This window comes from Desemzia sp. AGC72, from assembly GCF_057334175.1.
The window spans coordinates 115,343-173,013 of record NZ_JBHFIG010000021.1 but is presented as its reverse complement, the minus strand read 5'-3'; the positions used below and the strand labels follow the sequence as shown (position 1 = coordinate 173,013).

The following is a 57,671-nucleotide window of genomic DNA, read 5'->3' as shown; positions in this document are numbered from 1 at the left end:
GGAGAAGGAACTGAAAATAGTGCATCCATTTTTGGTACCAAATCACGCGCCAATTTTGCTGCTTCTTTTAGTTTGCCTGTTTCAAATGCATCGTACATCTCTTTCATCTCTTCACCAAATACTTGGCTCGCTACAGAGATCACACCATTTGCACCGATTGCTTTAGCCGGTAAAGACAAGGAATCTTCTCCAGTATAAACCAAGAAATCGGAATCCGTATGTGTAATGATTTCACTGATAGCTTCTACTCCAACACATTCTTTGACCCCAATAATATTTTCAATTGCGGACAAACGAATCGTTGTAGCTGGTTCTATTGATACACTGGTTCGTCCTGGAACATTATAAACAATGATTGGCAACTCTGTACTCTTTGCTACCGCTTCAAAATGAGCGTATAACCCAGTTTGATTTGGTTTATTATAATAAGGAGTTACCACTAATGCAGCATCGATTCCTTCTATTTGTGCTACTTCTTGCGTAAAGGAAATCGTTTCGGCAGTATTATTTGTTCCTGTACCTGCTATGATTGGGACACGCCCTGCTGCAAACTCTACTGTATTTTGGTACAACGCTAGTTTTTCGTCACGAGAAAGTGTAGGCGACTCGCCTGTTGTTCCGCCAACTACAATACCTTCTGTTCCAGTTGAAATCAAATGATCGATCAAATTTTTCAACTTTTCGAAATCAACGTTGTTTTCATCATCAAATGGTGTCACCATGGCTGTAATGATACGTGCTTGTTGGATATCCAAATTATGTCCTCCTCTAGCTTTAGTCTGTTCGATGCATTATTTTTGAATCAAATTCATCTCGTGCATTTTTTCTGCGATTTGAACAGTGTTCCAAGCTGCACCTTTCAGCAAATTATCTGACACGATCCACATATGGTAGCCTGCTTCATCATCCAAGTCTTTACGAATCCGTCCTACAAAAACATCTTTTTTGTTTTCAGCAGTTAATGCAGTAGGATAAATTTGCTCACTCGGATCATCTTCTAACGTTACCCCTGGTGCATTCTTTAGGATATCTCGAATCTTTTCGACCGAAGCATCTGTATCTTTGACTTCAATATACACAGATTCTGAATGTCCATAAACAACCGGGATTCGCACACAAGTAGCAGATAATTTTATGGCATTATCACCCATGATTTTTTTAGTCTCATTGGTCATTTTCCATTCTTCTTTTGTATATCCTTCTTCATCAAAGACATCGATTTGAGGTAAAGCATTGAAAGCGATGGGAAAATGTTTTTTATCTCCGCCAGCAGGCAAAATATTAGCCTCATAAGGTTCATCATTCATCATATGGTGAGCTTGATCGTACATTTCTTTCATTGCTGAGTTTCCGGCTCCGCTTACTGCTTGGTAAGTGGAAACAATCACTCTGTCTAGTCCAAATGCTTCTCGTATCGGATGCAGCGCTGCAACCAATTGGATAGTTGAACAATTGGGATTGGCTATAATACCAGAATGGTTCTTCAATGCCTCGGGATTGACTTCGGGCACAACTAGAGGAACTTTTGGATCCATACGATAAGCACTAGTGTTATCGATAACGATTGCTCCATGTTTTACTGCTTCAGGAGCGTATTTTTTAGAAACGTCTCCACCAGCACTAAACAAAGCAATATCTACCCCATTGAAAGAATCTTCAGAGGTTTCTTGCACTTCGATTTCCGTGTCTTTAAACATCAATTTCTTACCAGCAGAACGCTTAGAAGAGAGCAATCTTACTTCTTTGATTGGAAAAGCTGCATTTTCCAGCATTTTAATTATTTTTGTCCCTACTGCTCCTGTTGCGCCAACTACTGCTACTGAATATCCATTCATAATCTCACTCCTACTTCTAAACATTTATCTTATATTCGACTTTACGAATAGTACCATTATTCATTTTATCATAATTCATTGTGAAATCATACCAAACAAAATCTTTAGTCACAGTCAGACAGGTCATATTTTTTGCTGTCAACGCTTTTTAGATCCTCTACGATGTAAAAAAAAGCCTTACTGAAAAATCCAGTAAGACTTTATCCTATTATTGATTAGATGTTGTTTCTGTTTCATTAGAGTTTTCTTGTTGTTCTTCCATCAATACTTTATGAGAAAGGTTGATACGACCTTGGCGATCGATTTCAATAACTTTAACTTTAAGAGCGTCCCCAACTTTTACAACGTCTTCTACTTGAGCAACACGTTTAGTATCTAATTGAGAAATATGCACCAATCCGTCTTTTCCTTTTGCGATCTCAACAAAAGCACCAAATTTTTCTACACGTTTTACAGTACCATCATAGATTTGACCAATTTCGATTTCTTTAGTCAACTCTTCGATGATTTCTTTTGCACGTTGAATCATTTCAGCGTTATCTGAAGCTATGCTGACTTTACCATCTTGGTCAATGTCGATTTTAACGCCAGTTTCTTCAATAATAGCATTGATTTGGTCTCCACCGCGTCCAATAACGACTTTGATTTTTTCTGGTTTAATTTGCATCATTTCGATTTTCGGAGCGTATTTGCTCAACTCTTTGCGCGGTTCAGAAATAGTAGATACTAATTCATCTAAAATTTCCAGACGGGCTTTTTTGGCTTGAGTCAATGCTTCCGTTAAAATTTCTTGAGTGATTCCTTGGATCTTGATATCCATTTGCAACGCCGTGATTCCTTCAGCTGTCCCAGCAACTTTAAAGTCCATATCGCCTAAGTGGTCTTCCAATCCTTGGATATCTGTTAAGACAGTATGATTGCTTCCATCGCTGACTAATCCCATTGCAATACCTGCAACTGGAGCTTTGATAGGTACACCAGCATCCATCAATGCCAAGATTCCTGCACAGATACTTGCTTGAGAAGAAGAACCGTTTGATTCTAAAACTTCTGAAACTACACGGATCATGTAAGGAAAATCTTTCTCATTAGGGATGACTTGAGCCATAGCTCGTTCACCTAAAGCACCATGTCCAATTTCACGTCTGCCTGGTGCGCGGCCGCGGCCAGTGCTACCAACTGAGTATTGCGGGAAATTGTAATGATGAATAAATCGTTTGCTTTCTTCAATCCCTAAACCATCAATAATTTGATGTTCTCCTAGAGGTGCTAAAGTTGCAATAGACAAAGCTTGTGTTTGTCCACGTGTAAACAAACCAGAACCATGAGCTCTTGGTAAAACACCTGTTTCTGAAGCTAATGGACGAATCTCATCGATCTTACGACCATCTGGACGAATTTTATCTTCAGTGATCAAACGGCGTACTTCGTCTTTTTCAAGATCTTCAACAATTTTTTTCACTTCTTTTTTGATACGAGCTGCTTCAGCATGATCAGCGTATTTAGCTTCAAAGAAAGCTATAGCTTCTTTTTTCACTGCTTCTGTCTGCTCAGCACGTTCTTGTTTGTCGAAAATTTGGATAGCATTTACCATTTTTTCTTTATAAGCTGCTTGTACTTCTTCTTGTACATCTGCATCTACTTCTAATAACAAGACTTCCATTTTTTCTTTTCCAATAGCTGCTTGGATTTCTTCTTGGAAAGCTACTAATTTCTTGATTTCTTCATGACCGAACATCAATGCTTCCAGCATACCTTCTTCAGATACTTCTGCAGCACCACTTTCAACCATATTGATAGCTGCTTTTGTTCCAGCTACTGTTAATTGAATATCAGATTCTTCATCTTGTTGAACCGTTGGATTGATGATCAATTCACCATTCACACGTCCTACATTCACTCCGGCAATAGGGCCATTAAATGGAATGTCAGAAACAACTAAAGCCAAAGACGAACCAAGCATAGCTGCCATTTCTGGAGAACAGTCTTGTTCAACAGACATAACGGTATTGGTGATTTGAACTTCATTACGGAAACCGTCAGCAAACATAGGGCGGATCGGGCGGTCGATCAAACGAGCTGTCAATGTAGCATTTTCGCTAGGACGGCCTTCACGTTTAATGAATCCTCCTGGAATTTTACCTACTGCATACATTTTTTCCTCGTAGTTTACTGTTAATGGAAAGAAATCTACGTCCATTGCATCTTTACTAGCAACAGCAGCTGTTAAAACAACTGTGTCTCCATAACGAACCAATACTGCTCCATTTGCTTGTTTGGCTAACTGTCCTATTTCAACTGTTAAAGGGCGTCCACCAAGTTCGGTTGTAAAAACTTGTTTTTCTGTCATTATTTGTTCTCCTTTTTATAGAGAACTATTGATATCCCAGCAATCTACTAAACAAATGTCAGTATTTAAAGTTTAAACGCTCACATTTGCATAGTAGGATAACGGATACTTCAACGTTCTCTGTGTGTATTAAAAATAGTTATTGCTTTTGAAATGAATAGACTTATCGGCCGATCCACTTTCTCAATAAAACAAGCGAGATTCCTAAGAACCCCGCTTTAGTAAATAGACAAACGGATCTTAACGACGTAAGCCTAAGCTTTGGATTAATTCACGGTAACGAGCAACATCTTTGTTACGCAAGTATGCTAACAAGTTACGACGGTGACCGATTTTTTTCATCAATCCACGGTAAGAATGGTGGTCTTTTTTGTGAGTACGTGCATGCTCATTTAAGTGGTTGATTTCTTCAGTCAATACAGCAATTTGTACTTCTGGAGAACCAGTATCTCCTTCGTGTCTTGCGTATTGTGTGATGATTTCGTTTTTGCGTTCTTTAGAAATAGCCATTTCTAAACACCTCTTCCTGTTTTTTTCCTTTCACTGAGTAGTCGTTGGTGACTCGTACAACCAAGTAAAAGGTACGTGCTTATCGCACATCTAAATATTACAGAACTTTATTCTAAAATGCAAGTACTAATGTTGTTCATCCTGTTATTTCATTTGAAATATCAGATGACTGTCAAATGTTGTATTCTGCTCTGATCTCTAAAATTGCATCTCTTAAATTAGCAGCTTTTTCAAAGTCTAATTCTTTAGCAGCAGTTCTCATTTCCAGCTCCATTGTTTCAATCAAACTGATTCTGTCTTCTCTACTTAGTTTAGAAATCTGTGCTACAGATATTTCTTTCTCTTCTTCAACTGCAGTTGTGATTGAAATCAAGTCACGCACTTCTTTTATGATCGTTTTCGGCACGACTCCATGTTCTTCATTATATTTCATTTGAATCGAACGTCTTCGATCCGTTTCGTCGATTGCATAGCGCATAGAATCTGTTATCTTATCTGCATACAATATAACTTTTCCATTTTCATTACGAGCTGCTCTCCCGATCGTTTGAACCAACGAACGCTCACTTCTTAAGAAACCTTCTTTGTCAGCATCTAAGATTGCTACTAAAGATACCTCTGGAACATCCAGCCCTTCTCTCAGTAAGTTGATACCGATCAGGACATCGAATACACCTAAACGCAGATTACGAATGATTTCCGTTCTTTCCAGCGTTTTTATATCACTGTGCAAGTACTCTACTTTTAAGCCGATCTCTTTTAAATAGTCTGATAAATCTTCGGACATTTTCTTCGTCAGCGTTGTGATGAAAACACGTTCGTTCTTTTCAATACGTTCATTTATTTCACCGATCAAGTCATCGATTTGTCCTTCGATCGGGTGGATTTCAATCACAGGATCCAACAACCCGGTCGGACGAATGATTTGTTCTACAACACCGTCTGTCCGCTCCAACTCGTAAGGTCCTGGAGTAGCCGAGATATACATGATCTGGTTCACATGTTTCTCGAATTCTTCTAATCGTAATGGTCTGTTATCTAAAGCACTAGGCAAGCGGAAACCGTGATCGATCAGTTGTTGCTTTCTCGCTTGGTCACCATTGTACATTCCACGAATCTGCGACATCGTAATGTGTGACTCGTCAACGACAAATAAAGAATCATCTGGAAAGAAGTCTAACAATGTATAGGGTGCTTCTCCAGGTTTTCTTCCATCCATATGTCTGGAATAGTTCTCAATACCAGGGCAATATCCCATTTCCAACAACATTTCAATATCATAATTCGTTCGTTGTTCCAAGCGTTGAGCTTCTAATAATTTATTTTCTGCTCTTAATTCTTTTAGTCTTACATCCAATTCGGCTTGGATAGTATTTACCGCATGACGAGTCTGTTCATCATTCGCCACAAAGTGAGTCGCCGGGAAAACTGCTACGAATCCTACATCTGCTTTGACCTCACCAGTCAGCACATCTACTTCTCTGATACGCTCGATTTCATCTCCAAAAAATTCGATTCTTACTGCTTCACTATCTCTAGAAGCTAAGAAAATTTCTACAATATCTCCGCGAACACGGAAACGTCCCCGTTGAAAGTCGATGTCATTTCGTTCAAATTGCATATCGATCAATTTACGCAACATATCGTCTCGACTGATCTCCATTCCAACTCTCAAAGACAAAACAAATTCTTTGTAGTCTAGCGGGTTGACTAATCCATAAATACACGATACTGAAGCCACTACGATCACGTCTCTCCTCTCAATCAAAGAGCTTGTAGCAGAGTGACGCAATTTATCGATCTCGTCATTGACACTGGCTTCTTTTTCGATAAACGTATCGGTTTGAGGTACATACGCTTCAGGTTGATAATAATCGTAATAACTAACAAAATATTCTACTGCATTATTTGGAAAAAATTCTTTGAATTCACTATATAATTGACCAGCTAACGTCTTATTATGGGCAATAACCAAAGTTGGTCTGTTTACTTCTTGAATAACATTAGATACAGTAAATGTTTTACCTGTACCTGTCGCACCAAGCAATGTCTGTTCTTTGACACCTCCGTTAAGTCCTTCGACCAATTGTCTGATCGCTTCAGGCTGATCTCCACCAGGTTGATACTTGGATACCAATTCAAATTGTCTTTCTGCCATATAATCTCCTCACTTCTGCATAACTCGCAAACCAAAGTTCTCTTTTTATTCTATCACTGAACATATGTTCTTACAAGCAAGAGAGCACGGATCCTAAAAGGAAGTAATCTAGATATTCACAAAAACGAAACTTTAGAGAATAACACTATTTCCCTCTTCACTTTACATCAAAAAAACTTTTACGATCAGAACAGTCTGATCGTAAAAGTTTTTATTAGACTATAAACAGCGTGCAATCTCGCTTTTTAAACAACAAAAAAGAGCCTGGACGACCAGACCCGATTTAGTGGATTATTTAGCTAATTTAGCTGATAAACGAGATTTATCGCGAGCTGCTTTGTTTTTGTGAATTAATCCTTTAGATGCAGCCATATCAATTGCTTTAACTGCATTGTTGTACAAAGCGTTTGCATTGCTGTCTCCAGCTGCAGCTGCTTGTTCAAATTTTTTCACAGCAGTACGCATTGAGCTTTTTTTATTATTGTTTTGAACTGCTGATTTTTCAGTAGTACGAACACGTTTAATTGCTGATTCGATGTTTGGCATTTAGTACACCCCTCTTTCCATGTATAACAACTAAAATAATTGTAAAATTATTTCAACATCGTTTATTATACCGGATGAAACTGCTGAATGCAATATTAAACTGTAAAGTTTTTTTACTTGATAGGAGGGAAGTTTCTTTCCAAAACTGTCCTACCGGCTCTTCATTCCTTGCCCAAACTGCAAAACAAACAATTCAAATTGCATTTTTCGATCTCCTTGACCTGTTTTCAATCGATATTCTGCTTCTATTAATCCTTCAAAAGCTTGCATCAACGTTTGTTCATCATACTTTTTGATTTGCTGAGCAGCTAATTTTACCCGGTAAGGATGGACTTTAAGTGTTTGTCCTATTTCATTTTGCTGGAATCCTTGTTTGGATAAAATCATGACTTGGATCAACAAACGGAATTGACTGGTCATTATAGCATTTATTTTTATTGGATCTTCCTTTTGCAATAATAAATCTTGATACAGATCCAATGCTGGACCCACCTGTTTTTTTAAGACCATTTCATTCAAGGCAAATATATTTTGTTCTAATGACCTTGATATCAATTCTTCTACTGCCGGTTTAAGAATTTTTTTAGTTTCGAGTGCATATAAAAACAATTTAGGCAACTCTCCAATGGCCGTTGTCAAATTGGCGTCAGTTAATTGAATCATCAAATCAAAAGCCTCTGGAGTGATCGTGTATCCTTCATTGGCGATGGTGTCTTTTAGATATTTTCTAGTATCTTGTTCAGACATTGCCTCTATATCGATAAACGTAGCTACTTTTTTCATTTTTTTCACGATTTTTTTACGCTGATCCAACTTTTCGTATGGTGCAAAAAAGACTAGTACTGTTGATGGAGACGGATGATCCAAATAATTGATCAAACCGTCGATATCATGTTCCACTTTTTGTTTGGTTTTTTCTCCCGTCAAAAAGGCTGGTCGATTCACAAACGCCAATCGTCTGTCGCCAAAAAAAGGAATACTTTCTGCATCATTCAATACTGTACTTAATGGAGTTTCTTCCATATCAAATGAACTAAAATTGAGATCCATTTCGTCAGGAGAAAGCACATTGTCTATAAAAGCTTTTCTCAAATTATCTGCTAAATAAGCTTCAGTTCCTAATATCACATACACAGAAGAAAATTCTTTTTTATTGATCTTTGCTAGTTCAGTTGTATAGTTCAACTTCTTCCCCACTTTCTATATCCTCTTAATCGTACAAATTGAATCCCTAGAAAGCAAGTATATTTTGGTTGCCGTTCAGAATATTTTCTCTTTTAATAAAATCGTTTGGAAATCTATAGCGCGTTTACTTGGTCCAAAAGGAAAATACTTGTAATGGACAGCTCCATTCAAATCAGTACGAAAAATCTGGAGATGTTCTCTCTCCAGCAAATCAATCACTTCCTTATGCGGATGTCCAAATTGATTCGCTTTTTTAACAGAGATCAACGCAACCTCAGGATCAATCTGTTGAATAATGCTTTCACTAGTAGAGGTATGGCTCCCATGATGCCCCACTTTCAGCACGTCGACCTTCAAATTAGGATATTCGACCAGCAGCTTCTGCTCTTCTTCTACACCTAAGTCACCAGTAAATAACCATTTGTAAGCTCCAATCTGACCATACAACACCAGCGAATCTTCATTTCCTCCTTCACCGGCTTCAAATGGCCACAATACATACAAAAATGAATTTACTTTAACAGGAATTTGCTTATCGGCCACCACACTAGTCAACGTGACGGATTGTTTCTGTAAAACTTGAGCTGTTTCACGAAAAAGATCTTTGTTTTCTGTGCCTGTTGGAAAAACTACTTCTTCAATCGGCAATTCCTCCGCAATTTCTTTCAATGCTTGGATGTGATCTGCGTCGCCGTGTGTCGCAAAAACAGTCGTCAGCTTCCTGACTCCTTTAGCTTTCAACAATGGTAAAACATGTCGATTAGCGACTGTTGAAGGAGATTCTTTTTGCATCCACGATTCTTCTATGCCGAACGAAATCATTCCTCCTGTATCGATCAAGTAGTTGCCTTGGCCAAAAGGTTCTTTGATCAAAAGAGCATCACCCTGACCAACGTCTATCATTACTACTTCGCCAAATGGAGAATAGGTTTGATATTGTACAGCTGTTACGAAGACAATAAGTGTCCCTATCGCCGCTTTCTTTCGATGTTTCTTGGTTTCTAAGGAGACGAACCAAAGAATCAACGCTGTACAAAAAACGCTCATTAAAAAAAGCGGAATCCTTCCAGTTACTATAAGATTAAAAGGAACTTTTGAGAGTCCTGAAGCAATCCATTCAGGAAAAGACAGTATCGTCTCTAAGATTTTGAGAAGCAGTTCAAAAAAGATAGTACCTGAAAATAGAAAAGAAAGTACTAGATAGATCATTAACGGAATCAATATCCACGAAAAGAAGGGAATGAATAAGAGATTAGCAATCGTTCCGATCCAAGGAAATTCGAAAAAATGGAACATCAGGATCGGCGTTGAAGCGGCGGTCATCACAAATGAGATCAGCAAATTTTGCGTCAAATAGTTGTGCCGAGAAACCAAAAAAGTTTTAGAAAACAACACCAGCAGCAAGCTCAATCCATAACTCAGTTGGAAACCTACACTGCTGATTTGATAAGGTTCTATCAACAATGCTGCAATCAATGTCATCGACCATATATCGAGGGTAGAAATCCGGATACCGAATCGTGCAGCACTCAATGCAATAAAACTCGCTACTACCGCTCTAAACGAACTCGTTCCCCAACCAATCAGACTGCCATAAAAGAAAAGAACAGGCACTAATATGAAATAACTGAATTCTTTGGTTATGCCTGCTCTCAATAATAGATACGAAAAAATCGAAAACAAGAACTGGATATGTAGTCCAGATATACTTAATAAATGAAGCAATCCCAGATCTTTAAATTGTTCCAACAGCTCCGTTTCAAAAGCACCAACATCACCTAACAGAAGCGTCTTCATATAATCAGCCGTTTTAGGTGTCATCGTTCGATCTATATGCTCAATCAAACGCTGTTTTACAGCAGATAAAGAATAGTTATCCCAAAACGTGGTGCCCTCATTGCTTGGGATCATTTCTATTTTATCAGCTGATAAAATCCAATGTACACGCTTATTGAATAGAAATTGTTTGTAATCAAACAGATATTGATTCCGATTGTTTTCAGGAGGAGACAACTGTCCTTCAATGACCAGTTTCTGTTCATGGTGTTGAGACTGCCACCAGTCTTTTTCTGCTAAAGAATCCATGTAATAGAATACTACTATTGGTTCTGAAAGTTCCTTTTGCTCAACTGTTTCTTGCACTACTCCGTAAAACTGCATTTGATTCCCATCATATTTCACCTCATCCATTTCCAGTTCAATCAAGAATTCTTCTGAAGATTCAAAAAGGATGGTTTGATTCATATATTGATGTACGCCTGCTGAAAATATTACACATCCTCCAATAATCAATGAAGTGAAAAAAATTGTTTTCTTTTTCAGCATATACAGACGCAATAAAAAGTAACCTGTTATTCCAATAGCTAACCAATTTCCTCCGGTCAATAAGGTGCATACGAGGAAGAAAGAAAACAAAGCAGGATAAACAAAGTATCCTTTCAACTATTGATGAAAATCATGTTCAGTTTGATTTATTTTGGATTGTTCTTTGACAAGAGTGTCCAACTTTCCAAAAAAATCAATTGGCAAACGTACCTTTTCGCATTGAACATGGGCTTGTTCAATCAACTTTAATGCATACTCATTATTATGATAATCCTCTAGATAATAGATTTTTTTGATCCCTGCTTGAATGATCATTTTAGTGCATTGCAGACAAGGAAAATGCGTCACATAAACTTCCGCATCTTCTGTATCCACACCAAACTTCGCACATTGGAGAATGGCATTCATTTCGGCATGAATAGTTCTAACACAATGTCCATCCACTATGTAACATCCTTCGTCGATACAGTGACTGTCTCCGCTCACTGAGCCATTGTATCCACCTGCGATGATTCTTTTTTCTCTAACAATTGTCGCGCCAACCATTAAACGAGTACATGTACTTCGTTGGGCCAACAATAAACTTTGAGACATAAAATACTGATTCCAAGGAATTCTTTCCACCATAACGATCCTCCGTTGTTCTATTTTTTGCGGTATCTAACCAGGTAATTAACTTCAGTATACAAAAGCTGAAAATGAGTTGCAATAAGACTTTACAGTATTCTTACTCTGCCCCTACTGTTATCAAGTCTTTCAAAGTTTCAAAAGTCTTGTCCCCAATACCTGAAACATTTTTTAATTCTTCAATTGTTTGGAAAGAACCACTTTCTTCACGATATTGAATGATCTTTTCTGCTTTCTTTTCTCCGATACCGTTCAACTCCTGCAATTGCTGAGTATCTGCAGTATTGATATTGATTTGGCTTTCTTGTTCCTCAGTTTCTGGCTCTAAAGATGATAAAGTTCCCTCAGTTGAAGATTTTGCTTCTTCACCTATTTGAGGGACATAAATCACCATCTGATCAACTAGTTTCAATGCCAGATTAATTTGTGACTGATCTGCAGAAATCAAAAAACCTTCTGCCATTTCAATCACATCCATCATGCGCATATCGGAAGATACGGCATATACTCCTGGTTTTCTCACTGCTCCTTTTATGTCCACATACACTTCTTCTGTTAAAGAGCTGGCCACTTCATTGCTTTCGCTTTCTGTTCCCTCCTCTATAGCTGTTGAGTCCAGCAAGTATTGTTCTGTCGTTTCATCTACCAGGTCTTCTGCATCTGTTTCGCTGTTACTCATTGTTAAAAGAAAAAACGAAGATATTATCAGCACAATTCCTAATGACACACTGATGAGACCAATTTTCAATGAATGAATCGCTGCCTTTTCTTTCAGTCTTTGCCACACCTTTATCACCTGCTTTCATCTCTTTCTACACTATACGCAATCCAAAGAGATTCTCTTCCAAAAAACTTCTCGTACAAACTAAATTAGATAGGCTGAACATAAAAAAAGAGCAAATGGAAAGAATCCCATTTACTCTTTTTTATTTAATCCAACTCACTTAAATAATCGATCGCATCTTGAATATTCTTGACTGGTACAATAACCATATCTGTATCGATTTCTTCTGCAGCGGCGACTGCTTCTTCATAATTGCTCTTTAAGTCTGGATAATTTTCTAAAATCACAGGATCGATCTCATCATCTGGAGCAAAGAATATATCAGCTCCTTCGTCGTCAGCTGCAACAACTTTCTTTTCAATACCGCCGATTCTGCCGATCGTTCCATCAGCACTGATTGTTCCTGTCCCAGCAATCTCATTCCCGTTTCTTAGGTCATTTCCTTCAAGTTGAGTATAGATCTGCAAGGCAAACATAAACCCGGCTGAAGGTCCTCCAATTCCGCTGGCGTCGATTTCAACAGGAATATCTGTTGTGATTTCTGTATTGTCCACTAAACTGATCCCCAGTCCAGGGTGTTTAGTTTCTTCCATTTCCATCAAATCAGCTGTAACAGTCTCTTCTATCCCATTACGTTGAAAAGTAACCTCAACCGGCTGCCCTGTTTTTTGTTCTTGTACATATTCAATGAATTCTTCTGAACTCTTGAAAGCTTGACCATCTAAAGACACAATCGTATCGCCTACTTGAAGCAGTCCTTCAAAATTGGAATTTTCCAAAATCGACATGACATAAACCCCTTTATACGAAAAATCATAGGGTTCATCTGCAACTTCAAATGCCGCTTGGATTGCACTATTGATCGAACTTGTCATATAAAATTGCTGTAGATTGTTATATTCCTCTGAAGAATTTGTTGTTCCGAACAACTCTTCTTCCGTGTATCCATCATGAAAAGGTAAAAAGGTAGTTAAATAAGTCAATGGCGTTGCTCTGCGAACGGCTACTGTTGTCAACATATAACTGCCCGGCTCATGATCAGTTTCATTGTCTACTCGAACCAACTCATTCAAATGAACTGCTGATCCAGGAGATTCGATATAATATGGTAACGGCATAAACACTAATCCTAGAAAAGCTACTAATACGATTATCCAAACACTATTTTTAATTATTTTCTTTTTCATCGCGACACGCCCTGTACTAGTTATTTACCAAACTACTCTATTTCATATTTTTTCTTCATTGCTCGGTTGACATTCTCAGGAACTAAACCGGCAATGTCTCCACCAAACATAGCTACTTCTTTTATCAAACTTGAACTGACAAAGCGATACTGTTCATCAGCAGTTAAAAAAACCGTTTCTATTTCTTTATTCTGAGTTTTATTCATAGCTGCAACATCGGCTTCATATTCAAAATCGTTCACATTTCGTATTCCCCTTAAGAGAATCGTTGCATTCAATTCTTTCGCCAAATCGATCGTAAGTCCTCCTGTATGTTCAACAACAGTGACATTGGGCAAATCAGTCAAGTTTTCTTGCATCAGTTGTACTTTTTCTTCTGTAGTAAACAAACTTTTCTTAGAGGTATTTGTAGCAACCACTACTACTAACTGATCAAATAAAGCAGCTCCTCGCTGAATCAAATTGATGTGTCCATTTGAAACTGGATCAAAACTTCCAGCATATAAGGCAGTTTTACTCATTCTCGCCCTCCTCTTCAAAAATCAGCTCATAAATCATAATTTTTGTAATGCCGTATTCAGCTGACTTATACACACGTGCATTTTTTATCGTCTCAGGTAAATCAACTTTTTTATCGACTTCACATACGATCAATGCTTCTGACGAAAGCATCCCGTTATTTAGCAACTCTTCAATTTGAGAAACGATTTTTTGTTTTGCATACGGTGGATCGAGAAAAACCAAGTCAAAGACTTGTTGCTCATTTTTTAAATTCCTGATCACTTTTGCCGCATCTCCGCGTATGACTGTAAACTTTTCTTCTTCTTTTGTAACGGCTATATTTTCTCTAATGACTTTTATCGCTGCTGGAGCTTTATCGATTAAAACAGCTTTATCCATCCCTCTAGAAACCGCCTCGATAGCTAAGCCACCAGACCCAGCAAAAAGATCTAAACAAGTCCCACCATCAAAGTAAGGACCTATCATATTAAATAAGGACTCTTTGATTTTATCTGTCGTAGGTCTGGTACTTTCTCCAGGTACAGCTTTTAGCCTTCTGCCACCGTATTCTCCTGTAATGACTCGCATAAGCTATCTGTCCTTCCTTCAGTGTTTTATTCACAAAATAAAGGAACAGCCATGATACAGCATATTCCTTTACTTTAATGGTTCGATTTATCCAATTTCGTTCCATTCATTTTCATGACATGCATCTTCAGGTTTTTGCGTGATTTCTTCTAACACATGTTCAAAATTCATATTGATATCTGTTCGATATGAACGTTCAACTTTACGAACGAAATGGAAACTGTTCAATTTTTTTTCAAGGGCATCTGCTTCTGAACGATTTACGTACAAGACTACGTATTTCATACGTTTAGAAACATAGTGGATCAAACCTTGTTTTTTTAATGTTTTCATATGTTTCAAACTATATACCCAGACGATCATGCCTTGTCTTTCGTTTACTACTAACTCCATAATGTTCCTCCTGACTATCAGCATTGCCTTCTATCTTTTTCTTCATTATATTATACCTGTCAAATGGTCTATCTACAAACTAATTTCAAAACCGTCATCCAATATTACTAACAGTTCATCACCTTGATAAGTGATTCCGATGCGTCTCATTGAGTCATCCATAAGAATGTCGCGATACTCGGCCAACGTAAACCATTGTAAAGCATAAACTGATGGATCTGTCGGTGCAATCTGATACAATAACCTTACTTTATCCAGATCAATAGATTCTTCTTCTAAAAATGACTGAATAGTAGTTTCATTTAAAGCCTCAAAAGCTTCTATTGTATCTTCTGTTCGTGTTTCTTGGTTATTGCTCTCACCAGCTTCACTCTCATCCACTTCTTCTACAGCAGCCTCATCACTAATGATCAATGCATCTTCGCTAGATTCTTCATATGATTCAGTTTCTGTTTGCGGATTTTGCTCTTTAGATGATTGATGAAATTCAAATAAATCATTCCCTACAGCTTCCAATATCAAACTTTCTTCTAACGGAATCAATCCCATCTTTTCTCGCATGATGTTGATGTATCGAATCGTCTGTTGTGTTCTCACTTTTTCCAAAGCAGCAGGATTTAATAGTTTTACTGGTTCTTGTACTACAGAAGAAAAAGGAGCAAGGTCATATAATCCTGAAGAAAGCAGCTTTTCATTTGTCATATATTGAATACCAATGACCGTATTCGTCTGACTGTCCATGGTGATTATAGCATATGTTTGATTATCAAACGCAATCAAAGGGCGATTGTTCAGCTCATTTTCATTCAGATTGATTTGTATTGACTGATTTTCAAAAGGAACAATGAACTTGGGATGAAATGAAGCGAGCGGGTACATTCCTTCTTGCTCCATCCCCATTTCAAATGGCGGAATTTCTACAGACGTTCCAAGTACCAATACTTCTGTGACGACATAATTTTCTACGATTACTTGTAAATAGTCTGCGCTGTCAGTACCATAGATCCAAATCTCACTCATATCAGACAATTTTTCTACATTCACAGGCTCTCCGTACTCTACTAAAAAATCATCGACAGCTAAACCAACGTAATTTGCAAAACCAACAGCAGGTATCATAGACTGATCTGCGGAAGACTGTGGTAATGTAGAAGATTCACTCTCTTCATTACTGCTGGTTTCTTCAGGCAAAAGAATGGGCTCTTTTTTATCCCAATCAAAAAAGAGAGGGAAGAAATAAGTTCCCATTAGAAAAACTACAAATAATACTAGCGTTTTCCTGAATGTTCTCATTATTCTTTCCCTCCTCTTTATTTTATTTTACGATTGTTTCGATCAATAAATCTCCTGAATCGATCACGTCGCCGACTTGAACATAAATTTGATCGATCACACCATTTGCGGTCGCTTTGATGGTGGTTTCCATCTTCATCGCTTCTGTCGTAATCAATGATTGTCCCTTGACTACGCGATCGCCTTTTTTGACTGAAATATCTAAAACAGATCCAGACATTGTTGCGCCGATATGGTGTTTGTTTGTAGGTTCTGCTTTTCTGCGTAAAGCTTTTGTACTTGTGATACTCAAATCTTTCACTTCTATTTCTCGCCCTTGACCATTTAATTCAAAATAAACCACTCTGATTCCTTCTGAGTTCGGTTCTCCGATTTGGTTCAACTTGATGATCAATGTTTTTCCTTTTTCGATTTGAACTTCGATCGTCTCCCCAGTACGCATACCATGGAAGAACGTCATCGTGTCGAGTAAAGTCACGTCTCCGTAATGATTATACGATTGATCATAATCTAAAAAGACTTGAGGATACATAATATAGCTCAATACCTCTTGTTCAGTAGGCTCTCTGTCGATTTTTTCTTGCAATTCTTTTTTTGTACTATCAAAATCGACATCTTCTGCCAATGTTCCAGGTCTTTGAGTAAACGGCTTTCTGCCTTTAAGGATAATCTGTTGCAATTTCTCTGGAAAACCGCCAGTCGGCTGTCCTAAATTCCCCATAAAAAAATTGATTACGGAGTCTGGAAAGTCGATTTGCATACCTTTTTCAAAAATATCTTCGCTGGTCAATTTATTTTGGATCATGAATAAAGCCATATCTCCCACTACTTTAGAAGAAGGTGTTACTTTAACGATATCTCCAAATAGTTGGTTGACTGCAGCATACATTTTTTTAACGTCATCCCATTGGTTACCTAGTCCAACAGCCATCGCTTGCTGTTGCAAGTTCGTATATTGACCACCCGGCATTTCGTGTTGGTAAACTTCTGTTTGCGGACCGGTCACATTCATCTCGAATTCTTTATAATATCTGCGTACATCTTGCCAATAGTGATCGATTTGTTCTGCATTATCAATATTGATTTGCGGACGTCTTTCACTCGACTGCGTTGCATAATACAAACTGCTCAAGCTTGGTTGGCTTGTACGACTGCTCATCGCACTTGTTGCCACATCCACGACATCTACACCGGCACGGATAGCTTCAGCATAGGTGAAGATCCCGTTGCCGCTTGTGTCATGTGTGTGCAGGTGAATCGGCAAATCAATCGTTTCTTTCAATTCACTGATCAATTTATAAGCCGCCTGAGGTTTAAGGATACCTGACATATCTTTTATTCCGATAATGTGCGAACCTAACTTTTGCAGCTCAGTCGCCATTTCTTTGTAATAGTTAAGCGTATATTTTGTCTGAGCAGAATCTAAGATATCTCCAGTATAACAAATGGTTCCTTCAGCTATCTTTCCATTATCTCTTACAGATTGAATACTTCTTTCCATCTGCGGAATCCAGTTCAGACTGTCAAAGATACGGAACACATCGATCCCATCCACAGCAGCTTGTCGGATAAAGGCTTCGATAGCATTATCCGGATAATTTTGATACCCTACTGCATTAGATCCTCTAAATAACATTTGGAACAAGACATTAGGCATTTCCTTACGCAGTTTTTTCAGGCGTTCCCAAGGATCTTCATTCAAGAAACGGTAGGCCACATCAAAGGTTGCTCCGCCCCACATTTCTGTTGAAAACAATTGCGGCAAACCTTTTTGAGTATCTGCAGCTATGCCCATAAAGTCTTGGGTACGCAATCGAGTAGCCAATAAACTTTGATGCGCATCTCTAAAAGTTGTATCTGTCAACTGCACAGCTGTCTGCTGTTTCAACCAAGAACTGACAGCTTCAGGTCCTTTTGTATCTAAGATTTGTTTCGCACTAACAATCGATTCACTTGGCAAAATCAGTTGTTGAGGTTTGCGCGGCTCATCGTAAAATGCTTTTTGACCATGGCCGATTCCTGGAAAACCATTGACTGTGATATTTCCAATATAGGCCATCGTTTTATTCCCACGGTCGCGCAATTTAGAAAATTGGTACAATTCCGGAGTCGAATCAATAAAAGTCGTTTTAGCATTTCCAGAAAGGAATTCTTCATGCGCAACAACATTTTGCATAAATGGAATATTGGTTTTTACTCCACGGATACGGAACTCTTTTAATGCCCGAATCATTTTTTGAGCCGCTTGCTCAAATGTACTAGCTTGAACACAAGCTTTTACCAACAATGAGTCAAAGAATGGTGTAACTACAGTACCTTGGAATCCGTTCCCTGAGTCTAAACGAATACCAAAACCACCTGGAGAACGATACGTATTGATTTTTCCAGTATCTGGGAAAAAGTTATTCAATGGATCTTCCGTCGTAATTCGGCATTGAATTGCCGCACCAATCAATGGGATGTCCAATTGTTTCGGAATATGAATATCTTTATGCAGATCCAATCCTTGTGCAATCATAATTTGAGATTGTACAATATCGATTCCTGTGATCATTTCAGAGATCGTATGCTCTACTTGGACCCGAGGATTGACTTCGATAAAATAAAATTGATCTTTTTCCAATAAAAATTCTACTGTTCCGGCATTTTCATACTGAACATGAGTCATTAAATCGACAGCAGATTGGCACAATTCCTTTCTTAAATCTTCTGAAATTGATACGCACGGCGCCACTTCAACAACTTTCTGATGTCTTCTTTGAACAGAACAGTCACGCTCGTATAAATGAACAATATTGCCGTTTTTATCTCCTAAAATCTGAACTTCAATGTGTTTTGGATCTTGTATGTAACGTTCTACATAAACTTCTCCACTACCAAAGGCTGCTTTAGCTTCACTCTGCGCTCGGTTGAAACTTTCTTCTACCTCACTAGGATCGTGAACTACACGCATTCCGCGTCCACCGCCTCCAAGTGCTGCTTTTATAATGATCGGATAGCCATATTTGTCCCCGAAAGCTTTTACTTCTTCTAACTGTTCAACAGGACCGTCTGTCCCAGGGATCGTTTGCAGACCGGCTTCTAATGCTGCTTGTTTTGCTTTGATTTTATCTCCAAATATATCTAAATGATGCAATTTTGGTCCAATAAAAATAATATTTTCTTCTTCGCAACGACGCGCGAAGTCGATATTTTCAGATAGAAAACCATAACCAGGATGAATAGCTTGCGAACCTGTATCTTTTGCAATACGAATAATATCTTCAATATCTAAGTAAGCTTCAATAGGTTTCTTTCCTTTTCCTACTAAATAAGCTTCATCTGCCTTGAAACGGTGCACAGATCCTTCGTCTTCTTGAGCATAGATTCCAACTGTTTGAATGTCCAATTCAGTCAATGCTCTGAAAATACGAATAGCAATTTCTCCTCTGTTAGCGACTAGGACTTTTTTCATGTCATCTCTCCTTAGATATTTACTGATTTATAATATGAGTATTTCTTATTTTCTTGCATTCTTTTGTGCAGGTTGTTTCTTTTCTTCTCTTCTTTTCATAGTGGCACTGACATTTAAGACAATTCCTATAGATGCAGATAACACTAATATACTAGATCCCCCATAACTGATAAATGGATAGGTCACTCCAGTAATTGGCATCAATCCTAATATTCCGCCTAAATTGATTGCGGATTGGATCAACATCATAGTAGCCACTCCAATACACAATAATGAACCAAACGGATCCTTCGTTTTTATCCCAACATAGTAAACTCTCACGATTAAAAATGCGGAAAGGAGCAAGACGACTAAAACACCTGACAGACCTAACTCTTCACCTAAAATTGACATGATGAAATCTGTATACGGCTCAGGCAAATAACCTGTTTTTTGTACACTCTCCCCTATTCCGACTCCAAATAATCCGCCTCTATTCAAAGCATAATAGGAATTCACTAATTGCAGACCAGTAGATTCCGATACAGCAAAAGGATCCCAAAATGCTAAAAAGCGATCATATTGATATCCTTCAACGAAAGGGAGTTTTGTTCCAAAAGCTCGAATCAGTTCCATGACACCAAAAATCACCGCGCTCCCAATAACCCCTAAACCAATCCCGAATTTATAAGAAATTCCGCTGGTCAACACCATTACTACTCCAATAGCTAAGATAATGACAGCTCCACCAATATCGGGCTGCAAAATGACAGGAAGAACAATCATCATGATAAACAATAACAATGGGGCTAAAAAAGCATTGACTGTTTCTCGTAAATCTTGAACAAGTCGATCTTGTCTTTTGGAAAAGATAAAGGCAAAATACCAAATTACGACAATTTTTGCAAACTCGGCTGGTTGAAGCCCCCCAAGAGACCCCAAACTGATCCATCCTTTAGCTCCGTTTATCTCTTTTCCAAAGAAGAGCAGATAAATCAGCAGCACCACGATGATGCCTATTGCACTACTAACAAATTTTTTATACTTCAAAACTTCTAACCGAAGCATGAAAATGATAAATCCTCCCAGTAGTCCCACTGTAGCAAATAGTGCTTGCCGAATAAAATAGTATTGTGGGTTGTCCATAGTTTGAAGCGCTACAAAACTGCTTGCACTATAGACCATTAACACACCTATACTGGTTAATAATATATAGGGAATGAGGATATAATAATCCAGATAATTTATTTTTTTCATTTGAGCGGCTAAATTAGCCTTAGCCTCCTCTTCTGATATCTACATTTTTGTTTTTTATTGTAAGTTTTGATACATTCTAGACAGTTCAAAACTGCTGCTGTCTAAATTCACCAATAAAAACATTATAACAACAAAAAGGGCTGGCAACAATAAGACACTTAGGTTAATACCTTTTTTTCTCATTATACAAAAAAAGTGCGGACCAGTTGGCTCCGCACTTTTTCAATAAGAGTTAACTTCTTATTTCATTTTGTTCTTTTTAGCAGCTTTTTCACGTTCACCTTTGTTCAGGATTTGTTTACGCAAACGTACGCTAACTGGAGTGATTTCACAGTACTCATCTTCCCCGATAAACTCTAATGATTCTTCTAAAGTCAATTTACGAGGCGTTTTGATTACGTTTGTTTGGTCTTTATTCGCTGAACGAATATTTGTTTTTTGTTTTTCTTTTGTAATGTTAACAGTGATATCACTATCACGGCTATTTTGTCCAACGATCATACCTTCATAAATTTCAGTACCTGGCTCTACAAAAATCGTTCCACGATCTTCAACACCCATAATACCATAAGTCGTAGCTTTTCCAGTTTCAGTAGAAACTAAAGTACCATTACGACGTCCGCCGATCGTACCTTTGATAACTGGCAAGTATTGATCGAAAGTATGATTCATGATTCCGTAACCACGAGTCATTGATAAGAACTCAGTTGAGTATCCAATCAATCCACGAGCTGGAGCTAAGAATACAAGTTTTACTTGTCCATTACCATTGTTTACCATGTCGATCATTTCACCTTTACGCAAGCTTAGTGATTCAATGATAGAACCCATGTATTCTTCAGGAGTGTCGATTTGAACACGTTCAAATGGTTCACATTTAACACCATCAAAGTCTTTAACGATAACTTCAGGACGAGAAACTTGCAACTCATAACCTTCACGACGCATGTTTTCTACTAAGATAGACAAATGTAATTCTCCACGGCCAGAAACGATCCAAGCATCAGGAGATTCTGTGTTTTCTACGCGTAAAGAAACGTCAGTATGCAATTCAGATAGTAAACGGTCTTCTATTTTACGAGAAGTTACCCATTTACCTTCACGACCTGCAAAAGGTGAGTTATTTGTTAAAAATGTCATTTGTAATGTTGGTTCGTCAATGTGCAAGATAGGTAATGGATCAATGTGGTCAATAGGAGTAACTGTCTCCCCAACAAAGATATCTTCCATACCTGATACGGCAATCAAATCTCCAGCTTTAGCTTCATCGATCTCAACACGGTTTAAACCAAAGAATCCTAATAATTTAGTTACACGGAAGTTTTTAGTCGTACCGTCTAACTTACTCAAAGCAACTTGGTCCCCAACTTTGATCGTTCCACGGAAGACACGTCCAATACCAATTCTACCAACGTAATCACTATAATCTAATAATGAAACTTGGAATTGTAAAGGCTCTTCACTGTTATCGACTGGTGCTGGTATTTCTTTCAAGATTGTTTCAAAAACAGGATCCATAGAAGCTTCTTGTTCACTTGGATCATCTGATAAACTACTTGTTCCATTTAATGCAGAAGCATAAACAACTGGGAATTCTAATTGATCGTCATCTGCTCCCAATTCGATAAACAATTCCAATACTTCATCTACAACTTCTGCAGGACGTGCAGATGGTTTGTCGATTTTATTGATAACAACGATTGGAGTTAATTTTTGTTCCAACGCTTTTTTCAATACAAAACGTGTTTGAGGCATTGTTCCTTCATATGAATCAACAACCAAAACAACTCCGTCAACCATTTTCATAATACGTTCTACTTCTCCACCAAAGTCGGCATGTCCTGGTGTATCCATAATATTAATATGAGTATCTTTGTATTTAACGGCTGTATTTTTAGCTAAAATTGTGATTCCACGTTCTTGCTCAATAGCATTTGAGTCCATTGCACGTTCTGCTAATTGATTATGAGCATCCAATGTATCTGATTGTTTCAGCAATTCATCTACCAAAGTTGTTTTACCGTGGTCAACGTGGGCAATAATTGCGACATTTCTTAGGTTTTCTCTTCTATTCATTAGTATATATTCCTCCAAGACTTCTTCTGAAATCATTTGATCCATTCTGCTCTGCTTTATCGGAGCAAAATACATAAAAAGCTAAACTATTCTTGCTAACGGATGTCTCCGTATATTACTTATTTCTCACTATTTCCAATAATGAAAACGCTATGAAAACGTACAAGGTTCAACTTTCAACTTTCCTAGTGTAACACTTTACAGAGTGTTTGAAAAGAAAAACTTTCTTTTTTTTCATACTCTAGGCTCTAACTTCTTATAATAGACAAAGACTGTTTTATTTTACTTTGTCTCAGCTTTCTTTTTCAGCCAAATGCTGAATAATTTCTTGATGAGCAGCCGGTGTAGCTACAACTACCGGATTCTTTTTCAATAAATCGATTTTTTCGCCGTTAGCTTGTGTGTATATTAAACCAACTTCTTCTGCAATCAATTTTCCAGCAGCAATGTCCCACGGGGCTAGTGAAGCAGCAATATACGCTACTAATCTGCCAGAACTGACATATAATGTTTCTAACCCGGCTGACCCGATCATTCTGACTCCATTACTTTTGCGAGCCACTTGGCGAATAGCCTCATTTTTTCCAGACAACAACAAGCTGCTGATAGCGACCAGACCATCTTTTAACGGAAGATTTTGCACAGTTCCGATAGGTTGTCCATTACAACTAGCTCCTTGACCTTTGATTGCACTGTACAATTCATCTTTCATCACATCATAAATATAAGCCATCTGTCCAACGCCATCTTCATATACAGCTATCATAACAGCAAAGTCATTTTGTTGTTTTACAAAATTCAAAGTTCCATCAATAGGGTCGATGATCCAAACTATCCCATCCAAGTCTTTTATCTCTTCATTGTCACTTTCTTCTGCAAAGATTCGTTCATTAGGAAAATGCTGGCGAATATTTTCGATCAACATTTCCTCTGTTTTCTTGTCCATTTCCGTAACTAAATCATTTCGATTCGACTTCTCTTCTACTTGGATGTTCTTTTCAAAAGAGTCTTTAATTGTTTTCCCAGCTTCAAGCACCCATTGTGTAATCAGTTCATTTCTTTTATTGATTTGTTCCAAACCCATCACCCTTTCTTTTTCATTCCATGACTTAGCATACATTTATATTTATATTTATATTTTTATTTTTATTGTTTTGTTTGTACCCTCTTTTGCAGCTTTGACTACTCGGTACAAAGAATAACCTGAAATATCTTCGAATTTGTTACCCCATCTTTTTTCTTCTCCTTTAGAAGGAATAACTTTTTTAAATAACGCATACTGAGCTAAAAACTCTTCTCTGTCTATTCCAGTTTCATAGGCCAACTCTACTAAACGCCATAGATCTACGACGTTTACCATTTCATCTCGTGTCCAATCATAGTCTAGCGGGTATTCATAACTGTTTTTCATCTTACCAACCTCATTTATTTATTTATTGTCCATTTTTTTCTTCTTTTTCTATTATACCAAAATTTGAGATATATTGCTTTCTTGAACTTTTGATCTATGTAAAATGAAAAAGAGAAACTGGAATCATGATTCCAGTTTCTCTTATAGTGTTTATCCGTAATATACGATAATTTACTTTTTACATATGAATTGGCATTCCTAAAGCTGCTTCAGCTGCATCCATAACAGATTCACCTAAAGTTGGGTGAGCATGGATTGTCATTGAAATATCTTCTGCATTCATTCCACTTTCAATTGCTAAACCTAACTCAGCAATCAAGTCACTTGCACTTACTCCTGCAACTTGAGCACCAACAATAACGTTGTCTTCTTTAGTAACAACTAAACGAACAAATCCTTCAGTTGCGTTTAGAGAAAGAGCACGACCATTACCAGCTAGCGGGAATTTAAATGCTTTAACATCTAAACCTTTTTCTTTTGCTTCTTTTTCATTTAATCCAACGATCGCAATTTCAGGATCCGTAAATGCAACAGCCGGCATAGCACGATAATCAACAGCAACTTTTTTACCAGAAATAGCTTCAGCAGCTACTTTTGCTTCATAACTTGCTTTGTGAGCTAGAGCTGGACCAGGTACGATATCTCCAATAGCGAAGATATGATCTACACTTGTACGTCCTTGTTCGTCAACTTCAACTAATCCGCGTTCGGTCATGTTGACACCAGCAGCTTCTAAACCTAATTCATCTGTATTTGGACGACGGCCTACAGTTACCATTACGTAATCAGCATCGATTGATTCTTCTTTACCGTTTGCTTCATATTTAACTGTAACTCCGTTGTCTGTTTGTACAGCTTCTTTAGCCATAGCACTAGTTACAACTTTAACACCTTTAGTTTTAAAATTCTTTTCAACTAATTTAACAACGTCTTTTTCGAAACCACCTAAAATAGTGTTCATACCTTCAAGAATTGTTACTTCAGCACCTAAGTTAGCATAAGCACCAGCTAATTCACTACCGATATAACCTCCACCTACAACAACTAATTTCTTAGGAACTTCTTTAAGGTTCAAACCACCAGTTGAATCGATTACACGTCCGCCGAATTTAAATCCTTTGATTTCGATTGGGCGACTACCTGTTGCGATAATAGCGTTTTTGAACGTGTATGTTTGTGCACTCATTTCAGTCATTACACGCATGGTATGATCATTGTTGAAATATGCTTCTCCACGTAAAATTTCTACTTTATTCTTTTTAAGCAACATTTCGATACCGCTAGTTAATGTGTTCACTACTTTGTTGTCTTTCCATTCTTGAGTTTTAGTAAAATCAAGAGTGACATTCTCTGTAGTAACACCAAATACTGATGAATCTAAAGCTTCTTGATAACGATGGCCAGCACTGATCAATGCTTTAGAAGGAATACAACCAACGTTTAAACAAACTCCGCCGATATATTCTCTCTCAACGATTGCTACTTTCTGTCCTAATTGTGCAGCGCGGATAGCCGCAACATATCCGCCTGGTCCTGAACCTACAACAACTGTGTCTAATTCTAATGCGAAATCTCCTACTACCATTTAGTTTTCACCTTAACCTTCCATTAATAACAATTCTGGATCTGCTAATAATCTCTTAATGTTGTTCATTGCTTTTTGAGCAGTTGCTCCATCGACAATACGGTGGTCAAAACTTAATGAAAGTTTCATTACACGTCCAACAGCAATTTCACCCTCAGCGTTAACGATCGGTTGTTGCGTGATTGTACCCACACCTAAGATAGCTACTTCAGGGTAGTTGATAACCGGTGTGAACCAGCCGCCGCCAACTGAACCAATGTTACTGATTGAGATTGAACCGTTTCTCATGTCTGCTGCAGCTAATTTACCTTCGTGAGCTTGAGCTGCTTTGTCATTAATTTCATCTGCAATTGTAAACATACCTTTTGCATCAGCATTTTTAACGTTTGGTACATATAGACCGTTATCAGTATCTGTTGCGATACCAATGTTGATGTAGTTTTTATATACAATTTCTTGAGATGCATCATCGATAGAAGCATTCATTACTGGGAATGCTTTAACTGTAGCTGCCAATGCTTTAACTACATATGGTAAGAAAGTAAGTTTTGTTCCTTTTTCAGCAGCAACTGCTTTGAATTTCTTACGGTGATCCCATAATTGAGAAACTTCAACTTCGTCATGCAACGTAACATGAGGAGCAGTGTGTTTGCTGTTTACCATTGCTTTAGCAATAGCTTTTCTTGTTGGTGTCATTTTTTCGCGAGTTTCTGCTTCGCCCATAGAAGAAGTGAATGGTTGTGCAGCTGGTGCAGCTTCTTTTTTGCTTTCTTTTGCTGCTGGAGTTGCGGCAGCTTCAGTAACTTCAGCTGTTTCTTTTTTAGCTGGAGCAGCAGTTTCGCCTGACATAAAGCTCTGCACGTCTTCTTTAGTTGTACGTCCGCCTTTACCAGATGGAGTAACTAAAGCAATATCTACGTCATTTTCACGAGCAAATTGCCGAACTGAAGGCATAGCTAGTACACGTTCGTTGCGCTCACCAGTTTGAGGTGTTGATGGAGCTGGTTTACTTTCAGTTGATGATGCAGCAGAAGTTTCAGCTGCTGGAGTTGATTCGTCAACGTATCCCGGAACATCGATTTCAATAAGGACGTCGCCGACTGTAGCTACTGTTCCTTCTGAAACTAAGATGCTTTTAACTGTTCCAGAAACTGGAGAAGCAATTTCTTCAACTGATTTGTCGTTTTGGATTTCAGCAATTGAATCTTCTTCTTCAATTGTGTCCCCTTCAGCAATCAACCATTTTACGATCTCGCCTTCTGCCATTCCTTCACCAACGTCTGGCATTTTAAATTTGTAGATTGAAGAACCTGTCGAACCAGAAGTTGCTGGATCAGCAGCTTTTTCTTCGTTTGCAGGTGAAGCTGGAGTAGATGCTGCTACGTCTTCTTCTTCATCTTCATGTCCTGGTGCATCGATTTCGATCAATACATCTCCAACAGTTGCTACTGTTCCTTCAGGTACTAAGATTTTTTTGATTGTTCCAGAAACTGGAGTAGCAATCTCTTCAACTGATTTGTCGTTTTGGATTTCAGCAACTGAATCTTCTTCTTGTACTGTATCTCCTTCAGCGACTAACCATTTTACGATTTCGCCTTCTGCCATTCCTTCGCCAACGTCTGGCATTTTAAATTTGAAAGCCATGTTTATTTCTTCCTTTCTCTCTATCACTGTAGTTTTAAACTTTTTGTAAGATGAATAATATGAATGAATGCCTCCTTCCACTTCAATGTTAAAGCCATTCATTCATATTCTATTAAAAATCTTCCGTTTAGAAAAGCAATGACACTTTTAAAATTAGAAGTTTACAGTTTCTTTAACTTGTTCAAAAATATCTTTTGAGTTAACGTTCCAGTCATCTTCAGCTAAACCGAATGGGAAAATCGTATCAGGAGCTGCTACAAATCCAACTGGAGCTTCAAGAGATAACACAGCACGTTGCGAGATTTCAGAAATAACTGTTGGACCTACACCAGCTTGGCGTTGAGCTTCTTGAACAACTACTACACGGCCAGTTTTTTCAACTGAAGCAATGATTGTTTCGATATCTAATGGAGAAATCGTTCTTAAGTCGATGATTTCTGCTGAGATACCTTCTTTTTCTAATTCATCTGCAGCTTTTAATGATTCACGAACCATAGCTCCATAAGTGATAATAGAAACGTCTTTACCTTCCCGAGTAACAGCAGCTTTACCTAGAGGAACAGTGTATTGTTCTTCGGGAACTTCGTCACGGAATGAACGGTAAAGTCTCATGTGTTCTAAGAATACAACTGGGTCGTTGTCACGAATAGAAGCTGTCAACAATCCTTTTGCATCATAAGGGTTTGATGGAACAACAACTTTCAAACCTGGTGTTTGTGTGAACAAACCTTCTAAGTTATCAGCATGCAATTCCGGTGTATGAACTCCCCCACCAAACGGCATACGGAAAGTAATCGGCATAGTACGAGTACCGCCCATACGGTAACGAGTACGAGCTGCTTGAGCTACAATAGAGTCCATTACTTCAAAAATAAAACCAATAAATTGGATTTCTGGTACCGGGCGGAATCCTTGAAGAGCTAAACCAATAGCCATTCCACCAATCGCAGATTCAGATAGTGGAGTATCACTTACGCGATCTTCACCATATTTTTCGCTAAGACCTGTAGTAGCACGGAAAACTCCACCGTTTTTACCAACGTCTTCACCAAAAATCATCACTTTATTGTCTTGTGCCATTTCTTGATCTAGCGCTTCAGTGATCGCTTGAATCATTGTTTTTTGTGCCATGATTATTTACTCTCCTTTGCTTCATACTTCGCAATTTGCTCTTGAGTTACTTGACCAGGTACTTCGTACATGTTTTTCAAGAAACTAGAGATTTTTTGCTTAGGTGCTTTATCTGCTTCTTTAGCAGCTTCTTTGATTTCTTCTTGTGTTTTTTCAATAAAAGCAGTTTCTTTTTCTTCTGACCAAAGACCTTTTTCAGTTAAGAAATTACGGAAACGGATCAATGGATCGCGTTGTGCCCAGTAGTCAATACCTTCTTGATCACGGTAGATTGATGGGTCGTCTCCAGAAGTTGAGTGAGGACCGAAACGAGAAGTAACTGTTTCAATTAAAACAGGACCATTTCCTGCTAAAGCCCAATCTCTCGCTTGTTTAGATACAGCGTAAACTGCCAATGGATCCATACCGTCTACTTGGATACCTGGGATTCCAACTGCAGCTGCTTTTTGAGCTAAAGTTGTAGCGCCTGTTTGTTTTTCACGTGGAGTCGAAATAGCGTAACCGTTGTTTTGGATGTAAAACACGATTGGAGCTTTGTAACGGCTTGCATAATTCAAACCTTCGTAGAAGTCTCCCTGTGAAGAACCGCCATCACCAGTATAAGTGAATGAAACAGCGTTATCGCCATTTAATTTTTGTCCTACTGCACTACCCATTGCTTGGATAATTTGAGCTCCGATAATAATTTGAGGAGGCATCGCTCTCAATGTTTCAGGATAGTTGTTTCCTTCAACGTGTCCTCTAGACCATAAGAAAGCTTGGCTTACAGGTAATCCGTGTTGGATCAATTGTGGGATATCACGGTAACCAGGGAATAACCAGTCTTCTTTAGTAAATGCATAATGACTTGCAAGTTGAGAAGCTTCTTGACCTGCAGTCGGTGCGTAGAAACCTAAACGTCCTTGACGAGCTAAAGCCATTGAACGTTCATGTAACGTACGTGACCACACCATTTTCTCCATTAATTCTACTAACTGATCATCAGTTAATTCAGGCATAATGTCTTCGTTTACGACATTTCCATCCTTGTCTAAGATTTGTACCATTGGATAAGCAGCATCAATTGCACTTAACAACGCTTCATAATCTACAGGTTGTTTATTGTTAGCCATTTATTACCCATTCCTCTCTTTTAAACAGTATAATTTTTTAAAAAATTAATACAGGTTTTCGAAACTGTATCAATTTATTTCGTTTACTATACAAATCTATCATTCTTTACGCTAATTTGCAAGCACTTAATCTAAGGATTATAAACATTCATATAAAATAGAGTAATAACGCTTTCTATTCCTTTTTAAAGCACTATTCTATTTCAGACAAATGAACGTATTCACAATTTAAACAAAGTAAAGCGTTCTCTTTTTTAAGCTGATGCTTATAACTCCACAATTTTTTCGCCATTTTTTCGAATTAAAATCTGTTACACAAACAGATAATCTCTGTACTATTTTTCACACAACTGTACTTGTTTTAAAAACTAAAACAAACTACAAAAAAAAGAAGCGCAACAATTCGCGCTTCTTTTTTGATTAAACGATTCCTTGACTTACCATTGCATTAGCTACTTTATAAAAACCAGCTATATTCGCGCCAGCTGCAAAATCGCCTTCTACTCCATATTCCTTAGCCGTTTCACTGACTTGCTTGTAGATATTTTCCATAATACTTTTTAATCGATGGTCTACATCCTCTAAAGTCCAGCTTAGACGCTGACTGTTTTGAGACATTTCTAGTGCCGAAACTGCTACTCCTCCGGCATTTGCGGCTTTAGCCGGTCCAAACAGCACACCAGCTTCTTGGAATAATTTTGTACTTTCTAAGTCTGTCGGCATATTCGCTCCTTCAGCAACAGCGTACACGCCATTTTCAAGGATGGTACTTGCAGCGTCCTTAGTGATTTCATTTTGTGTAGCACACGGCAATGCTATGTCATAGCTGATTTTATGATTCCACACATTTCCTTCATAGTAAGCAGCGTTTGGATGGTCGCTTACGTATTCAGAAATACGGCCACGTCTATTTTCTTTGATATCTTTTACTAATTCGATATCGATTCCTTCTTCATCAATGATGTACCCGTCAGAATCAGAACAAGCAATTACTACTCCTTCATACTCGTGAACTTTTTCCATGGCGTAAGTTGCTACATTTCCACTTCCAGAAACGATGACGCGTTGTTGTTTAAAACTTTTCTTCGCGTCTTCCAACATAGCTTTTGTAAAATAAACCAGTCCGTAACCAGTTGCTTCCGTTCTCCCGATGCTTCCTCCATATAATAGAGGTTTTCCAGTCAACACACCGTTCAATGAACCGTTCAATTTTTTGTACTGTCCATATAAGTATCCGATTTCTCTAGCCCCTACACCAATGTCTCCAGCTGGGACATCCATATCTGGACCAATGTATTTTTGCAACTCTGTCATCAAACTTTGACAAAAACGCATTACTTCAGCATCCGATTTTCCTTTAGGATCAAAATCGCTTCCGCCTTTTCCTCCACCAATTGGAAGTCCAGTCAGACTATTTTTAAAGATTTGCTCAAAGCCCAAAAATTTCACGATACTTTGATCAACAGTGGGATGGAATCTCAATCCGCCTTTATAAGGTCCGATGGCAGAATTGAATTGCACACGAAAAGCTCTGTTGATTTTTACTTCTCCTTGGTCCGTCACCCAAGGAACTCTAAATTGGATGATTCGTTCAGGCTCTACTATACGACCTAAAATATTCTCTTTAATGAATTCGGGATGTGCTGACAACACAGGCTCAATAGAATAGAAAAATTCATGAACAGCCTGTAAAAACTCGGGTTGCTGAGAATCTCTTTCCTTTACTTCTTGGTAAATCTGCTCAATATATTGCTTAGCCTCTGACATATTAGTCCTCCTTGTTTCATTAAAAAATGATGATACATTTATAACTTTTTTATTATCGCACATTTTTATACAGATAAAAAGAAGAAATCCTCGTGCATTCTTTAAGTAATCCTGTTAAAATAGATAGGTTGAAAGTTAGTTTTACAACCATTAAAATAGTACTATTAATATTAAGTAGGAGTGAATGATCAATGATTACAATGAAAGACATTATTCGAGAAGGCCATCCTACTCTTCGTTTAGTAGCTAAAGAAGTAGAATTACCATTATCTAAAGAAGTGATTGATTTAGGTCATGAAATGATGGAATTCTTAGTGAATAGTCAAGATCCTGAATTAGCAGAAAAATATAAACTAAGAGCCGGTGTCGGTTTAGCCGCGCCTCAAGTCGATCAATCTATTCGTATGATGGCAGTTCACATTCCAGGAATTGAAGAAGATAGTGATGAATACATCTTAAGCGATGTAATGGTAAACCCTAAAATCGTCAGCCACTCTGTTCAATCTTCTTGTTTAGCTGAAGGCGAAGGATGCTTATCAGTAGATCGTGACGTCCCCGGTTACGTACCACGTCACAGCAGAATCACAGTAACTTACTATGATTTAAACGGCGAAAAACAAAAAATCCGCTTGAAAAACTATGCTGCAATGGTTGTTCAGCACGAAATCGACCATTTGAACGGCGTTATGTTTTACGACCGGATCAACGAAGAAAATCCTTATCAATTAGATGAAGGTGTCAATATTATTTCATAAGAAAAAGGAGCCAGGAAACACCCGGCTCCTTTTTCTTTATATAAAATAAGTGTTTCTGATCTGATTTATAACATTTTGAAATTCTAAAAAAGGAAAAGCGAGGTGTGCAAACAGATCTAGTTGTAAAATTTGATACAGAATAATTGCGGATGCAACAGTAAATATGATTAGTTCGCTTACTCCACCGGTCGTGTAATAGATTCGTTTAAAACCAAATTGGATATTTTTATTGTAAATAGGCTGCAGCCAAGCTATACCGTATTTTGAAAAAGAATCTTCTACTAAATGAGCCAGAAAACCCATTAAAAACCACGTTGCCCAATCCATCGGCAAATCAAGACCAGTGAGCAGCATTCTGACAAGTGCTGTAAAAAAAATAGCTCCTGCTAATGAATGAACGATACCTCTATGACCAAACAACTTCCTCATCCCATCACTTATAATCGGCATGCGTGTTCCAATAAACGATCCAGGGTGATCGATATCCGGAAACAACGCACCTACTCCCACCGCTGCTAAATTGCCTAATGTCAAAGCATCCGAAGAAGCCAGCATAGGCAATGAAACAGCGTAAGTGACAGCTAAATGTGTTTTGTAACGCATTTTTTCTCCTTTCAAATGATAAACACCATGCTTTTCCATACGACTCTCGCCACTACTGTCAAAAGGAGATGTTCAAAATAATTTTTGCATTTCAGGAATCTGAATTAAAACACCTTTCAACACAGAAATATGCACTCCAGCAACGAGAATTCGTCTCTCGAAACAGGGAACACACGTTCTATTGTATCATAATCATTAGTGAATTACTCTAACTTTTATAGTCATTTGGTTGTAATGAAGAACTAGTTGTAAAACAAAAAAAGTCTTCAACCCATTTTCAAGATGGATTAAAGACTTTTCGATTACTTTATGGAGATAAGGGGGCTCGAACCCCTGACCTCTACGCTGCCAGCGTAGCGCTCTCCCAACTGAGCTATACCCCCGGAAAACTGTTCATTCAATGATAAGACCATTGAAAAACAGTTGATCATTTTACTGTGTCCCTAAGAGAACTATTTTCTTAGTCGTATTTGCATTTCGTATCGTGACTTTTTGGTATGGTTTGGTTCCTACTATTTTTGAGAACTTTGTTTTGCTGTAGTGCTGAATCGAAGAACTCCAGAAAATAATCATTTCAGAGCAGTAGATTTTTTCTGCTTCAACATTAACTTCTCCTATTTCAGACATGATTTCATCTGCCGTTGCAGGGAATATAGTAAATAAAGCATTGTGTTTTTCTTGAGGGTCTTTTCCCCACCATTCTGGACCCTGACGTAAAGATTGAGATAAATTTTGAACAGATAAAATAGCTACCGCTACAGGAAATCCAAAAGAAGTTTGAATAATGGTTTGGCAATCTTCTTGAAGGACTTTCTCATCTAACTCTTCTTCAGCCTCGAACAACACATTACCACTATTGATGTACGTTTGAACATGAGTAAATCCAGCATCAAGAAAACTATTCTGTAATTCTTTCATCGGTACTCGATTTTTCCCGCCAACGTTTATTCCTCTAAGCAATGCGATATACTTCATTTTATCCAACCTTCCTTACAAATCAGAAAAGTAAGTTAAATCAATCCCATTTCTTTCAAAGCTATTGCGATTCCATCTTCATTATTATTGGAAGTGACTTTATCTGCTCTTAACTTGATTGATTCCAAGGCATTCCCCATCGCGACTCCTACACCTACTTGTGAGATCATCTCTAAATCATTTAACCCGTCTCCAAAAGCAATGATATCTTCGCGTTTAAATCCTTGGTTATCAGAAAACTCTAAAATAGTAGCGGCTTTTGAACCATCACGAGGCAACACATCTACTCCTGTATCGTGCCAACGAACAAATTTCAACTTAGAAAATTGCCCATTCTCATAAATGTCTTTTTCTTCTTCGCGATAGAAAATCAACGCCTGTGACAATTTATTTTCTTTATAAAATTCATTGTCCCATTTCGGTACACCGAATCCTACTGCCTCCATAGCCGTCTTGATGCGTATATCGATCGCCTCGCTACGTCTTCTTAATTTATAAGGTGTTTCGTAAACCACTTGATGTTCCTTTTTATCCGCTAATTGCAGCATCTTCTCAAATTCAATCGGATCCAGTACATTCTCATATACTAATTCATCATGGAAAAATCCTGCAGCTCCATTGCAGACGATGTAATTTTGCAACTCTAATTCATCGATCACCGTTTTTGCCATTGTATAATTTCTGCCTGTTGCGATCGCGACTTCATGCCCATCAGCTTGCAACCGTTTCAATGCTGCTTTTGTGCTGGGCAGCACCTTCTTCTCATCAGTCAATAAAGTTCCGTCAATATCAAAAAAAAGAATTTTTTTCTTCATAAGTATACGTTACCTGCTTTCTTGAACACTCTTCTCTCTTATTCTATCGAATAATCTTACAAAAGAAAAGTTGTTTTTGAAAACCTTTTACTTTTTGAATAACAAGAATGTAGTCTTCTAAAAAACAATCTAGAATCATCCGGCTATTTCATCTTTTCCAAAAGAAACCTTTTCTATAATAATCATGCTCAAGGAATCGCTTAAATGTTATGGCATCAAACCTTCCATTCTATACTTAATTCATAAACTGTGTTAAACTATTTATAGCCGTTGTGGTATACCACAGCAACCAGTTCGGGAGAAAAAATGTGCATTTAACAGATAAATCAATCTTTTTTATCAAAAATAGTTTATTTTTTGTACCCAAATTTAATGTGTTTCATTTTAAGTATTATTTAAATAGCTTTATTAATTTATATTAAAAGAAGAAAGTTTAAAGGAGAGAATAAAACATGATTTTTAAAGTCACTTACCAAGAAAGTAAAGCAACAAACCCAAAAAGAGAAGATACTAAATCTTTATATATAGAGGCAGAATCTGATGTAGATGCTCGTGCTTTGGTTGAAAAAAATACCCCCTATAATATTGAATTTGTTCAACCATTAGATCAAGCACATTTAGCTTATGAACAAAAAAATCCGGATTTCGCATTAACGGAGTTCAACTAATGAAACCAAACATAAAAAATAATGAGACGGCTGTATTTGCCATTGGGGGATTAGGTGAGATTGGGAAAAACACTTATGGTGTTCAATTCCAAGATGAAATTATTTTGATTGATGCTGGGGTTAAATTTCCTGAGGATGATTTGTTAGGAATCGATTATGTTATTCCTGACTATAGTTATATTGTTCAAAATATCAATAAAATAAAAGGATTGTTTATCACTCATGGTCATGAAGATCATATTGGTGGGATTCCTTTCTTATTACAACAAGTTAACATACCAATTTATGCTGGACCTTTAGCTTACGCATTGATCCAAAATAAATTAAACGAACGTGGTTTGTTGCGTGATGCTGAATTGCACAAAATCGATGAGCATGATGTAATCAAATTCCGTAAGACAAGCGTGAGTTTCTACCGCACTACTCACAGTATTCCAGAAGCATATGGAATTATTGTAAAGACTCCATCAGGTAATGTTGTTCATACGGGAGATTATAAATTTGATTTTACTCCTGTTGGCGAACCTGCTGATTTACACCGTATGGCAAAAATCGGGGATGAAGGAGTACTGGCTCTCCTTTCTGATAGTACAAATGCAGAAATACCAAGCTTTACAAAATCTGAAAACGTGGTCGGCGATTCAATTACCAGCCTTATGCAGAAAGTTGAAGGACGGATTATATTCGCCACTTTCGCTTCAAACATTTCTCGTCTGCAACAAGTAGCCAATGCTGCGATTAAAACAGGACGAAAAATAGCTGTTTTTGGTCGAAGCATGGAATCTTCTGTGGTGACAGGTCGTGAACTGGGCTACATTACTGCTCCTGAAGAAATATTTGTAGACCAAAGAGAAATCAATCGTTATCCGGCTAACGAAACAATCATTCTATGTACTGGTTCTCAAGGTGAACCGATGGCTGCTTTAAGCAGAATTGCTAACGGCACTCACCGTCAGATTCAGATTCAACCAGGAGATACAGTTATCTTTTCAAGTTCACCTATTCCTGGTAACACTACCAGCATCAATCGCTTGATCAACTTATTATCAGAAGCTGGAGCAAATGTTATTCATGGTAAACTGAACAACATCCACACTTCTGGTCATGGTGGTCAGCAAGAACAAAAATTGATGTTACGTTTAATGAAACCAAAATACTTCATCCCTATTCACGGGGAATATCGTATGCAAAAAATCCATGCCGGTCTAGCTGAAGAAACAGGTATACCTAAAGAAAACTGTTTTATCGTAGAAAATGGAGACGTTATTGCTTTGACTCCAGATTCAGCACGATTAGCTGGTCATTTTGAAGCTGGTGATGTTTATGTGGACGGTAAAGGTATCGGTGATATCGGAAACGTTGTTTTACGAGACCGTAAGTTGTTATCTGAAGAAGGTTTACTAGTCGTAGTCGTAACGATCGACTTTAAATCTGGTCAAGTATTAGCTGGTCCAGATATCCTTTCACGAGGCTTCATCTATATGCGTGAATCAGGTAAATTGATTCACGATGCGCAAAGTGTTGTTTCTCGCAGTATTGTTAAAGAATTAAAAAAAGATTCGGTTACAGAGCATTCTGTTAAAAACGAAATCATTCAAAGCTTGAAACCTTTCTTGTACGAACGTACTGAAAGAAATCCGATGATTTTACCGATCATCATGCCGGTTTAAAACCAAATAAAAAAGGAATCGATTTCTCGATTCCTTTTTTATTTGGTTTTTTATTGTTCTATAAAATGGTAGACTGGTTCATCTCTTTTAGCGTCATAATCTACTTCTAAATCATAGCCATTAAAAAACCAATCGTCTGACTCATTGACATAATAAGTCACACCGTCAATTTTTGTAGAAGCCATGACGTTGTCTCCAGGTTGAGCCACTGCCATCCCAACTGAAAAGCCTTCATGTACTTCAGTCTTCCCATACACTTTTCCTGAAAAACGAATTCCTGAACCTTCCGTTAACCCTAATTCTGTATTGAACCATTCTTGGGCACCTTTTGTAATGTCGATTTTCATCATTTATTCACACAGGCAAGCCTGTGATCCCCCTCTCAACTAAATACTTATCTCAAGTGTATCACAGACAATAAGAATTTACACTCAGAAGAAACAGCTATAATTTTTTTCTCGAAATGACGCTTTCATTTGATTAACTGGTTTTTAAAAGCATAAATAGTGGCTTGAGTACGATCCTCTACTTGTAATTTAGATAAAATATTTGATACGTGAGTTTTAACGGTTTTTAAAGTGATAAATAGTTCGTCGGCTATATCTTGATTGGATCTTCCTTGGGCGATCAATAACAAAATCTCTTTTTCACGGCTCGTTAAGTCATCGTGCAATTTATGCTCTTCCTTTTTGGAAAAACGTTCCATCATTTTCCCAGTCACTTCAGGTTCCAATACCGATTCGCCTTTATATGTATTGCGAATGGCTGCTGCAATATCATGTGCTGTTGACGTCTTTAGCAAATAACTTGATGCGCCTGCTTTTAACGCAGGATAGACTTTTTCATCGTCAATAAAACTGGTTAAAATAATAATTTTAGCTTCCGGCCACTCTTTTAAAATTTTTTGAGTGGATTCGATACCATTCATCTCATCCATTACTAAATCCATCAAAATAATATCTGGTCTCAAGGCTAAGGCTTTTTCATACCCTACTTTACCATTTTCCGCTTCTCCGATAACTTCGATATCTGGTTGAATCGTAAGATACGAAGACAAACCAAGACGTACCATTTCATGATCATCTACTAAAAGGACTTTAATCATCATTGATTTCACTCTCCTTAATGACTGGAATCTTAATATCTATACTAGCGCCTTTGCCGGCAAAACTAATAATTTTACATGTTCCGCCCATTCCCGCAACACGTTCGCGAATATTCTGCAAGCCGTAACTTCCGGCAGTTTTTTTATCCGGATCAAACCCTACGCCATCATCTACTACTCTTAATGATAAAGTTTGATCAATTTCATCTAAATAGACTTCCAATTCACTAGCTTTTGCATGCCTTAATGTATTGGAGAGCAGCTCTTGAACGATCCGAAACAAATGGTCTTCAATGCCTTTGGCCAATTTGATGTCGGCAATTGACCAAGTCAATTCGATTTGGATCTTAGTGCTCAATTCTTTTAACAACTGTTCGATACCTTGCTTTAAAGTCTTTCCTTCTAAATTGACCGGTCTTAAATGAAGCAGCAACGCCCTCATTTCAGACTGTGCTTCGTTGATGATCTTTTCAATCATATTCATTTGTTTACGTGTTGTTTCATCAGCATCTATTAATTGCTGGTTCAATGCTGACAGCAGCATCATTGCAGCGAATAATTGCTGACTAACAGAATCATGCAGCTCGCGAGCTAATCGATGACGTTCTTGTTCAAGAATCTGTTCTTTTGTCTGCCCATCTACATACTTAGGTAGATTACTGCTTTTTTGGACTTCTCGAGACAGGTCTTGCAACTTCTTTTGAATATTTTCCAGATTTTTTTCTACCGCTTCAATCGTAGCAGTAGAATAGGTTTCATTCTCCAGCAGACCCTGGTAGATATCTACCGAATAATTGCCACTGGACATTTCTTCCAACACTTTCAACAGTTTCTTTGAACGCTTTTGGATGAAAAGATAACCGTATACTGCCACCATCGCAGCTACAATTCCCGCAATAATAAACAAATAGAACAAAATCGGCAAGTAAAAAAACTGTTTTGTCAGTAATTCTACATACCATGTATCAGGGTAAACAAGATAACTGAAAGACGCCGTTACAAAAAATAAAATAAAAAACATGATCACAAAAGTTGCCACGAACAACTTTCCCATCGTTTTTTTGCTCATATAGTGATCACCTCTAAATCTCCAACCAATACAGACGTAATGACTTTCAACTTGCGATTGGAATTGTCATACTCTTTGCTGTAGATTTTTAGCGATTCGTTGGTTAAAGAATAGTCTTCTCCTTCAAACAATACATTCCCCATCAGAGCATTGTGTTCAATCATTACTCCTACACCTTTAGGAACTAATACGCGCGTCTTACCTATCCCTTTTCGAATCACAATGTAGCTTTCTAGTTTAGGCAAAACCGTGTTGCCCAAATCAATGATCGTATCTCCCATTAATAATGTAAAGTTAATGTCGTCCCACTCAAAAATGGTATTCCCGATTTTTTCGGTTCCAATCCATCTTTGTTTTACTCGTTTGGCATTTTTGGGTGTTGATTCTGTGGTTTCAATGATCTTGATCTCTTTTTCATTCCATGGTGCTCTTTTGAACACATTTGTATTCACGCTTTTAAAAACACCTTGGCCTTTTATACTGATGAAAAACACAGCAACCAACAAGATAAGCCAAAAAGCACTTGTAGATACTGCCGAGAACAACAGCAAAAATACGCCCAGCACATAAGACGGGGTTTTATTTTCTTTCTTTGACTGTTGATTTCTAATGAGGATCCAGATACCAGCAATCGTCAGCAAAGCTACAAATACATTAGTGGATAATTGATAAAGAAACCATACCATCAAGACAGCTTCCACAGCAAAGAAAAATTTCCAGTGATTGCTCATTAGACTCTAACTCCTTTTTATTGCGACTTGTTTCAGCAGCAATTTTCCTTTCTTTAGTATACCGTTTTTTACCTAGAACGGTAGCGTTCTTAAGCAGGAAGCGGACTACGACTAAAGTCTTATTTTTGCATGAAAAAACTGCTCTTTTTTAGAGAGCAGTTCTAAGTTCATTTTGTATGATCAGTTTTTAGGAAACTGAAACGTTAGTGATTTTGATTTTCATATCTCCGCCTGGCGTTTCAATCACAACTTCTTCTCCAACTTTTTTTCCGATCAAAGATTTAGCTATCGGAGAATCATTTGAAATTTTCCCTTCAAATGGATCAGCTTCTGCACTTCCGACAATAATATATTCTTCTTCATCGCCATCAGGCAATTCAATAAATTTTACTGTTTTACCTAAAGATACTTCATCAGCAGCTGTTTCTGAACTGTCAATGATTTCAGCAAAACGAAGCATATTTTCTAATTTTGTGATTCTTCCTTCAACAAAAGCTTGCTCATCTTTAGCAGATTCATATTCTGAGTTTTCAGATAAATCTCCAAAACTGCGGGCAATTTTGATTCTTTCTACGATTTCTTTACGTTTTTCTGTTTTTAATAAATCCAATTCTTCTTCTAATTTTTCTTTTCCTTCTAATGTCATAGGGTATACGCGTTCAATCATCTTTAATTTCTCTCCTCTTAATTAGACACTACAATTGGTAGCGTCCTCATTGCTTCTATAAATATAATACAGACAAGATACCACGACATTCTTTAATTGTAAACAAGAAATAAAATATAATTCGTTTTCTTACTCACATATTTAGATTTTTCGCCTCATTTACTTTATTTATCTAGAATATATTTCTTCACATCTAAAAATAAATACACTATTGTTTTCGGCTGAACAAAGAAAAAAGCTCGCAAACAATGCGGGTCTTTGTTGGTATCTTACTGATTGTATTCAATCAATAAATTATCTTCTTAAATCACTTACACATACTATCACTATCTTTAAATAATGTATAGTGATTTACTTTATTCATTCATACTTCTCATTAATTTACCATATTTTTTATCAAAAGAGCTGTTTTGATTATACGTAAAATGAACGATACTTTAAAACTCCTATTAGAGTTTTAAAGTATCGTTCGATATTGTTGCTATTTTTTGTGGGCAATCAATTATTCACGCACATCAATAATACTATGAATCTTAGTCGTCATTAAATCGATCGCCACTTGGTTGCGTCCGCCCTCAGGGATAATGATGTCTGCGTAACGTTTAGTAGGTTCTACAAATTGATTGTGCATCGGTTTTACGACATTTAAGTATTGTTCGATAACAGAATCTAATGTACGACCGCGCTCTTCAATATCACGTTTGATTCGACGAATAAGGCGAATATCATCATCTGTATCTACATAGACTTTTATGTCCATCAATTCACGCAATCTCGGGTCATCTAAAATCAAGATTCCTTCAATAATGATAACTTCTTTTGGTTCTTGGTGAATGATTTGATCGCTTCGAGTGTGTTTTGCATAATCGTATACAGGTTTATCAATTGCTTTGAAATTAATCAAATCTTCTACATGTTTGATCAGCAAATCTGTGTCAAATGCAAATGGGTGGTCATAGTTCGTTTTTAGACGTTCTTCGAAAGACAAATGACTTTGATCTTTATAATAAAAATCCTGTTCCAACATCAAAATAGAATGGCCAGAAAAATGATCAAAAATTGCGCGACTAACGCTTGTCTTTCCGCTTCCGGAACCTCCTGTAACCCCTATAACGATCGGTTTTACTAATTTACTCATTGCATTTGCCCCTTTTCATTTAAAAAAGCTGGAAAAGCTCCCAGCTCTTGTCTTTTTATCAATTTAATTCTTAAATCTATGTGATTCTTTTTTATTTAGTGTCTACATATTCACGTTTGTATTCTAAGTGTTGCTGATAAGTTTCAGCAAAATAGACAATTTGTGTATCAATATCGGCAAGGAAGTATAAATAATCCGTTTCTGCAGGATCAATAGTTGCTGAGATACTTTCTTCACTAGGACTGTTAAATGGTCCAGGTCCAATTCCGGTATTTTGATACAAGTTATATGGCGAAACAACTTCTAAGTCATCATGAGATACTCTTTCTTTATGAGTGTCTAATGAATACAATACAGAAATATCTGTTTGCAGCGGCATTCCTAACTCAATCCGGTTATAAAAGACATCTGCTATTTTTCTTCTATCTTCATAATCTGAACCTTCTTTTTCTACTAAAGAAGCAATTGTCAAAATCTCATGCACAGATTGAGAATTTTCTTCTATTTGAGCATAATAATTTTGCAGCACAGTATCCATTTTACCTACCATAGCGTCAACGATTTCTTCTAAAGTCATGTCTTCATGAACTTCATAAGTAGCTGGGAATAAATAGCCTTCAAACATAAAACGAACATCTTCCATTTTAGACACATCTGTTAACAATTGCGGATATTTCTCCACCATTTGTTTTTGGAAAGTTTCGTCTTCTATAAGCGACATCAATTCATCTGAAGTATACGACGTTTTTGCCTCTACAATAGCAGCAATCTGTGTCATAGTTGAGCCTTCAGGTATCGTTATTCTCTCAAGAGCATCTACAGGTAGATCAGTACCTCCAGCTTGTAGTGAATCGATGACTTCATCCACATCCATTGCTGGAGTGAAAACATAGTATCCTGCTCTAAAGTTGCTTTCGTTATTGAAACGAGTGTACAAATTAAATACAGAAGCACTCTTGATAATGTTGTTTTCTTCTAGTATACGAGCAATATCTGCTGAGGAAGAACCACTTGGGATTTCCACTTGGATTTCTTCTGTACTCTCTGGGTCAAGAGGTTCAATAGAAGATGTGTAGAAGTTATATGCTGACACTCCAAAAACAACTAATAAGACTAGTAAAACAGCAATAATACTCCATACTATCTTGGCCACTACACTCTTTTCTTTTTGATCAGTGTCCAGTTTTCCATTTGGATAACTTTGCTGATTGATCTCTTTCTTGTTCTTTTCACTCAACAAATTCCCTCCTAATTTATCATTAAGCTTTGTAAATCATTTAATCGATTCATATGAACTTTCGTATTTTAACTGTTTCACCCAATCTCTTAAAATGCAAAACAATCAAATATGTACTCTGCTAGCCTAACTTTTACTATTATACATGATATTCCTATTAAAGAGAACAAAAAAAGCTAACAAAATTGTTAGCTTTTAAAGTGAATTCTAATAGATTAATTAAGCTTCTTCTTCATCTTCCATGAAAGTGTTCAGAACTTCTTCAATCATATCCCATTCTTCTTCTGTTTCAATAGAGCTTAACTGCCCTTGTTTGCCGTCTTCTTGTTGAATAAATGAAAATGCAGATAATTCAACATCTTCTCCTTCAGAAGCACCAGCTGGGTAAACTAATACGTATGATTTTTCAAAATCGTCTGAATCGAAAGTGAATAAAATTTCGTATAATTCTTCGTTACCTTGTTCATCAATAATCGTAATGTGTTCATGGTCATGATGTTCATGATCGTGATCATGGTTGTGGTCGTGTGCCATAATAAAAGGCTCCTCTCTATTTAACAAATTGACTTTACTAGTTTAACCTATGATAGACAAAAATGCTAGTTGTGATGTCCATCTAAATAATTTTGCAAAATCATTACTGCAGCTACCTTATCAATAACCTTTTTTCTCTTTTTACGAGAAGTGTTGCCCTCCTCGATCAGCATACGCTCCGCTTGAACAGTCGTTAGTCGTTCATCTTGGTATTCAACCGGAATATCAAATGCTTTTTTTATGAGTTCTCCATAAGACAAGGAAGCTTCTGCCCTGGGACCGATAGAATTATTCATATTTTTAGGCAAACCGATCACAATTTTTGATACTTCATATTGTTTGATCAGTTCTCCTACACGTTCTATGCCAAACTCTCCAATAGCTTCATTGATCTTTATGATTTCCACACCCTGCGCTGTCCAACCAAAAGGATCGCTCACAGCGACCCCTACAGTCTTAGAGCCTACGTCTAACCCCATTATTCTCATCAATTTTCGCTTATACTCTTATCCATATAATTCTTTACCAATTCCTCGACAATTTCATCGCGTTCATGTCGTTTGATAAGATTTCTAGCATCGTTGTGACGTGGAATATATGCAGGATCTCCAGACAAAAGATATCCTACAATCTGGTTGATCGGACTATACCCTTTTTCCTTAAGCGCTTTATATACAATAGACAAGGTTTCTTTGACATCCTTTTCATTGTTCTCAGGAACATTGAAGCGGACTGTTTCATCTTTTGTGCCCATTTTTTTACACCCCAATTTCTGTTAACTACACTTCTTATCTTACAAGAAACTTGGTCAAACTACAACGGTATTCAAAAATTGATTGATTAAATTCCGTATAAATTTCGAATCCCATGATTTATTCACTAGTTTAGGAACGTTTGCCGATTCAAGTAGCTTGCCCGACTGTAAAATCTATAAAAAGGAATACACTTTTATATTACCGCAGATAAAGATAAATGCAATACATTAGACCCTCTAACTTCCTAATAATCATAATTAACGTCATACTTTTAATTGATAAAAAAAGATTTTTACTCCTTTCAATACTCAATGCGTTATTTTTTTCTTAGTATGTTATTTCTATATTTAATGGTAAAAAAGTTGTACGTGAACATTTTTATTTTCACACGAAAATTGGTATAGATGTTACAATAAACGTACATCGCTTTGAATGATTTAATTTACAAATGCTAAAAAAGGAGGGATAGTGTGTTTAAGAGCGACAACAAAAAAGACGCGGCAAAAAAATATGCAAATCTTTTTTTTAAAATGGTTCTGATTTTATTGGCAGTATGTATGCTGTCATTTTTAGGTATGGGAGTTTACGTGTTGCTGATGGATATTTACCATAATGGATTTTATTTTGTGAAATAACGATAACAGAATAGTACATAAAGAAAGACTCAAAACGATATTTTCATAAAACATCAGCTTTCCTTTAGATTCATATAAATAAAAAAACACACTCCCACTGCTGAACGAAATAGTTCGTAGTGTTGGGAGTGTGTTTTTTTAACTTGGATTCGCTTATGATCTAGCTTGAAAGAAGATGTTAAGCATTGCTTTTTTCTTCTACCCATTCAACAGCTTTAGTCAAAGCATCTTGTAACCCTTCTGGATTCTTTCCACCAGCTTGAGCCATATCAGGACGCCCACCGCCGCCGCCTCCAACAAGAGGTGCGATCGTTTTAATTAAATCTCCGGCTTTCAATCCTTTTTTAACGGTTTCTTCGTCAACAGCCGTCAATAAGTTTACTTTGCCGTCTGTCACTAATCCTAAGACTAATACGTTTGAAGAATTTTTTTGTTTCCATTGATCAGCTAATTGACGCAACTGATTCATGTCTTGTACGTCTACTTTAGCTGCAATAACTGTCAACCCATTCACTTCTGTTGCTGTATTGAAGATATCAGCAGCTTGGTTGTTTGCCAATTTTGCTTGTAAAGATTCATTTTCTTTTTTCCATTCTTTGATCTCAGCTTGTAATTGTTCTACTTTTTTGACAACATCTTTTGGTTGTTGTGCTTTTGTCAGAACTGCTGCTGCTTCTAAATACGTTTGGTTTTCTTTCGTCAAGCGATAAGCAGCTGAACTGGTAACAGCCTCAATACGACGAACTCCAGCACCGATACCTGATTCAGAAACGATTTTAAAGATTCCGATGTCGCTAGTATTCGTTACATGAACTCCTCCACACAATTCGACAGAGTAGTCGCCAACATTTACGACACGTACTTCATTGCCGTATTTTTCGCCAAATAAAGCCATCGCGCCCATTTCTTTTGCTGTTTCAATATCTGTTTCAATCGTTTGGACTGGAATAGATGCCCAGATTTTTTCATTAACTGCTTGTTCCATTTGGTCTAACTCTTCTTTTGTGATTTGACCAAAGTGAGTGAAGTCGAAACGCAATTGGTTCGGTGCAACTAATGAACCTGCTTGATTTGCGTGTTCTCCTAAAGTATCTTTAAGAGCTTGATGCAACAAGTGAGTTGCTGTATGGTTGCGTGTAATCATTCGACGTTTTGTCTCGTCAACGACTAAATGATACGTGTTTCCAACAGCCAAGTCTTTTTCCACTTCTACAGTATGAAGTGATTGTCCTGCTGGAGCTTTTTGAACCGTTGTTACTTTACCCACTACTTCATCTGAATCGTTCAAAATGACTCCGGTATCCGCAACTTGTCCACCCATTTCAGCATAGAAAGGCGTTTGATCAAAAATCACACGTACTGTTTCTCCTGCTTTTGCAGTATCCGTTAGAGCAGTTTCTCCAGCAATCACTGTTAATTTGCCTGTACTTCTTGTTTGATCGTATCCGACAAAAGCACTTTCTTCTGTAATTTCAGCAAATAGACCAGTTTGTACGCCCATGGATTTCTCGTCGCTACGAGCCGAACGCGCACGTTCTCTTTGCTCTTCCATAGCTTCTTCAAATCCTTTGTGGTCTACAGCTAATCCTTCTTCTTCAGCATACTCTTCTGTCAGTTCTACTGGGAAACCGTATGTGTCATACAAACGGAAAATATCTTTTCCGGCAATCTCCTTTTGTCCATTTTCTTTTAAGGTTGTAACCAAATCATTCAAAATAGTTAATCCATCATTGATCGTTTCATGGAATCTTTCTTCTTCTGTACGGATCACTTTAGCAATGAAATCTTGGCTTTCTAATATTTCTGGATAATGACTCTCCATGATCTTTCCTACGACAGGTACTAACTTATAAAAGAAAGCTTTATCAATGCCTAACTTTTTACCGTGCATAACAGCTCTACGTAACAGTCGGCGTAAAACATAGCCGCGTCCTTCATTCGAAGGTAAAGCACCATCTCCAACCGCAAAAGTAATTGTACGAATGTGGTCTGCAATAACTTTAAAAGAAATGTCAGTTATTGGATCTTCGCCGTATTTCTTGCCTTGACTCATTTCTTCAACTGTCTTGATGATCGGCATAAACAAGTCAGTCTCGAAGTTTGTCGGTGCATCTTGGATGATGGATACGACACGTTCCAGTCCCATACCGGTATCAATATTTTTATTTGGAAGCGGTTCGTATGTGTCATCTGGTTTATGGTTGAATTCAGAGAATACCAAGTTCCAGATCTCCAACCAACGTTCATTTTCACCACCTGGATAGTTTTCTGGATCATCTTCAGCTAGATTATTGAAGCTTTCTCCACGGTCGTAGAAAATCTCAGAATCCGGACCACTTGGACCAGCTCCGATATCCCAAAAGTTATCTTCCACTTCAATGATGTGATCATCTGCTAAGCCAACTTTTTCTTTCCACAATTGTTTTGCTTCTTTGTCTTCAGGGTATACTGTTACATATAATTTTTCTGGATCCAGGCCCAGCCATTTTTCGTCAGTTAAGAATTCCCAAGCCCAAACGATGGCTTCTTCTTTGAAATAATCTCCAATCGAAAAGTTTCCTAACATTTCAAACAACGTATGATGTCTAGCTGTTTTCCCTACGTTTTCGATATCATTGGTACGAATACTCTTTTGCGAGTTTGTGATTCGCGGATTATCCGGTACTACCGATCCATCGAAATATTTTTTCAGTGTTGCTACTCCTGAGTTGATCCACAACAATGTTGGGTCATCAATAGGAACTAAAGATGCACTTGGTTCAACTTTGTGCCCTTTTGATTCAAAAAATGTTAAAAAAAGCGACCGTACTTCACTGCTTGTCAATTGTTTCATTTTTTTCTGCTCCTTCAATAAATAGTTTATACATAATTTTTAGATAAAAAAAAAGCCCAATCTCCATTGTCAAACAAGGACGACGCATCGCGGTACCACCTTGTTTGCAATGAATGGATCCGACCAATTCATTACCTCTTATAGTCTCGATAACGGGAGAACCGACAATATTTCTACTGTATTTCAAAAGGGAGCGTCAGATTTTGCTTGCTGGTCTTCTTTCAGCCTGGAAAGACCTTTCTGTAAGCCAAGTTGAAAATCCACATATCCTTTTGCTAACGTTAAAAGTATAGATAATTTATCGACAAAAGTCAATTGCTAATCTGTCCAATAGTTTTTCTGGTGTACTGTTTTCAAAAATATCAGACTTTAAAAAATACATAAAAAGACTTCAGCGGGTTATGTGATCTGCTGAAGTCTTTTTATTGCATTTTATATTAAGCGGATGTTTGAAATTTTTCCATTGTTGGTTTCGTGATTTTCTTCGAGAAGAATGAGATCAGTGGACCAGCAAAAAATCCTGTAATAAATGTCGATACCCCAACAGGTCCGCTAACTAATAAAGCAATAACTACTACTAAAAGATCTTGTCCTATTCGCACAGGCGTATATTTCCAACCTGATCTATCAACAATAAGCGGTGCTATTGCATCATAAGGCGATACTCCTAATTCCGTGTCCATATAAACAGCCACACCAAACGTAAAAATCAATATAGCTACTATAGTGATGACGATTCGGATGATAAAACTCATATCTTCCACAGCAAAGAAATTATCAAAAATCGATTTGAAAAAGTCGACTTGATAGCCAACCAATACCATATTAAAAATCGTTCCCCATCCAATCAGCGAGCGTTTCATAAAAAATACGATAGCTAAAATAATCAAGTTCAAGACTAGTTGGTAATTCCCTAAGCTAAATCCTAATAAAGCTGATGCCCCTCTGTTCATCGCAGTAAACGGATCAAGCCCCATATCCATTGATTCACTCAAAGCAGCACCAAAACTAATAAAAGTGATTCCTAAGATCGATGCTAAAGAGCGTAAAATAAAGTTTTTCCAATTCATTGATCTATTGTCCTCCATATCTGTTCATTTCCATTATTGATTGTTGTATTGCATGTTGTGCTTCATCAGATACGTTTGACCCATTCATGATGATTCTTAGTTAGTAAATCTTCTGCTTCGATAGGCCCAAATGTATTGGCTCTGTAATTTGGAAAATCGGGTTTGGGCATTTCTTTCCAAGCAGCAGCAATACTATCTGTGATGCGCCATTGTTCTTTTATTTCAGCATACGTTGTAAAGTAAGTGCGATCACCCGCCAAAGCGTCGTGAATCATATTCTCATACGGATCGGCTACATATTGTTTCCCAAAAGTCTCTTTATCAGGACCAATAAAAGTAGTGATAGGTTCATACTCATTATTCGGCATCTTTTGGTTAAGAACTAAAGATATCCCGTAAGCAGGTTTCGCCATAAAAGACATACGAGACGCTACATCTGAAGTCACTGCATCGGTAGATTTCAGCATCACATCGACGGCGATGTAATCCTCTATCAAAGCTTTCCCTGTTCTCACGTAAAAAGGTACACCTTGCCAACGTGGTGCTTCAACCGTCAATTCTGCAGCAATGTAAGTATCTGTATCACTATCGCTGTCTACATGACCTTCCCCGCGATAACTGTTGTATGTGCCCTCACTGTCTGCTTTATACTGACCACGAACCACTTTTTGTTCCACTTGTTCTTTGGTAAACGTTGGTACGTTTTTCAGCACATTCAGTTTTTCCTCATGAATCGCATTCGCAGTCAATTCACTCGGTAATTCCATAGCAGCAATAGACAAAATCTGGAGCAAATGATTTTGGAACATGTCATATAAAGCTCCATTTTCTTCATAAAAACTTCCTCGTGTACCAATAGATAAATTCTCCGGCAGAGAAATTTGGACGTTTTCGATAAACTGATTGTTCCAGATTCCTTCTATTAAAGGATTGAAAAAGCGTGAAGCTAAAACGTTTTGAATAAAGTCCATTCCTGGAAAATGATCCATGAAGTAAATATCTTCTTGATCAAATTCTTTCAAAAGCAGCTTGTGGTACTCTTCAGCGGTTTCTAAACTATCTCCAAATGGTTTTTCGACTATAACCCTATGGTTTCCGTTCAACTCAGTAATGTGTGCTTTTTGGAGGTTGGTTGTCGTCTCATCGTACAGCTCAGGAGCAATAGAATAATAGTAAATGAATTCTTCTGGGGTCTCAAACTCTTTTGCAGTCAACTCCATTTTTTCACGAAGCTTTTCTAAGTCTTCCAACTTCATATTGTCCGTCGTTTGGTAACGGCAATGATTGAAAAATTCTTCCTCAAACTTTTCAAAATTCGTTCCATTCTCAACAGACGTGCGTGCGAATTCTTGAAACTCTTCATCCGTCATCTCTTTACGAGAGGCACCCACTATAGCAAAATTTTTAGACAGCATTCCTCGTTGATACAGCTGATGTAATGCTGGCAATAACATGCGGCTGCTTAAGTCTCCAGTGGCACCGAACAAGACAATCAACCCACCGATTGGTTTTTTAGACATATCTACTTCACCCTTTCAAATAAATACTTCCATCGAATAAATACATCTTAACCATATCATGAATCAGTCGTTTTACGATGTATTCTGCTCTTAAGTGCAATTCCTTTTTACCATTATTTCCGTTATAATAGGCAGTATATATGCATTTTATAAATCATTATTTGATAAACAGAGGTAAATTATGACAACTATTAGTGAGTATCATCTCCTTGTCAACCCAACTTCAGGTTCGGGCAAAGGAATAAAAATTGCACGTACAGCAAAGCAATCAATAGAAAAACAAAATAAAAAAGCTTATTTATATGAAAGCAAATTTAGAGGACACATCACCAACATCATTCAAACCCTTGCTCCGACATTAGCTGAGGCTGAACATCGAGACGAGCTAATATTGGTTATCGGTGACGACGGGACGATCAGCGAAGCAATAAATGCATTAGGCGATCAATATGCTTCCATTCCTTTAGCCTTCATCCCCTCAGGTTCCGGGAATGACTTTTCTCGAGGAATCTCGATTTCTCGAAACCCCACAAAAGCTCTTGAGCAAATTTTAAACGCCTCTAAACCTAAGCAGATTGATGTCATGGTATATACAAACAACCACACCGGTCAAAAAAAGTAGGCTGTGAATAATGTTGGATTTGGACTAGATGCTTCCATCATCAAACAAGTGAATCGCTCAACTTCAAAAGTGGTCTTAAACAAACTCGGTTTCCATTCGCTTGTCTATCTCTCTGCAGTTCTCTCTCATTTCATCCGCCAAGAACCATTTCCTTTAAAAGTGTCAGCCAACGGAAAAACAGACTCATTTCAACGAGCTTTTCTAGTAACTGTAAACAACCATCCTTATTTTGGAAGCGGCATTCGAATTTCTCCTAAACCTGCTGCTTCAAGCGGAGAATTGGATTTGATCGTTTTAGAACGTATTTCAGGACTGACCTTTCTTAAATTATTTGTCCTTGTTTTTACAACAGGCAATCATTTGGAAGATGAGGACGTGCATTACTACCACAGTAAAAAATTGCGTTTATCTGCACTTTCTCCTGTTCATGGGCAAAAAGACGGAGAAGAAATTGGATTTGAGCCATTCGACATGACTCTAACGACAACCAAAAGACTGTTTTGGTTTGAACCATGAAAAAAAACTTGCCCATTTTTTATGGGACAAGTCTCTTTTATTGATAAGGCGTGACGCCTTCCATTCCGATCATTGGATCAACTTCTTCATTATTCACTTTCGATACAGTCAATCTGTATTCTTTTGGCAACTCATTTTGAGGGAGTGTGTTCTCTTGTTCAATCGATAGTTGTACCGGCTGATCCTCAGTAGATGGAACAGACTTTTCGGATTCTGGAACGACTGTAATCTTCATCGTATTCTCATCCTTTGAGGATTCTCCGCTCTCTTCATCGCCTATAATCCGCTCTTTCAGCGTCGTTAACCGATCAGCAGATGACTTCATCACACTTTCATGAAAGGCTTGAGGTTCGCCGCATAAAATCAATAATTCGCTGGCTCTGGTGATCGCAGTATACGTTAAATCTCGTCTCAACATTCGATGATAATTTTTTACCATCGGCAAGATGACCATTTTAAATTCGCTTCCTTGTGATTTATGGATCGAGCAACAGTAAGCCAACGTAATTTTATTCCATTCGCTACGTTTATACGTTACTTCATTGGCATCAAAGCGAATCACGATCTCATCTACTTTGTCTTCTGTTTCTTTTGCATAAGTGATTCCGACGATTTCACCCATATCTCCATTGAACACATTCATTTCCGGATAGTTGATCAGCTGTAGCACTTTATCCCCTATACGATAAACTTTGTTGTTGAAATTGACTTCTTTTCGACGGCCGGTATCATTCGGGTTAAAAATGTCTTGCAGCATTTTGTTCAAGGCATCGATTCCTGCAGGACCTCGGTACATCGGTGCTAACACTTGGATATCTTGGGCAGTAAACCCTTTAGCTTTTGCTTTGGTGACCACTTGACGGATGACTTCTTCAATTTGGAACGTTGAGCAATTAAAAAACGAGCGATCTCTTTGTGGCTTGAGAAAATCAGCTGGGAGTTCGCCGTTTTTTATGCTGTGAGCTAAAGTAATGATTGAAGAACCATCACCTTGTCGATAAATTTCATTGAGTTCCATGCTCGGAACTTTTTGACTGGCCAATAAATCATGCAGTACTTGTCCAGGTCCAACTGATGGCAGCTGGTCTTTATCTCCCACCAATAAAACCTGCATGCCGCTTGGAACAGCCCTTAACAATTGATTCGCCAGCCAAGTATCGACCATCGACATTTCATCAACGATCAGCAGTCCACCCGACAACTCTTTTTCAGCTTGTTCTCCAGCTTGGTTTTCACTTCCATTCAGACCTAACAAGCGATGGATCGTGCTGCTAGGAAGACCGGTCGATTCATTCATCTTTTTGGCCGCTCTTCCTGTTGGAGCTGCCAGCAAAATAGGAAAAGGTTTCTCTTCTGTATAATCTTCAACATCTAAAGACAAACCGTTCAGTTCAGCGTATAAGGTTACAATACCATTCAAAACCGTTGTTTTCCCAGTTCCTGGACCACCCGTCAATATGAAAATAGGCGATTGGACCGCTTTTTTGATGGCTTCTTTTTGAGACTTTCCATACTGAATATTGAACGTTTTTTCGACTATTTTGATTTCTTTATCAATGTCTTGACTGTATTTTATTTTAGAAGAATTTTCCAACATATGATGAATCGAAGCCGTAATTCCCCATTCAGCGGCATACAATGATCTGATGTACAACTTTCCATTGTCTTCAATCAACTTGTTTTCATCAATCAAATGAACTATTTCATCTGCAACGCTTTCTGGTTCAATCAAAAAGGAACGGCTGGATTCTAATACTTCGATCGTTTTTGTCAATAATTGTTCTGCATACGTATAAGTATCCCCGTTAGATAAACACAGCTCGTTCAATGAAAATAGGATTGCTGCCTTAATACGCATTGGAGAATCTGCTTTGATCCCTATCTGCTCTGCTATAGCATCGGCTTTTTTGAACCCGATATGCTCAATATCTTCTAATAACTGATACGGATTTTCCTGAATAATCTCTAACGTCTTTTCTTGATATGTCTGATAAATACTATAAGCCAACTGACTTCCGAAACCATATTGATTCAATCCGATAATGATTTTTTCCATTCCGTTGCTTTGTTGGATCACTTCTGCGATCGTGTCTCGTTTCTTTTGATTCAATTGCGGAATCTGTACCAACACATCAGGATCAGCATTGATACGATCAATAGCTTCTTCTCCCAAGGCGTCTACAATAGCTTCCGCTGTTTTCTCTCCGATTCCCGGAAATTTATCTCCCGACAAATAATGAATCAGCCCTTCAATCGAAGTTGGTTTTTCTTGATGGTAACGAGTAGAAGTAAATTGCATCCCAAATTTCGGATGATCTACTAATTTACCATAAAAACGGTACACTTCTTCTTCTTGGATCTGACCAAAACTTCCTGTAACAACGATCTCTTGTTCTTTATAGTCGCAATTGGTTTCGGTAATTTGAACTAACAGAACTTTATAAAAGTTCGAGGGGTTCTGGTAAAACACAGCTTTAATCCCTCCGACAATATATGGTTCTGCAGATGCATCAAATAATTCTTCTTGAATATCCAAACTAACTCCACCCTTTTCTGCCTTGTGCTTGATTTATGTCACATCTGTTTCATGGACAAATGACTCGATTTCTTTTAATTGTTTTATATAGCGTAAAAATGTTTCAGGATCCAGTTCTTTAGCTTTTTGCAGGCATTTTTTGACTTCATCAGGATTTTTGCCAAGCGCTCTTTTTGCCAAAGCGAGTTTAAACCATGCTTCTGCACTAGTATCATTGATAGAGATCATTTTTTCGAAATACCGTTCAGCATCGCTGAAAGATTCTGTCTGCAGTAAACTATTGCCGATCAGCAGCAACACTTTTTTATCCTCAGGAAAATACGCTTCAGCTTCTAATAGATAAGCTATCGCCATTTTCGGCTGTTCCAAAGCAAAGTAACATTGACCGATCATAGCGGCTGCTTCTTTAGCCAACACCGTTTCTTTTTGTTGGAAGACTTTCTGGTAGTTCTCTAGCGCCTTGGAAAAATTCTGTTGCTGGTAATGCCAATTTCCATAAGCATATAGATACGCTTCTTCCGGACCAAACTTTTCTTTAACAGTGTCTAATACTGCTTTTGCATCTGCGAACTTCTCAGCAGCGATCAATACATTGATCAAATTGTAATAACTCTCTTTTCTATCTGATTCTTCATCAATGGCTTTAAATAACATCGCGACAGCCTCATTAACTTGTCCTTTGTTCCATAAAGATAAGGCTTCTTGATTCAAATCCATGCTTCCAGCCTCCCTTAAAACACTCCATTCTATTTTACACTAAAAGTAGCTTCTGGACTACCTTTGAAAGAGATCTTGTTTTTAAACGATATTTCTATAGTGAGCTCTCTCCATTTGTATTATACTGAACCCATAAACTACGTATTTAAAAGGAGTTCTTTATGACGAAGAAAATAGGGATAAGAATAGGACTTATCTTCTGTCTTTTATTACTTTTTGCTGCCTTCAACAGCACGAAAGAAGTACAACCAACTGCCTTAAAACGTGATCCTTTTGTGCCTACTGAATCTCTTTCAAAGGACGATGCAATATGGGTCATTACTGATCTGCACTATTTGTCTCCTTCTTTATCTGACGAGGGCGAGAGTTTTACCTTTATCAAAGAAACTTCTGCTGGAAAAGAATTAGTTTACCCCGCACAACGTATGGAAGCTCTTATCTGGCAAGTTGAAAAAGAACGTCCAAAGCTTTTACTCGTCAGCGGAGACTTGACGTTGAACGGAGAAAAACAAAGTGCTGTAGAATTAGCCGATTACTTCCAGCAAATCGAACAATTTGGCACTCAAGTATACGTAATCCCTGGTAACCATGATATTTCAAATGGTTGGGCGAGAAAATTTATTGGAGATGACCAAAAAAAAACGAGTCAAATTCTCCCAGAAGATTTCCAATCTATCTTCAGCGAGATGGGATATCAAGATGCTTATACTTTAGATGAACACTCTTTAAGTTACGCTGTCCAACCGTACACTGATTTGACTCTATTGATGTTGGACACCAATGTCTATACTAAAACAGAAGGAAAAGGCGCACCTCCTTCAAATGGGCGCTTGAAAAAAGAAACGTTGACTTGGATAGAATCGGTATTTGAAGACGCCAAAAAATCCGGCGCAACAGTCCTGCCGGTATTGCATCATAATTTGTTGAAACACAATGATTTTATGACTAAAGGATTTACTCTGGACAATGAGGAAGAGGTAAAAGCCTTATTCCTAAAATACGATATACCAGTTGTGTTCACTGGACATACTCATGTGCAAGACATCGCTCACGAGGAAAACACTTTATATGATATCACTACCGCTGCTTTTTCGGTTATGGCACCAAGCATTGGCAAAGTAACTTTCGACAATGAACAATTTTCTTATGAGAAACAAGCGGTTGATATGGAATCTTGGGCATCTGAAACGAATCAAACGGATAACAATTTATTGACTTACACAGATTATGCCACCAATCTATTCGTGGAAGACGGCATCAATATGGGCCTGCGCCAAATGATCGAAGAACAATGGCATGATGACAAGTACGCTGAAGAAGTTGGTACTTTTGTAGGAGAAAGCAACCGCCTCTTCTTTAGCGGTGAAGCTTCTCAAATAAGTAATGAAGAACTTGAGCTGATGAAAGAATCACAAGGCTACCAATTAATCAAAAAACATTCTAAAGGGTTCCTATTTCGCTATATGGATAACATTTTAGAAAGTGACGGTCATTCGGATTTGGATTTGAGTGTCCCGTTTACTCAATCTGCTCAATGACTATGTTTTCTTCTTTTAGAAACAACTTTTATTATGATATTTGGAACTGAATAAAGTAGCCAAGCTGATTTCAGCAAAAAAGATTATTTAGCAAATGAGATTGGTGCAAAATTCCCTCTACAATTGAGGTTACTTTGTAAAAACCACGCGAACGTTTGGAACTAAAGGCTCTGAGCTTTCAATTATTTGCCATAGCCGTTGAACGCTAACGATGTATGGATAGTCTATTTATTACACAGCGGAATACAAACGAAACTTAAGCGCTAAAAAGCAAAGGATATGTAATTTATCATAATTGTTGGAGCAATAGTTACATACTAGGATGATACGCTGGGGTATTTCCACAGTTTATCATCCCAGTACGTCCTTTTTGTGACTACTATTATTGATGCGCTAGTTCTATCCCCGTTACTGTGTAAAGTTGTTCTTGTACCTGTTTAGCAGTAACGGAATTTAGCAGTACATTTGAACGTAGCTGATTTTAGCTTACTTAGAACTAAAGTGTATGTCCAGAGTATCAAAATGAATCCTGTACATGATCTAATATTTCATTATTTATTTTATTCGTTACTACTTCTCACTAAATACGAGAGATACTCTAGCCCCTACTATTTTGTTCTGTTCAACTAGATTTGTTATCTGGATAGTTCCATTATTCCTTTGAACTAACTCATTTGTAATAGCAAGTCCCAATCCATAGTGGCCTGATCCAGATTGATCTTTCGTAGAAAAGAAACGTTCTGTTCCTTTTTCTAATGCTTCTTCTGTAAATCCTGGACCCTCATCTAGTACAGAAATAGTGTATTCCGTTTGTGTGTTGCTAAATACCAAATGAAGGTGCATATTTTCTTTAGAAACATCTACAGCATTTTGGAGTATATTTTGTAGGGCTTGAGTGATTTGATTTTTACTTAAGTTGATTAAGCTTTCATCTTGCTGTTCAATTCTTACTTCAATTTTTTTAGGTTTAGCCATTGCTTTGGCTAATAAAAACCAATCTGAAATCACAGAATGATTAATAATTTGTTTTTGTTCAGCTTCAGGAATTATATTTGAAATTCCCTTTAATTGTAGTACATATTCAGATAATCGATAGATCCCTTTTTCTGCACTCTCCAGCATTTCTTCTTGTTCTGGAAATAAATTCGTTTCTTCTAGCAACTCTAAATTACCTTGAACAATCGCGATTGGAGTACGAATATCATGCGTAACAGACTGTACTAGTCTTTCTTGTTGCTGTTGAGTGGCCCATTGTTCTTCCAAA

General features: G+C 37.6%; 52 protein-coding genes and 1 tRNA gene (2 of these 53 running past the window's edge). 7 read left to right on the top strand and 46 right to left on the bottom strand.

Annotation, left to right across the window (positions count from 1 at the left end):
* The 25 genes from dapA to gdhA form a co-directional block, all read right to left on the bottom strand.
* A protein-coding gene (gene dapA, locus ACE025_RS09770) for a 4-hydroxy-tetrahydrodipicolinate synthase (protein ID WP_485939491.1) crosses the window boundary here: on the bottom strand, nucleotides 1-755 show its 5' portion. The gene continues 118 nt to the left of window position 1, outside the view; 755 of the gene's 873 nt are visible here — the first part of the coding sequence; its start codon is at nucleotides 753-755; its stop codon lies off the left edge, out of view.
* A 36-nt stretch (nucleotides 756-791) separates the two neighbouring features.
* The gene (locus tag ACE025_RS09765; protein WP_485939490.1) at nucleotides 792-1,835 is read right to left on the bottom strand and encodes an aspartate-semialdehyde dehydrogenase; all 1,044 of its coding nucleotides are present in this window, start codon (nucleotides 1,833-1,835) and stop codon (nucleotides 792-794) included.
* A gap of 208 nt (nucleotides 1,836-2,043) precedes the next feature.
* On the bottom strand, nucleotides 2,044-4,185 hold the full coding sequence (pnp, locus tag ACE025_RS09760) for a polyribonucleotide nucleotidyltransferase (protein WP_485939489.1): 2,142 nt from the start codon (nucleotides 4,183-4,185) through the stop codon (nucleotides 2,044-2,046).
* A 240-nt stretch (nucleotides 4,186-4,425) separates the two neighbouring features.
* Nucleotides 4,426-4,695 (bottom strand): 30S ribosomal protein S15, encoded by a 270-nt coding sequence (gene rpsO / locus ACE025_RS09755; protein WP_092481136.1) that lies wholly within the window; start codon nucleotides 4,693-4,695, stop codon nucleotides 4,426-4,428.
* A gap of 172 nt (nucleotides 4,696-4,867) precedes the next feature.
* The gene (gene uvrB, locus ACE025_RS09750) at nucleotides 4,868-6,853 is read right to left on the bottom strand and encodes an excinuclease ABC subunit UvrB (protein ID WP_485939488.1); all 1,986 of its coding nucleotides are present in this window, start codon (nucleotides 6,851-6,853) and stop codon (nucleotides 4,868-4,870) included.
* A 291-nt stretch (nucleotides 6,854-7,144) separates the two neighbouring features.
* The gene (gene rpsT, locus ACE025_RS09745; protein WP_485939487.1) at nucleotides 7,145-7,399 is read right to left on the bottom strand and encodes a 30S ribosomal protein S20; all 255 of its coding nucleotides are present in this window, start codon (nucleotides 7,397-7,399) and stop codon (nucleotides 7,145-7,147) included.
* A 150-nt stretch (nucleotides 7,400-7,549) separates the two neighbouring features.
* Entirely contained in the window at nucleotides 7,550-8,596 is a 1,047-nt protein-coding gene (holA, locus tag ACE025_RS09740; RefSeq protein ID WP_485939486.1) for a DNA polymerase III subunit delta, read from the bottom strand.
* A 63-nt stretch (nucleotides 8,597-8,659) separates the two neighbouring features.
* Complete coding sequence (locus ACE025_RS09735; protein WP_485939485.1) at nucleotides 8,660-11,026, bottom strand: DNA internalization-related competence protein ComEC/Rec2; 2,367 nt, start codon at nucleotides 11,024-11,026, stop codon at nucleotides 8,660-8,662.
* A complete protein-coding gene (locus ACE025_RS09730) occupies nucleotides 11,027-11,533 on the bottom strand; it encodes a ComE operon protein 2 (protein ID WP_485940091.1) in 507 nt (168 codons plus the stop codon).
* A 103-nt stretch (nucleotides 11,534-11,636) separates the two neighbouring features.
* Complete coding sequence (locus ACE025_RS09725) at nucleotides 11,637-12,215, bottom strand: helix-hairpin-helix domain-containing protein (RefSeq protein ID WP_485939484.1); 579 nt, start codon at nucleotides 12,213-12,215, stop codon at nucleotides 11,637-11,639.
* A 251-nt stretch (nucleotides 12,216-12,466) separates the two neighbouring features.
* Nucleotides 12,467-13,507, bottom strand: a complete 1,041-nt coding sequence (locus ACE025_RS09720) for a SepM family pheromone-processing serine protease (RefSeq protein WP_485939483.1) — start codon at nucleotides 13,505-13,507, stop codon at nucleotides 12,467-12,469.
* A 32-nt stretch (nucleotides 13,508-13,539) separates the two neighbouring features.
* Nucleotides 13,540-14,028, bottom strand: coding sequence for a pantetheine-phosphate adenylyltransferase (gene coaD, locus ACE025_RS09715; protein ID WP_485939482.1), 489 nt, complete (start codon nucleotides 14,026-14,028; stop codon nucleotides 13,540-13,542).
* Nucleotides 14,021-14,596 (bottom strand): 16S rRNA (guanine(966)-N(2))-methyltransferase RsmD, encoded by a 576-nt coding sequence (rsmD, locus tag ACE025_RS09710; protein ID WP_485939481.1) that lies wholly within the window; start codon nucleotides 14,594-14,596, stop codon nucleotides 14,021-14,023. Before rsmD ends, coaD begins: the two co-directional genes overlap by 8 nt.
* An 87-nt stretch (nucleotides 14,597-14,683) precedes the next feature.
* The gene (locus ACE025_RS09705; RefSeq protein WP_485939480.1) at nucleotides 14,684-14,989 is read right to left on the bottom strand and encodes a YlbG family protein; all 306 of its coding nucleotides are present in this window, start codon (nucleotides 14,987-14,989) and stop codon (nucleotides 14,684-14,686) included.
* Between the two features lie 72 nt (nucleotides 14,990-15,061).
* Complete coding sequence (locus ACE025_RS09700) at nucleotides 15,062-16,282, bottom strand: CAP-associated domain-containing protein (RefSeq protein ID WP_485939479.1); 1,221 nt, start codon at nucleotides 16,280-16,282, stop codon at nucleotides 15,062-15,064.
* 22 nt (nucleotides 16,283-16,304) lie between these two features.
* Entirely contained in the window at nucleotides 16,305-19,736 is a 3,432-nt protein-coding gene (locus ACE025_RS09695) for a pyruvate carboxylase (protein WP_485939478.1), read from the bottom strand.
* 45 nt (nucleotides 19,737-19,781) lie between these two features.
* On the bottom strand, nucleotides 19,782-20,972 hold the full coding sequence (locus tag ACE025_RS09690; RefSeq protein WP_485939477.1) for an FtsW/RodA/SpoVE family cell cycle protein: 1,191 nt from the start codon (nucleotides 20,970-20,972) through the stop codon (nucleotides 19,782-19,784).
* 240 nt (nucleotides 20,973-21,212) lie between these two features.
* Nucleotides 21,213-23,048, bottom strand: a complete 1,836-nt coding sequence (gene typA / locus ACE025_RS09685) for a translational GTPase TypA (protein ID WP_485940089.1) — start codon at nucleotides 23,046-23,048, stop codon at nucleotides 21,213-21,215.
* A 292-nt stretch (nucleotides 23,049-23,340) separates the two neighbouring features.
* Nucleotides 23,341-24,132: an inositol monophosphatase family protein gene (locus tag ACE025_RS09680; protein WP_485939476.1), complete on the bottom strand. Its 792-nt coding sequence runs from the start codon at nucleotides 24,130-24,132 to the stop codon at nucleotides 23,341-23,343.
* 48 nt (nucleotides 24,133-24,180) lie between these two features.
* A complete protein-coding gene (locus ACE025_RS09675; RefSeq protein ID WP_485939475.1) occupies nucleotides 24,181-24,459 on the bottom strand; it encodes a UPF0223 family protein in 279 nt (92 codons plus the stop codon).
* A 178-nt stretch (nucleotides 24,460-24,637) separates the two neighbouring features.
* The gene (lpdA, locus tag ACE025_RS09670; RefSeq protein WP_485939474.1) at nucleotides 24,638-26,044 is read right to left on the bottom strand and encodes a dihydrolipoyl dehydrogenase; all 1,407 of its coding nucleotides are present in this window, start codon (nucleotides 26,042-26,044) and stop codon (nucleotides 24,638-24,640) included.
* A gap of 12 nt (nucleotides 26,045-26,056) precedes the next feature.
* Nucleotides 26,057-27,688 carry a dihydrolipoyllysine-residue acetyltransferase gene (locus ACE025_RS09665; RefSeq protein ID WP_485939473.1) on the bottom strand — a complete coding sequence of 544 codons (1,632 nt, stop codon included), beginning with the start codon at nucleotides 27,686-27,688 and terminating at the stop codon, nucleotides 26,057-26,059.
* Nucleotides 27,689-27,841: 153 nt separating this feature from the next.
* Nucleotides 27,842-28,819: an alpha-ketoacid dehydrogenase subunit beta gene (locus ACE025_RS09660; protein WP_485939472.1), complete on the bottom strand. Its 978-nt coding sequence runs from the start codon at nucleotides 28,817-28,819 to the stop codon at nucleotides 27,842-27,844.
* A 2-nt stretch (nucleotides 28,820-28,821) separates the two neighbouring features.
* Nucleotides 28,822-29,931, bottom strand: coding sequence for a pyruvate dehydrogenase (acetyl-transferring) E1 component subunit alpha (gene pdhA, locus ACE025_RS09655; protein ID WP_485939471.1), 1,110 nt, complete (start codon nucleotides 29,929-29,931; stop codon nucleotides 28,822-28,824).
* A 420-nt stretch (nucleotides 29,932-30,351) separates the two neighbouring features.
* The gene (gene gdhA, locus ACE025_RS09650; protein ID WP_485939470.1) at nucleotides 30,352-31,698 is read right to left on the bottom strand and encodes an NADP-specific glutamate dehydrogenase; all 1,347 of its coding nucleotides are present in this window, start codon (nucleotides 31,696-31,698) and stop codon (nucleotides 30,352-30,354) included.
* Between the two features lie 191 nt (nucleotides 31,699-31,889).
* Here gdhA and def point away from each other — a divergent pair, with 191 nt between their 5' ends.
* On the top strand, nucleotides 31,890-32,453 hold the full coding sequence (gene def / locus ACE025_RS09645; RefSeq protein WP_485939469.1) for a peptide deformylase: 564 nt from the start codon (nucleotides 31,890-31,892) through the stop codon (nucleotides 32,451-32,453).
* Nucleotides 32,454-32,489: 36 nt separating this feature from the next.
* On the opposite strand, the gene ACE025_RS09640 is transcribed toward def, so the two are convergent.
* The 4 genes from ACE025_RS09640 to ACE025_RS09625 all read right to left on the bottom strand — a co-directional run bounded on the left by ACE025_RS09640 (nucleotide 32,490) and on the right by ACE025_RS09625 (nucleotide 34,846).
* Nucleotides 32,490-33,056, bottom strand: a complete 567-nt coding sequence (locus ACE025_RS09640) for a metal-dependent hydrolase (RefSeq protein ID WP_485939468.1) — start codon at nucleotides 33,054-33,056, stop codon at nucleotides 32,490-32,492.
* Nucleotides 33,057-33,366: 310 nt separating this feature from the next.
* Nucleotides 33,367-33,439 (bottom strand) — tRNA-Ala (locus ACE025_RS09635).
* Nucleotides 33,440-33,488: 49 nt separating this feature from the next.
* On the bottom strand, nucleotides 33,489-34,031 hold the full coding sequence (locus ACE025_RS09630) for a DUF1697 domain-containing protein (protein ID WP_485939467.1): 543 nt from the start codon (nucleotides 34,029-34,031) through the stop codon (nucleotides 33,489-33,491).
* Between the two features lie 35 nt (nucleotides 34,032-34,066).
* On the bottom strand, nucleotides 34,067-34,846 hold the full coding sequence (locus ACE025_RS09625; RefSeq protein WP_485939466.1) for a Cof-type HAD-IIB family hydrolase: 780 nt from the start codon (nucleotides 34,844-34,846) through the stop codon (nucleotides 34,067-34,069).
* Nucleotides 34,847-35,298: 452 nt separating this feature from the next.
* Here ACE025_RS09625 and ACE025_RS09620 point away from each other — a divergent pair, with 452 nt between their 5' ends.
* Together ACE025_RS09620 and rnjA are read left to right on the top strand one after the other, a co-directional pair.
* Entirely contained in the window at nucleotides 35,299-35,514 is a 216-nt protein-coding gene (locus ACE025_RS09620) for a DNA-directed RNA polymerase subunit epsilon (RefSeq protein WP_485939465.1), read from the top strand.
* Complete coding sequence (gene rnjA / locus ACE025_RS09615) at nucleotides 35,514-37,184, top strand: ribonuclease J1 (protein ID WP_485939464.1); 1,671 nt, start codon at nucleotides 35,514-35,516, stop codon at nucleotides 37,182-37,184. The genes ACE025_RS09620 and rnjA overlap by 1 nt, the downstream gene beginning before the upstream one ends.
* A 50-nt stretch (nucleotides 37,185-37,234) precedes the next feature.
* Here rnjA and ACE025_RS09610 read toward each other — a convergent pair whose 3' ends face one another.
* From ACE025_RS09610 to ACE025_RS09565, 10 genes are all read right to left on the bottom strand, one after another.
* Nucleotides 37,235-37,531 carry a HesB/YadR/YfhF family protein gene (locus tag ACE025_RS09610; RefSeq protein ID WP_485940087.1) on the bottom strand — a complete coding sequence of 99 codons (297 nt, stop codon included), beginning with the start codon at nucleotides 37,529-37,531 and terminating at the stop codon, nucleotides 37,235-37,237.
* 125 nt (nucleotides 37,532-37,656) lie between these two features.
* Nucleotides 37,657-38,289 carry a response regulator gene (locus tag ACE025_RS09605; protein ID WP_485940085.1) on the bottom strand — a complete coding sequence of 211 codons (633 nt, stop codon included), beginning with the start codon at nucleotides 38,287-38,289 and terminating at the stop codon, nucleotides 37,657-37,659.
* Nucleotides 38,282-39,358: a sensor histidine kinase gene (locus ACE025_RS09600; RefSeq protein ID WP_485939463.1), complete on the bottom strand. Its 1,077-nt coding sequence runs from the start codon at nucleotides 39,356-39,358 to the stop codon at nucleotides 38,282-38,284. The genes ACE025_RS09605 and ACE025_RS09600 overlap by 8 nt, the downstream gene beginning before the upstream one ends.
* Entirely contained in the window at nucleotides 39,355-40,089 is a 735-nt protein-coding gene (gene liaF, locus ACE025_RS09595; protein WP_485939462.1) for a cell wall-active antibiotics response protein LiaF, read from the bottom strand. Before liaF ends, ACE025_RS09600 begins: the two co-directional genes overlap by 4 nt.
* Nucleotides 40,090-40,276: 187 nt before the next feature.
* Nucleotides 40,277-40,756, bottom strand: coding sequence for a transcription elongation factor GreA (gene greA, locus ACE025_RS09590; RefSeq protein WP_485939461.1), 480 nt, complete (start codon nucleotides 40,754-40,756; stop codon nucleotides 40,277-40,279).
* Between the two features lie 502 nt (nucleotides 40,757-41,258).
* A complete protein-coding gene (udk, locus tag ACE025_RS09585; protein ID WP_485939460.1) occupies nucleotides 41,259-41,894 on the bottom strand; it encodes a uridine kinase in 636 nt (211 codons plus the stop codon).
* A gap of 91 nt (nucleotides 41,895-41,985) precedes the next feature.
* On the bottom strand, nucleotides 41,986-43,131 hold the full coding sequence (mltG, locus tag ACE025_RS09580) for an endolytic transglycosylase MltG (protein WP_485939459.1): 1,146 nt from the start codon (nucleotides 43,129-43,131) through the stop codon (nucleotides 41,986-41,988).
* A gap of 219 nt (nucleotides 43,132-43,350) precedes the next feature.
* Nucleotides 43,351-43,665, bottom strand: coding sequence for a DUF1292 domain-containing protein (locus tag ACE025_RS09575; RefSeq protein WP_092481166.1), 315 nt, complete (start codon nucleotides 43,663-43,665; stop codon nucleotides 43,351-43,353).
* 65 nt (nucleotides 43,666-43,730) lie between these two features.
* Nucleotides 43,731-44,153: a Holliday junction resolvase RuvX gene (ruvX, locus tag ACE025_RS09570; RefSeq protein WP_485940083.1), complete on the bottom strand. Its 423-nt coding sequence runs from the start codon at nucleotides 44,151-44,153 to the stop codon at nucleotides 43,731-43,733.
* Complete coding sequence (locus ACE025_RS09565; RefSeq protein ID WP_485939458.1) at nucleotides 44,153-44,419, bottom strand: IreB family regulatory phosphoprotein; 267 nt, start codon at nucleotides 44,417-44,419, stop codon at nucleotides 44,153-44,155. The genes ruvX and ACE025_RS09565 overlap by 1 nt, the downstream gene beginning before the upstream one ends.
* Nucleotides 44,420-44,890: 471 nt before the next feature.
* Between ACE025_RS09565 and ACE025_RS09560 the strand changes: the two genes are divergently transcribed.
* Nucleotides 44,891-45,055: a hypothetical protein gene (locus ACE025_RS09560; protein ID WP_485939457.1), complete on the top strand. Its 165-nt coding sequence runs from the start codon at nucleotides 44,891-44,893 to the stop codon at nucleotides 45,053-45,055.
* A 178-nt stretch (nucleotides 45,056-45,233) separates the two neighbouring features.
* Here the strand turns inward: ACE025_RS09560 and alaS are convergent, their stop codons facing one another.
* From alaS to zwf, 4 genes are all read right to left on the bottom strand, one after another.
* Complete coding sequence (gene alaS / locus ACE025_RS09555; protein ID WP_485939456.1) at nucleotides 45,234-47,888, bottom strand: alanine--tRNA ligase; 2,655 nt, start codon at nucleotides 47,886-47,888, stop codon at nucleotides 45,234-45,236.
* Nucleotides 47,866-48,075 carry a hypothetical protein gene (locus ACE025_RS09550; protein WP_485939455.1) on the bottom strand — a complete coding sequence of 70 codons (210 nt, stop codon included), beginning with the start codon at nucleotides 48,073-48,075 and terminating at the stop codon, nucleotides 47,866-47,868. The genes alaS and ACE025_RS09550 overlap by 23 nt, the downstream gene beginning before the upstream one ends.
* Before the next feature lie 250 nt (nucleotides 48,076-48,325).
* The gene (locus ACE025_RS09545) at nucleotides 48,326-48,958 is read right to left on the bottom strand and encodes a YczE/YyaS/YitT family protein (protein WP_485939454.1); all 633 of its coding nucleotides are present in this window, start codon (nucleotides 48,956-48,958) and stop codon (nucleotides 48,326-48,328) included.
* A 65-nt stretch (nucleotides 48,959-49,023) separates the two neighbouring features.
* Entirely contained in the window at nucleotides 49,024-50,478 is a 1,455-nt protein-coding gene (zwf, locus tag ACE025_RS09540; RefSeq protein ID WP_485939453.1) for a glucose-6-phosphate dehydrogenase, read from the bottom strand.
* A gap of 181 nt (nucleotides 50,479-50,659) precedes the next feature.
* On the opposite strand from zwf, the gene ACE025_RS09535 reads away from it, so the two are divergent.
* The gene (locus ACE025_RS09535; RefSeq protein WP_485939452.1) at nucleotides 50,660-51,100 is read left to right on the top strand and encodes an acylglycerol kinase family protein; all 441 of its coding nucleotides are present in this window, start codon (nucleotides 50,660-50,662) and stop codon (nucleotides 51,098-51,100) included.
* A gap of 3 nt (nucleotides 51,101-51,103) precedes the next feature.
* Nucleotides 51,104-51,616 (top strand): diacylglycerol/lipid kinase family protein, encoded by a 513-nt coding sequence (locus tag ACE025_RS09530; protein ID WP_485939451.1) that lies wholly within the window; start codon nucleotides 51,104-51,106, stop codon nucleotides 51,614-51,616.
* A 37-nt stretch (nucleotides 51,617-51,653) separates the two neighbouring features.
* On the opposite strand, the gene recD2 is transcribed toward ACE025_RS09530, so the two are convergent.
* On the bottom strand, nucleotides 51,654-54,152 hold the full coding sequence (gene recD2, locus ACE025_RS09525; RefSeq protein WP_485939450.1) for an SF1B family DNA helicase RecD2: 2,499 nt from the start codon (nucleotides 54,150-54,152) through the stop codon (nucleotides 51,654-51,656).
* A 33-nt stretch (nucleotides 54,153-54,185) separates the two neighbouring features.
* Nucleotides 54,186-54,869, bottom strand: a complete 684-nt coding sequence (locus ACE025_RS09520) for a tetratricopeptide repeat protein (protein WP_485939449.1) — start codon at nucleotides 54,867-54,869, stop codon at nucleotides 54,186-54,188.
* Between the two features lie 161 nt (nucleotides 54,870-55,030).
* Between ACE025_RS09520 and ACE025_RS09515 the strand changes: the two genes are divergently transcribed.
* Nucleotides 55,031-56,407: a metallophosphoesterase gene (locus ACE025_RS09515; protein ID WP_485939448.1), complete on the top strand. Its 1,377-nt coding sequence runs from the start codon at nucleotides 55,031-55,033 to the stop codon at nucleotides 56,405-56,407.
* A gap of 570 nt (nucleotides 56,408-56,977) precedes the next feature.
* Here the strand turns inward: ACE025_RS09515 and ACE025_RS09510 are convergent.
* On the bottom strand, nucleotides 56,978-57,671 hold the 3' portion of the coding sequence (locus ACE025_RS09510; RefSeq protein ID WP_485939447.1) for a sensor histidine kinase. Its footprint extends 575 nt past the window's final position; 694 of the gene's 1,269 nt are visible here — the last part of the coding sequence; the start codon falls outside the window, past its right edge; its stop codon occupies nucleotides 56,978-56,980.

Excerpts from the sequence above, each read along its gene's own strand:
- alaS (WP_485939456.1), bottom strand. The coding sequence starts at position 47,888 with ATGAAACAATTGACAAGCAGTGAAGTACGGTCGCTTTTTTTAACATTT.
- gdhA (WP_485939470.1), bottom strand. The coding sequence starts at position 31,698 with ATGTCAGAGGCTAAGCAATATATTGAGCAGATTTACCAAGAAGTAAAG.
- rsmD (WP_485939481.1), bottom strand. The coding sequence starts at position 14,596 with ATGCGAGTCATTACAGGAGAATACGGTGGCAGAAGGCTAAAAGCTGTA.
- uvrB (WP_485939488.1), bottom strand. The coding sequence starts at position 6,853 with ATGGCAGAAAGACAATTTGAATTGGTATCCAAGTATCAACCTGGTGGA.
- ACE025_RS09535 (WP_485939452.1), top strand. The coding sequence starts at position 50,660 with ATGACAACTATTAGTGAGTATCATCTCCTTGTCAACCCAACTTCAGGT.
- pdhA (WP_485939471.1), bottom strand. The coding sequence starts at position 29,931 with ATGGCTAACAATAAACAACCTGTAGATTATGAAGCGTTGTTAAGTGCA.
- ACE025_RS09640 (WP_485939468.1), bottom strand. The coding sequence starts at position 33,056 with ATGCGTTACAAAACACATTTAGCTGTCACTTACGCTGTTTCATTGCCT.
- ACE025_RS09660 (WP_485939472.1), bottom strand. The coding sequence starts at position 28,819 with ATGGCACAAAAAACAATGATTCAAGCGATCACTGAAGCGCTAGATCAA.
- ACE025_RS09705 (WP_485939480.1), bottom strand. The coding sequence starts at position 14,989 with ATGGAGTTAGTAGTAAACGAAAGACAAGGCATGATCGTCTGGGTATAT.
- rnjA (WP_485939464.1), top strand. The coding sequence starts at position 35,514 with ATGAAACCAAACATAAAAAATAATGAGACGGCTGTATTTGCCATTGGG.
- typA (WP_485940089.1), bottom strand. The coding sequence starts at position 23,048 with ATGAATAGAAGAGAAAACCTAAGAAATGTCGCAATTATTGCCCACGTT.
- ACE025_RS09520 (WP_485939449.1), bottom strand. The coding sequence starts at position 54,869 with ATGGATTTGAATCAAGAAGCCTTATCTTTATGGAACAAAGGACAAGTT.
- ACE025_RS09695 (WP_485939478.1), bottom strand. The coding sequence starts at position 19,736 with ATGAAAAAAGTCCTAGTCGCTAACAGAGGAGAAATTGCTATTCGTATT.
- pnp (WP_485939489.1), bottom strand. The coding sequence starts at position 4,185 with ATGACAGAAAAACAAGTTTTTACAACCGAACTTGGTGGACGCCCTTTA.
- ACE025_RS09630 (WP_485939467.1), bottom strand. The coding sequence starts at position 34,031 with ATGAAGTATATCGCATTGCTTAGAGGAATAAACGTTGGCGGGAAAAAT.
- udk (WP_485939460.1), bottom strand. The coding sequence starts at position 41,894 with ATGAGTAAATTAGTAAAACCGATCGTTATAGGGGTTACAGGAGGTTCC.
- ACE025_RS09690 (WP_485939477.1), bottom strand. The coding sequence starts at position 20,972 with ATGAAAAAAATAAATTATCTGGATTATTATATCCTCATTCCCTATATA.
- ACE025_RS09610 (WP_485940087.1), bottom strand. The coding sequence starts at position 37,531 with ATGAAAATCGACATTACAAAAGGTGCCCAAGAATGGTTCAATACAGAA.
- ACE025_RS09725 (WP_485939484.1), bottom strand. The coding sequence starts at position 12,215 with ATGAGTAACAGCGAAACAGATGCAGAAGACCTGGTAGATGAAACGACA.
- ACE025_RS09720 (WP_485939483.1), bottom strand. The coding sequence starts at position 13,507 with ATGAAAAAGAAAATAATTAAAAATAGTGTTTGGATAATCGTATTAGTA.
- ACE025_RS09675 (WP_485939475.1), bottom strand. The coding sequence starts at position 24,459 with ATGAAAAACAGTTATGAATACCCGCTAGACTATGATTGGACACGAGAT.
- coaD (WP_485939482.1), bottom strand. The coding sequence starts at position 14,028 with ATGAGTAAAACTGCCTTATATGCTGGAAGTTTTGATCCAGTTTCAAAT.
- ACE025_RS09605 (WP_485940085.1), bottom strand. The coding sequence starts at position 38,289 with ATGATTAAAGTCCTTTTAGTAGATGATCATGAAATGGTACGTCTTGGT.
- rpsT (WP_485939487.1), bottom strand. The coding sequence starts at position 7,399 with ATGCCAAACATCGAATCAGCAATTAAACGTGTTCGTACTACTGAAAAA.
- ACE025_RS09545 (WP_485939454.1), bottom strand. The coding sequence starts at position 48,958 with ATGAATTGGAAAAACTTTATTTTACGCTCTTTAGCATCGATCTTAGGA.
- ACE025_RS09700 (WP_485939479.1), bottom strand. The coding sequence starts at position 16,282 with ATGAGAACATTCAGGAAAACGCTAGTATTATTTGTAGTTTTTCTAATG.
- ACE025_RS09625 (WP_485939466.1), bottom strand. The coding sequence starts at position 34,846 with ATGAAGAAAAAAATTCTTTTTTTTGATATTGACGGAACTTTATTGACT.
- ruvX (WP_485940083.1), bottom strand. The coding sequence starts at position 44,153 with ATGAGAATAATGGGGTTAGACGTAGGCTCTAAGACTGTAGGGGTCGCT.
- ACE025_RS09765 (WP_485939490.1), bottom strand. The coding sequence starts at position 1,835 with ATGAATGGATATTCAGTAGCAGTAGTTGGCGCAACAGGAGCAGTAGGG.
- ACE025_RS09600 (WP_485939463.1), bottom strand. The coding sequence starts at position 39,358 with ATGAGCAAAAAAACGATGGGAAAGTTGTTCGTGGCAACTTTTGTGATC.
- def (WP_485939469.1), top strand. The coding sequence starts at position 31,890 with ATGATTACAATGAAAGACATTATTCGAGAAGGCCATCCTACTCTTCGT.
- rpsO (WP_092481136.1), bottom strand. The coding sequence starts at position 4,695 with ATGGCTATTTCTAAAGAACGCAAAAACGAAATCATCACACAATACGCA.
- greA (WP_485939461.1), bottom strand. The coding sequence starts at position 40,756 with ATGATTGAACGCGTATACCCTATGACATTAGAAGGAAAAGAAAAATTA.
- liaF (WP_485939462.1), bottom strand. The coding sequence starts at position 40,089 with ATGAGCAATCACTGGAAATTTTTCTTTGCTGTGGAAGCTGTCTTGATG.
- ACE025_RS09680 (WP_485939476.1), bottom strand. The coding sequence starts at position 24,132 with ATGGGTTTGGAACAAATCAATAAAAGAAATGAACTGATTACACAATGG.
- zwf (WP_485939453.1), bottom strand. The coding sequence starts at position 50,478 with ATGTCTAAAAAACCAATCGGTGGGTTGATTGTCTTGTTCGGTGCCACT.
- ACE025_RS09620 (WP_485939465.1), top strand. The coding sequence starts at position 35,299 with ATGATTTTTAAAGTCACTTACCAAGAAAGTAAAGCAACAAACCCAAAA.
- ACE025_RS09515 (WP_485939448.1), top strand. The coding sequence starts at position 55,031 with ATGACGAAGAAAATAGGGATAAGAATAGGACTTATCTTCTGTCTTTTA.
- lpdA (WP_485939474.1), bottom strand. The coding sequence starts at position 26,044 with ATGGTAGTAGGAGATTTCGCATTAGAATTAGACACAGTTGTTGTAGGT.
- ACE025_RS09575 (WP_092481166.1), bottom strand. The coding sequence starts at position 43,665 with ATGGCACACGACCACAACCATGATCACGATCATGAACATCATGACCAT.
- ACE025_RS09665 (WP_485939473.1), bottom strand. The coding sequence starts at position 27,688 with ATGGCTTTCAAATTTAAAATGCCAGACGTTGGCGAAGGAATGGCAGAA.
- ACE025_RS09565 (WP_485939458.1), bottom strand. The coding sequence starts at position 44,419 with ATGGGCACAAAAGATGAAACAGTCCGCTTCAATGTTCCTGAGAACAAT.